Origin of the sequence: Clostridium sp. (genome assembly GCF_036642255.1) — a bacterium.
Classification (GTDB): Bacteria; Bacillota; Clostridia; order Clostridiales; family Clostridiaceae; genus Clostridium_J.
The window spans coordinates 1-57,671 of the sequence record NZ_JAVWDJ010000010.1 but is presented as its reverse complement, the minus strand read 5'-3'; the positions used below and the strand labels follow the sequence as shown (position 1 = coordinate 57,671).

50 protein-coding genes, 1 tRNA gene and 2 other annotated features are annotated in these 57,671 nt (G+C 31.0%); of the genes, 5 read left to right on the top strand and 46 right to left on the bottom strand.

From position 1 onward, the window contains the following. Positions 1-64 precede the first annotated feature (64 nt). The 8 genes from RR409_RS07690 to hflX form a co-directional block, all read right to left on the bottom strand. The gene (locus tag RR409_RS07690) at positions 65-730 is read right to left on the bottom strand and encodes a hypothetical protein (protein WP_332557156.1); all 666 of its coding nucleotides are present in this window, start codon (positions 728-730) and stop codon (positions 65-67) included. Positions 731-903: 173 nt separating this feature from the next. Continuing rightward, positions 904-2,679, bottom strand: a complete 1,776-nt coding sequence (locus tag RR409_RS07685; protein WP_332557155.1) for a M3 family oligoendopeptidase — start codon at positions 2,677-2,679, stop codon at positions 904-906. Positions 2,680-2,774: 95 nt separating this feature from the next. Then, positions 2,775-3,185 (bottom strand): DUF3785 family protein, encoded by a 411-nt coding sequence (locus RR409_RS07680; protein WP_332557154.1) that lies wholly within the window; start codon positions 3,183-3,185, stop codon positions 2,775-2,777. Between the two features lie 272 nt (positions 3,186-3,457). Further along, the gene (locus tag RR409_RS07675) at positions 3,458-4,198 is read right to left on the bottom strand and encodes a YebC/PmpR family DNA-binding transcriptional regulator (RefSeq protein WP_332557153.1); all 741 of its coding nucleotides are present in this window, start codon (positions 4,196-4,198) and stop codon (positions 3,458-3,460) included. Positions 4,199-4,569: 371 nt separating this feature from the next. Next, the gene (locus RR409_RS07670) at positions 4,570-5,217 is read right to left on the bottom strand and encodes a YigZ family protein (protein ID WP_332557152.1); all 648 of its coding nucleotides are present in this window, start codon (positions 5,215-5,217) and stop codon (positions 4,570-4,572) included. 126 nt (positions 5,218-5,343) lie between these two features. Continuing rightward, positions 5,344-5,997: a HEAT repeat domain-containing protein gene (locus tag RR409_RS07665; RefSeq protein WP_332557151.1), complete on the bottom strand. Its 654-nt coding sequence runs from the start codon at positions 5,995-5,997 to the stop codon at positions 5,344-5,346. 123 nt (positions 5,998-6,120) lie between these two features. After that, on the bottom strand, positions 6,121-6,345 hold the full coding sequence (locus RR409_RS07660) for a hypothetical protein (RefSeq protein ID WP_332557150.1): 225 nt from the start codon (positions 6,343-6,345) through the stop codon (positions 6,121-6,123). A gap of 148 nt (positions 6,346-6,493) precedes the next feature. Continuing rightward, a complete protein-coding gene (hflX, locus tag RR409_RS07655; RefSeq protein WP_332557149.1) occupies positions 6,494-8,284 on the bottom strand; it encodes a GTPase HflX in 1,791 nt (596 codons plus the stop codon). Positions 8,285-8,461: 177 nt separating this feature from the next. Here hflX and hpt point away from each other — a divergent pair, with 177 nt between their 5' ends. Further along, positions 8,462-8,995, top strand: coding sequence for a hypoxanthine phosphoribosyltransferase (gene hpt, locus RR409_RS07650; protein ID WP_332557148.1), 534 nt, complete (start codon positions 8,462-8,464; stop codon positions 8,993-8,995). Positions 8,996-9,045: 50 nt separating this feature from the next. Here the strand turns inward: hpt and RR409_RS07645 are convergent, their stop codons facing one another. Together RR409_RS07645 and yunB are read right to left on the bottom strand one after the other, a co-directional pair. Continuing rightward, on the bottom strand, positions 9,046-9,606 hold the full coding sequence (locus RR409_RS07645) for a hypothetical protein (RefSeq protein WP_332557147.1): 561 nt from the start codon (positions 9,604-9,606) through the stop codon (positions 9,046-9,048). 179 nt (positions 9,607-9,785) lie between these two features. Continuing rightward, positions 9,786-10,418 (bottom strand): sporulation protein YunB, encoded by a 633-nt coding sequence (yunB, locus tag RR409_RS07640; RefSeq protein WP_332557146.1) that lies wholly within the window; start codon positions 10,416-10,418, stop codon positions 9,786-9,788. Between the two features lie 155 nt (positions 10,419-10,573). Here yunB and RR409_RS07635 point away from each other — a divergent pair, with 155 nt between their 5' ends. Further along, positions 10,574-13,039, top strand: a complete 2,466-nt coding sequence (locus RR409_RS07635) for a PBP1A family penicillin-binding protein (protein WP_332557145.1) — start codon at positions 10,574-10,576, stop codon at positions 13,037-13,039. Between the two features lie 122 nt (positions 13,040-13,161). On the opposite strand, the gene spoVAE is transcribed toward RR409_RS07635, so the two are convergent. From spoVAE to spoIIAA, 6 genes are all read right to left on the bottom strand, one after another. Then, positions 13,162-13,518 (bottom strand): stage V sporulation protein AE, encoded by a 357-nt coding sequence (gene spoVAE / locus RR409_RS07630; RefSeq protein ID WP_332557144.1) that lies wholly within the window; start codon positions 13,516-13,518, stop codon positions 13,162-13,164. 2 nt (positions 13,519-13,520) lie between these two features. After that, on the bottom strand, positions 13,521-14,537 hold the full coding sequence (spoVAD, locus tag RR409_RS07625) for a stage V sporulation protein AD (protein ID WP_332557143.1): 1,017 nt from the start codon (positions 14,535-14,537) through the stop codon (positions 13,521-13,523). A 5-nt stretch (positions 14,538-14,542) separates the two neighbouring features. After that, complete coding sequence (spoVAC, locus tag RR409_RS07620; RefSeq protein WP_332557142.1) at positions 14,543-14,995, bottom strand: stage V sporulation protein AC; 453 nt, start codon at positions 14,993-14,995, stop codon at positions 14,543-14,545. Positions 14,996-15,219: 224 nt separating this feature from the next. After that, the gene (sigF, locus tag RR409_RS07615; protein ID WP_332557141.1) at positions 15,220-15,975 is read right to left on the bottom strand and encodes an RNA polymerase sporulation sigma factor SigF; all 756 of its coding nucleotides are present in this window, start codon (positions 15,973-15,975) and stop codon (positions 15,220-15,222) included. Between the two features lie 9 nt (positions 15,976-15,984). Beyond that, the gene (gene spoIIAB / locus RR409_RS07610; protein ID WP_332557140.1) at positions 15,985-16,419 is read right to left on the bottom strand and encodes an anti-sigma F factor; all 435 of its coding nucleotides are present in this window, start codon (positions 16,417-16,419) and stop codon (positions 15,985-15,987) included. Between the two features lie 13 nt (positions 16,420-16,432). After that, positions 16,433-16,768, bottom strand: coding sequence for an anti-sigma F factor antagonist (spoIIAA, locus tag RR409_RS07605; protein WP_332557139.1), 336 nt, complete (start codon positions 16,766-16,768; stop codon positions 16,433-16,435). A gap of 388 nt (positions 16,769-17,156) precedes the next feature. On the opposite strand from spoIIAA, the gene speE reads away from it, so the two are divergent. Continuing rightward, a complete protein-coding gene (speE, locus tag RR409_RS07600; RefSeq protein WP_332557138.1) occupies positions 17,157-17,984 on the top strand; it encodes a polyamine aminopropyltransferase in 828 nt (275 codons plus the stop codon). Between the two features lie 95 nt (positions 17,985-18,079). Here the strand turns inward: speE and RR409_RS07595 are convergent, their stop codons facing one another. From RR409_RS07595 to RR409_RS07555, 9 genes are all read right to left on the bottom strand, one after another. Then, positions 18,080-19,831 (bottom strand): N-6 DNA methylase, encoded by a 1,752-nt coding sequence (locus RR409_RS07595; RefSeq protein WP_332557137.1) that lies wholly within the window; start codon positions 19,829-19,831, stop codon positions 18,080-18,082. Positions 19,832-19,957: 126 nt separating this feature from the next. Next, positions 19,958-20,593, bottom strand: coding sequence for a cyclodeaminase/cyclohydrolase family protein (locus tag RR409_RS07590; RefSeq protein ID WP_332557136.1), 636 nt, complete (start codon positions 20,591-20,593; stop codon positions 19,958-19,960). Between the two features lie 80 nt (positions 20,594-20,673). Beyond that, entirely contained in the window at positions 20,674-21,912 is a 1,239-nt protein-coding gene (gene hutI / locus RR409_RS07585) for an imidazolonepropionase (RefSeq protein ID WP_332557221.1), read from the bottom strand. A 27-nt stretch (positions 21,913-21,939) separates the two neighbouring features. Next, positions 21,940-22,836, bottom strand: coding sequence for a glutamate formimidoyltransferase (gene ftcD / locus RR409_RS07580; RefSeq protein WP_332557135.1), 897 nt, complete (start codon positions 22,834-22,836; stop codon positions 21,940-21,942). Positions 22,837-22,887: 51 nt separating this feature from the next. Then, on the bottom strand, positions 22,888-24,411 hold the full coding sequence (gene hutH / locus RR409_RS07575; protein ID WP_332557134.1) for a histidine ammonia-lyase: 1,524 nt from the start codon (positions 24,409-24,411) through the stop codon (positions 22,888-22,890). 313 nt (positions 24,412-24,724) lie between these two features. Then, entirely contained in the window at positions 24,725-25,594 is an 870-nt protein-coding gene (locus RR409_RS07570) for a DMT family transporter (protein WP_332557133.1), read from the bottom strand. A gap of 193 nt (positions 25,595-25,787) precedes the next feature. Next, on the bottom strand, positions 25,788-26,885 hold the full coding sequence (locus RR409_RS07565; RefSeq protein ID WP_332557132.1) for a glycosyltransferase: 1,098 nt from the start codon (positions 26,883-26,885) through the stop codon (positions 25,788-25,790). Positions 26,886-26,974: 89 nt separating this feature from the next. Beyond that, positions 26,975-27,682, bottom strand: coding sequence for a WecB/TagA/CpsF family glycosyltransferase (locus tag RR409_RS07560; RefSeq protein ID WP_332557131.1), 708 nt, complete (start codon positions 27,680-27,682; stop codon positions 26,975-26,977). A 196-nt stretch (positions 27,683-27,878) separates the two neighbouring features. Continuing rightward, positions 27,879-28,952 (bottom strand): tetratricopeptide repeat protein, encoded by a 1,074-nt coding sequence (locus RR409_RS07555; protein WP_332557130.1) that lies wholly within the window; start codon positions 28,950-28,952, stop codon positions 27,879-27,881. Positions 28,953-29,356: 404 nt separating this feature from the next. On the opposite strand from RR409_RS07555, the gene RR409_RS07550 reads away from it, so the two are divergent. After that, entirely contained in the window at positions 29,357-30,847 is a 1,491-nt protein-coding gene (locus tag RR409_RS07550) for an aminotransferase class I/II-fold pyridoxal phosphate-dependent enzyme (protein WP_332557129.1), read from the top strand. 156 nt (positions 30,848-31,003) lie between these two features. Here RR409_RS07550 and RR409_RS07545 read toward each other — a convergent pair whose 3' ends face one another. The 20 genes from RR409_RS07545 to ytxC all read right to left on the bottom strand — a co-directional run bounded on the left by RR409_RS07545 (position 31,004) and on the right by ytxC (position 56,419). After that, positions 31,004-31,906, bottom strand: coding sequence for a hypothetical protein (locus RR409_RS07545; RefSeq protein ID WP_332557128.1), 903 nt, complete (start codon positions 31,904-31,906; stop codon positions 31,004-31,006). A 211-nt stretch (positions 31,907-32,117) separates the two neighbouring features. Continuing rightward, a complete protein-coding gene (locus RR409_RS07540; RefSeq protein ID WP_332557127.1) occupies positions 32,118-33,308 on the bottom strand; it encodes an EpsG family protein in 1,191 nt (396 codons plus the stop codon). 194 nt (positions 33,309-33,502) lie between these two features. After that, positions 33,503-34,078: an indolepyruvate oxidoreductase subunit beta gene (locus tag RR409_RS07535; protein WP_332557126.1), complete on the bottom strand. Its 576-nt coding sequence runs from the start codon at positions 34,076-34,078 to the stop codon at positions 33,503-33,505. Position 34,079: 1 nt separating this feature from the next. Next, positions 34,080-35,846: an indolepyruvate ferredoxin oxidoreductase subunit alpha gene (gene iorA, locus RR409_RS07530; protein ID WP_332557125.1), complete on the bottom strand. Its 1,767-nt coding sequence runs from the start codon at positions 35,844-35,846 to the stop codon at positions 34,080-34,082. Between the two features lie 136 nt (positions 35,847-35,982). Then, on the bottom strand, positions 35,983-36,879 hold the full coding sequence (gene ptb, locus RR409_RS07525) for a phosphate butyryltransferase (RefSeq protein ID WP_332557124.1): 897 nt from the start codon (positions 36,877-36,879) through the stop codon (positions 35,983-35,985). A gap of 632 nt (positions 36,880-37,511) precedes the next feature. After that, positions 37,512-37,985: a DUF523 domain-containing protein gene (locus RR409_RS07520; protein ID WP_332557123.1), complete on the bottom strand. Its 474-nt coding sequence runs from the start codon at positions 37,983-37,985 to the stop codon at positions 37,512-37,514. Positions 37,986-37,999: 14 nt separating this feature from the next. After that, positions 38,000-40,366 carry an endonuclease MutS2 gene (locus RR409_RS07515; protein WP_332557122.1) on the bottom strand — a complete coding sequence of 789 codons (2,367 nt, stop codon included), beginning with the start codon at positions 40,364-40,366 and terminating at the stop codon, positions 38,000-38,002. Positions 40,367-40,384: 18 nt separating this feature from the next. After that, positions 40,385-42,844 carry a DUF3656 domain-containing protein gene (locus tag RR409_RS07510; RefSeq protein WP_332557121.1) on the bottom strand — a complete coding sequence of 820 codons (2,460 nt, stop codon included), beginning with the start codon at positions 42,842-42,844 and terminating at the stop codon, positions 40,385-40,387. Positions 42,845-43,453: 609 nt separating this feature from the next. Beyond that, positions 43,454-44,389, bottom strand: a complete 936-nt coding sequence (locus tag RR409_RS07505) for a carbohydrate-binding protein (protein WP_332557220.1) — start codon at positions 44,387-44,389, stop codon at positions 43,454-43,456. Between the two features lie 521 nt (positions 44,390-44,910). Next, positions 44,911-45,903 (bottom strand): glycosyltransferase, encoded by a 993-nt coding sequence (locus RR409_RS07500; RefSeq protein ID WP_332557120.1) that lies wholly within the window; start codon positions 45,901-45,903, stop codon positions 44,911-44,913. A 293-nt stretch (positions 45,904-46,196) separates the two neighbouring features. Further along, positions 46,197-46,832, bottom strand: coding sequence for a cell division protein ZapA (zapA, locus tag RR409_RS07495; RefSeq protein ID WP_332557119.1), 636 nt, complete (start codon positions 46,830-46,832; stop codon positions 46,197-46,199). Between the two features lie 286 nt (positions 46,833-47,118). After that, positions 47,119-49,503 carry a phenylalanine--tRNA ligase subunit beta gene (pheT, locus tag RR409_RS07490; RefSeq protein WP_332557118.1) on the bottom strand — a complete coding sequence of 795 codons (2,385 nt, stop codon included), beginning with the start codon at positions 49,501-49,503 and terminating at the stop codon, positions 47,119-47,121. A 42-nt stretch (positions 49,504-49,545) separates the two neighbouring features. Next, on the bottom strand, positions 49,546-50,565 hold the full coding sequence (pheS, locus tag RR409_RS07485) for a phenylalanine--tRNA ligase subunit alpha (protein ID WP_332557117.1): 1,020 nt from the start codon (positions 50,563-50,565) through the stop codon (positions 49,546-49,548). 77 nt (positions 50,566-50,642) lie between these two features. Continuing rightward, positions 50,643-50,861 (bottom strand) — a binding site (T-box leader). A gap of 72 nt (positions 50,862-50,933) precedes the next feature. Next, the gene (locus RR409_RS07480) at positions 50,934-51,719 is read right to left on the bottom strand and encodes an RNA methyltransferase (protein WP_332557116.1); all 786 of its coding nucleotides are present in this window, start codon (positions 51,717-51,719) and stop codon (positions 50,934-50,936) included. A gap of 12 nt (positions 51,720-51,731) precedes the next feature. After that, positions 51,732-52,391: a TrkA family potassium uptake protein gene (locus tag RR409_RS07475; RefSeq protein WP_332557115.1), complete on the bottom strand. Its 660-nt coding sequence runs from the start codon at positions 52,389-52,391 to the stop codon at positions 51,732-51,734. A 12-nt stretch (positions 52,392-52,403) separates the two neighbouring features. Continuing rightward, the gene (locus RR409_RS07470) at positions 52,404-53,771 is read right to left on the bottom strand and encodes a TrkH family potassium uptake protein (RefSeq protein ID WP_332557114.1); all 1,368 of its coding nucleotides are present in this window, start codon (positions 53,769-53,771) and stop codon (positions 52,404-52,406) included. A 283-nt stretch (positions 53,772-54,054) separates the two neighbouring features. Beyond that, positions 54,055-54,414, bottom strand: coding sequence for a 50S ribosomal protein L20 (gene rplT / locus RR409_RS07465; RefSeq protein WP_332557113.1), 360 nt, complete (start codon positions 54,412-54,414; stop codon positions 54,055-54,057). A gap of 27 nt (positions 54,415-54,441) precedes the next feature. Further along, complete coding sequence (rpmI, locus tag RR409_RS07460) at positions 54,442-54,639, bottom strand: 50S ribosomal protein L35 (RefSeq protein WP_332557112.1); 198 nt, start codon at positions 54,637-54,639, stop codon at positions 54,442-54,444. 19 nt (positions 54,640-54,658) lie between these two features. Continuing rightward, entirely contained in the window at positions 54,659-55,186 is a 528-nt protein-coding gene (gene infC / locus RR409_RS07455) for a translation initiation factor IF-3 (protein ID WP_332557111.1), read from the bottom strand. Between the two features lie 30 nt (positions 55,187-55,216). Continuing rightward, positions 55,217-55,328: a sequence feature (ribosomal protein L20 leader region), on the bottom strand. Positions 55,329-55,519: 191 nt separating this feature from the next. Continuing rightward, positions 55,520-56,419, bottom strand: a complete 900-nt coding sequence (gene ytxC / locus RR409_RS07450) for a putative sporulation protein YtxC (protein WP_332557110.1) — start codon at positions 56,417-56,419, stop codon at positions 55,520-55,522. 276 nt (positions 56,420-56,695) lie between these two features. On the opposite strand from ytxC, the gene RR409_RS07445 reads away from it, so the two are divergent. Further along, positions 56,696-57,409, top strand: a complete 714-nt coding sequence (locus RR409_RS07445; protein ID WP_332557109.1) for a DUF6873 family GME fold protein — start codon at positions 56,696-56,698, stop codon at positions 57,407-57,409. Positions 57,410-57,587: 178 nt separating this feature from the next. Here RR409_RS07445 and RR409_RS07440 read toward each other — a convergent pair. Beyond that, positions 57,588-57,661, bottom strand: a tRNA-Cys gene (locus tag RR409_RS07440). Between the last annotated feature and the right edge of the window lie 10 nt (positions 57,662-57,671).

Below are 57,671 nucleotides of genomic sequence, written 5' to 3'. Positions count from 1 at the left end.
TCCTTTACTAGTAGTATATTGCAAAACAAATAAAAGTAATGATTAGTTATTATTAAAAGATACCTTATGTGCTACAAAGAGATTGAGCATACTCAATAGCATCTTGTACATTTGAAAACTGATAATCTTTATCTCCATAATATAGAGTTTTTAATAGATTACCTTTGTCCTCTATGTCTTTTAAAGTTATGTTCGAGTTGTCTTCAGCCTTTGGATTTATAATCTTACTTTCAACTATTCTTATACTTTCATTCTTTTCTTTATTATATATAACCATATTTTCATCTTTAATACCTATAAAATAAGTATCTGGTGCGTAATTATATCCAGGAACATCTTTAATAAAAACCACGTCATTTTTTGTGAATTGCTGAAGGTTATATCCAAATTTTTTGAAAATTTCTTCTAACTGACTTTCGTTTAATCCTAGTAATTTTTCCTTATCTACATTTATAGCTTCATCAATTTTATTATCAGCTTTAATGAAATCTAAACAATTAGCATACTTTACAAGAAATTCTAGCTTTGTATCTCTAGTGACTACAACTCCACTTTCTTTAATAAAGCTAGTTTGTTTTGTTTCTGATAATATATCTGCACTATTATCATCTATATTTTTTGCCCCTCTAAATAAATTAATACTTAGTGAATAACTGGCAGTAAAAATGCATAATCCTAAAAACACTATAACTATATAAAAAAGTTTACTTTTATTTATATCTTTTAACATAAAATCCCTCCTACAAGGAATTCTTACCAATAATAAACTTATTATACAGTTTCTTATAAACTTTTTAATAACTTGTATATACTTTGCTATTATTTAAATAGAAGCATCTTAGAGCAAAGAAAATAAAGATTTATAGATTAAAAATATAATTAATCTATAAATCTTTATTTAAATTATTTCTCTAAACTAAGTTCAATAAACCTTTCGATATCTTCTTCTACTATTTTTAAAGAACTTCTCCAAAAATCTATAGAATTTATATCTATATTCATAATTTTAGTTACATCCGCAACTTTTAGTTTTCCTGTTACCCCTAAAAGCTTATCATATTCTTTTACAAACTCTTTTCCTCTTTTTAGATATTCTGCATATAGTCCTTTAGCAAATAATAATCCAAAGGCATAAGGGAAGTTATAAAAGTTGTAACCTGCTTCATAGTAATGAGGCTTACATATCCACATATATGGATGCAAGAATTCTGAATCTAACCCATCACCATAAACCTCTTTTTGAGCTTCAAGCATTAAATTTTTTAACTCCTCGCTACTTAAAGAACTTTCTTTTCTCTTTTCAAATAAATTACTTTCAAAAATAAATCTACTTAAAATATCAACAATAACTTGATTACAATCTGAAATTTCACTTTCTAATATAGAGAAAGCTTCTTCCTTAGAAGCTGTCTTTATAGCAGCTTTTTTCACTATAGTTTCACAAAAGGTTGATGCAGTTTCTGCAATAGGCATTGGATAATCACTATTCAGATATTCCTCATCCCTTAAGCAATCTCCATGATACCCATGTCCAAGCTCATGTGCCATAGTTACTACATCACTAAAAGTTCCTCCATAGTTTAACATTATACGGCTTTCCCCTAACATATGAAGATTACTACAGAAAGCTCCACCTACTTTTCCTTCTCTTGGATAAACATCTATCCAATTTCTATCAAAAGCATTTTTAGCAAAATCCCCCAACTCATCACTAAATGTTCTGAAGTTTTCTTCTACAAAAGCTTTCCCCTTTTCATAGTCAAATTCCATTTCTACCTGACCTATAGGAGCAAACATTTCATAAAAGGGAAGGCCATTTTCATGTCCTAAAAGTTCTCCCTTTCTTCTTAGATATTTTCTGAAAACTGGAAGACTTTCCTTCATTGCTGTGATCATTACATCTAATGTTTCCTTATCCATTCTAGACTTAAATAAACTTTCATGTAATGGTGATTCAAAGCCTCTTAAATTTGCAACAGTAATTACTTCACCCTTAATTCCACTTAAAGCTGCAGCAACTGCATCTTCAATTTTTTTATAAGCTTTTAATTCTGCTTCGTATGCATTTTTTCTTACTGTGCCATTTTTATCATGAGCTAAATTTCTTGCCACAGTTAGTGGTACTGATTTTATTTCACCATCTTGTTCTAGTTCTACTCTTAAGTTAGATGTAATTAAATTCCTCATCTTTGCCCAAGCACTTGAACCTGTAGTTCTCATCTTAGCAATGATTCCTTCTTCTTTATCTCCCAATAAATATTTACTTTCTTCTGTTATAGACATTAAAAAAAACTTATACTTTTTCAAAGTCTCAGAGCCTTCAATAATAAGCTCTAAGTTTGATAGATTCCCAATAAATTTGTTAATTTTAGCTGTAGGCTCTGCTATTTTACTATACTTTTCTTCTGCAACTTCTATATTTTTTTGAGCTTCTGAGTTGTTAGTATCTACACTTAAAGTTAAAGATGCAAAGCTTAGTACTTTATTAAAAATTATCCCCATTTCTGTATATAGCTTCACATAATTTTCCAACATTTTCTTTGCATTTTCACAATTATTAAGTGAATTTGCAAAATTAATATACCTTTTTACATATTCATCACACTTTGCCATATCATTTTTATATTCTTCACTTTGAAATGAGGAATATAATTCTCTTAAACTCCAATTTCCATTCATTTATTGGGCCCCCTTATATAAATTAATGTTACCACTTTACATTTTACCATTTAATTTAAATAAAATGAATATTTTTCCTTATTGGAGTGTCATAATTACATATCGCATTGTTCAACTTCAATTGTCCATGTTCCACAATTTTTACAAACTAAAACACTTACAATATAACTATTATCTACTTTCTTTTCCTTAATTAAATAGCCAAAGGTAACATTTTTATATTCCTCAGATATACTACTTAAAACATAATTATTATCTTTCGTAAAGATGTAAAAGTGATATTCTAAAAACTGAAAAAATTTAGTATCATCTTTTCTATTAAATTTACACTCATCACAACAAGTATCGTAATATTCTACAGCGAAATCAACCTCTTTACCTGCATTTAAAAGCTCTAGTACTGTGGAAATCTGAAGATTTTCCACTTCCTCATTATTTATGTAATCACAATTTTCTTCCCTAAGCTCAAATTCCTTACCTTCATGACAAAATTTATAACTGCTCATTCTTTCATCTCCTTATTAGTGTACCTTGCATAAATGGTTTCTTCATATTAATTATATATTATACATGGTAAATCTGTCTTAATATAAGCCTAATGCCATATAAGTATCCTGAATATAATATTATGCTTTATTTAAAATATTCAATAGAAGCTTTTTCTTCATAGTTTATATAATATCCAAATACTATCCTATTAATTACCATCTCTATAATATTCATAATAAAAACACCTTCTTATATTGGCATTTTTCAATATAAGAAAGTGTTTCTTTTATTAACCTTCAAACTCCTCTGGGAACTCTGCATTGTGCCAAACATCTTGAACATCATCATCATCTTCAAGTGCATCAAGCATCTTCTGGAATTTTACTGCTGTTTCCATATCTATGGCAGAAGTAGTGTCTGCTACCAATTTAACTTCAGCTTCTAAAAATTCTATCCCATTTTCTTCTAACGATTCTCTAACTCCTCCAAACTCTTCTGGAGTCGTTGTTACAACATATACTTCCTCTTCTGAAGAAAAATCTTCTGCTCCAGCATCAAGGGCCATCATCATTAATTCGTCTTCATCTATTGAATCACCTTTTTCAATAATAATTTCACCCTTCTTTTGGAACATAAAACTTACACAACCACTTGAACCCATATTTCCACCATTTTTAGAAAATGCATGTCTTACGTTTGCTGCAGTTCTATTTTTATTATCTGTTAATGATTCTACAATCACCGCTACTCCACTTGGGCCATATCCTTCGTAAGTAATTTCTTCATAGGTAACACTTTCAAGTTCTCCTGCCGCCTTTTTAATTGCCCTAGTTATTGTATCTTGAGGCATATTTGCTGCTTTAGCCTTAGCAATTACATCTCTTAATTTGGTATTTGTTTCTGGATTAGAGCCACCATTCTTAGCCGCTACCATTAACTCCTTACCTATTTTAGTAAAAATTTTCCCTCTTTTAGCATCTACTTTACCTTTCTTAGCTTGTATATTATGCCATTTTGAATGTCCTGACATGTGTATTTCCTCCTAACTTATATAGAAACTTTCGGCATCTAAAATAAAATATCTATTTACTATGCAATTGATATTTGGTGCAATATTAAGTTATTTTACTAACTTAATAATTTATAAAATAATCCACATAGTTATTAGTTGTCTTCTCTAAGATACCTTTAGTAAAATTTACAAAATAACTTAAACATCTTAAATAATATAATAATACAAATTTTGATTTATACTTTTCGCCAAAATCTATAGAATTTTCTATAGATGATTGTCTCTCAATAAATTTTATTGAAGTAGTATATACCAAATCCATCCCTAGTTCTTGTTTTGAATATACCTTGACTATTATATCACAGAAATAATGTTAATTTCAAACATATCTAATGTGCCATATAAAGTCTATTTCCCTCTTTAAAGAAATATTCTTCATCACCCTGAGCAATAACTACTTTTCCACTTGTAGCTTCTACAAAAGCATTAGTAATTACATTTAACATAGAGCTCTCACAATACATACTAATTTCAACTTTATCTGTATAAATAATATCCTCCAGGTGCCATTGATTTGTGCTACAAATATACTGAACTTTTCCTAGCAAATCATAATCTAAGGTTATCCTCAAGTGTAACCCCAGAACTTTTTCTACAATGCAACCTTCATTTATTGCCAAAACTGCACCCTTTGAATATGCTCTAGCTAGTCCTCCAGTCCCTAAAAGTATTCCTCCAAAGTATCTTGTTACCACCACAACTATATCTGTTAACTCATTCTTTTTAAGAACCTCTAGCACTGGAATTCCCCCAGTACCTTGAGGTTCTCCATCATCACTATATCTTTGAATCCCTTTATTTACTCCAATAACATACGCAAATACATTATGTCTTGCTTCCTTATGGGAGGCCTTTATTTTATTAATAAAATCTTTAGCTTCTTCTTCGCTATGTATTCTCTTGACATGTCCAATAAATATTGATTTTTTTTCATCAAATTCTGCAGAAGCTTCTTTTTTTATAGTAAGATAACTCACTTTAATCCCCCCTATTAAAATTGGTTCTAAAAGTTTATACAATGAAATGCTTATTTCTAAACTCTTAATAACACTATAAAAATTATTAAATATGAATCTTTCAATATACTTTGATTATGTAAAGTGCTATTTTACAGCTGCAAGATAATCTTCGCAAGCCTTTTGAATATATGGTTTATCACTACTAATGTGTATTTCTTTTATTTTATCTATAGCCCTTTTAGAATTAAGCTTCTGTAATGATTTTATTGCATAAGAAACCACCTGTGAATTACTATCATTTAAAGCTCTAACTAAAGCAATTTCACCCTTTTCATGAGCAATTTTACCAAGTGCTGAAACTGATAATCGTCGAATATTCACATGATTATTAACAGTACTTTTAATTAAAATATCAATGCACTCTTCTATTCTCAATTCTCCAATAATCCAGAGAGCTGATTCTTTATCCCTAAGTGTTAGGTCTATGTAATTTTTTTTTATAAAATCCTTCAACTTCTCCTTATTTACCCTATCTAAGCTATTCAGCACATATATGCGCTCTGATTTATCAGCTTTGGCTAGAGATTGAAATAATTCATCTATACTCTCACTTTTAACTAAATATCTATATTTAATCTTACAGTTAATTAAGTGCTTTTGCACTGTAGATTTTTCTAAATTTCTAATTTTACTTATTGCTTCTATGGACTTTCCTTCTAAATGAAGAAAATAAGTTATTTCTTCCTCACTATGGTTTTCTATAAAGTCCCAATTATACTTTACTAATCCACTACTCACATCTTTCCCACCTTAAATAAATGATTTCTTAATGTGTACTTAATTCCTTTTCTATAGACTAAATTCTTTAGTATAAATAAATCTATAAATTTTTAGTAGGTTCTATACATGTCAATTCTACAACTACACTATGATTTTCTCAATGTTTTTTCTTTCAAATCCCTCACATTTGTTACATTTAAATATATGAACACAAAAATCCCCTTTATCATCTATAGGATCATCAGCACTATAATCATCATAATAATCCTGTTCTCTTCCCTTATCTTCCATAACTCCATTACAGTGGTGACACTTAGAAATCTTGTTGTATAAATCATTACATAATGGGCAAATTATTTCCTCCATGTAAATTCCTCCTTTTATAATATTATACTAAAACTATTTTTACCATTAATACCTCTTTTAAAACAAATAAAGCAGAGCTTAACTCTGCTTTACTTAATTGTGATATTTTTATTTATATATGGAATAAAATACTTTTAAGCCATGTTTTTTAGCTTTCAACAATGTAGCTCTTGCACTTATTGTATACTTCATCATTACCTTGTACAGTAACTAGAGTTCCTTCTTCTAAGTATTCCTCACTTTCTACCTTAGCATTTCTATGAAGATATGCCACAGTAGATGAATCACTATAAGGTATTACTACTTTAAAACTTTTTAATTTATATGGCAATACTTTGGTACATTCTTGAAGTAGTCTATCTAAGTTTACTCCATTTTTAGCTGAAACCTCTATAATATTATATGTGGAAAACTTTTCTCTTAGTGTCTCAAGTTGTTCATTTGAGGCTATATCTATCTTATTAAACACTAAAATGGTAGGTTTTTCTCCTGCACCTAATTCTTTTAAAACTTCTTCTACTACTTCAATTTGCAATGCAGCAGTATCACTTGAAGTATCCACCACATGTAATAAAAGATCAGAATATACTACTTCTTCTAGTGTAGATTTAAAAGCCTCAACTAAATCATGAGGTAGTTTTCTAATAAAGCCAACGGTGTCTGTTATTGTAGCAATTCTATTATCAGGTAAAACTATTCCTCTTGTAGTTATATCTAATGTTGCAAATAGCATATCAGCCTCAAAAACTTTTTCCTTAACTACAGCTGATTTTTGTGGAGAAAAATCACAAAGTATATTCCTCAAAGTAGATTTACCTGCATTAGTGTATCCTACAAGCGATATTTTAGAAATATTATCTTTATTTCTATTTTCTCTTTGAGTTGATCTTATGTTTTTTATTTTTTCTAATTCTCTATTTAAATCATAAATTGTTTCTTTTATATGCCTTCTATCAGTTTCAAGTTTCTTTTCCCCTGGTCCTCTTGTACCAATACCACCACCTGTTCTTGACAGTACTGTTCCAAGACCACTTAATCTACTGGATCTATATTTAAGTTGTGATAATTCTACTTGAATCTTAGCTTCCTTTGTTTTAGCTCTTCTTGCAAAAATTTCTAATATTAAAGTAGTCCTATCAACTACCTTAACTCCCAGCGCTTGCTCAAGATTCCTAACTTGAGAACCTGATAATTCTTCATCAAAAATTACTACATTGGCTCTTAAGGATTGTCTTAACAAAGCTATCTCCTCAACCTTACCGCTACCAATATATAAAGCTGGATCAATTTTATTTCTTTTTTGTAAAATGCTATATACAGGTTCTACCTCACAAGCCTTTGTTAACTCCTCCAGCTCTTGAAGGCTTTCTTCATCTTCCACTGCTACTAAGATAGCTCTTTCAGAACTATCCTCATGAATTTCATTGTTTTTTATTATATCTTCAATATAATTTACTTTATCTATAAATCTAAAATCCATAACTCCATTTATACTTAGAGGCCCTACTTCTTCATCTATCAATATATTATCCTTAACATCACAAAAACCTATATTAAAATATAGAGGATTATCTGCTGAAACTCCAATAGCAACTATGCAATCTAACTTCAGTTTAATTAGTGCAGATAAATCCAGAGCTGAAAGCTTCGGATTGCCGTTTGGATGAGTGTGTATTACCCTTATAGAAGATAATTTTCTTTCCTTCATGTAGATTTCAGGCATTTCTACTGAACTACTATCACCTATAGCTACACTTATTACAGATCCCTTTCTATCAATGGCTACACTAACTTCTCTTTCTAAATCCAAAGTAACTTCCTTTAAAAGATTTGCTAGTTCTTCTGTTAAAATGTCATCCTTTTGAAACTTCATATCATATATAATTTCTAACCTATTTAAAATAGATTTTCTCACACCATCAATGTTTCCATTTATCATACATATCATCTCCACCCTATATAAAATTTATAATATTTTAATTGTATGCATATTAATATTCCTATTGCTTTACTATAAGTATATATAATTTTGCATTTATCTATACCCTTGACAACTTTCATATTATTTTATACTATAAAAACATTATTGTAAATATAAATTAGAGGGCGTGAATCAATGGAAAACAAACAAATAAATATACTATTTTCTAAGGAACAAATTGATAGTGCAATTGTTAAAGTAGGAAAGCAAATTTCTAAGGATTATGCAGATAAAAAACTATATGTTTTATCTCTTTTGAGAGGAAGTTTCATTTTTACTGCAGACTTAGTAAGAGAACTTGAAGTTCCAACTAAAATTGGGTTTATGACAACTTCAAGTTATGGTCATGGTGAAGAATCATCTGGGATATGTAAAGTTGTTAATGATGTACCTGATAATATAGAAGGCTATGATGTTTTAATAGTTGATGATATTGTTGATAGCGGAATAACTATGAGCTTTGTGGTAGACCATGTAAAAAAACTTGGGGCAAATAGTGTTAAATGCTGTGTGCTATTAGATAAACCTGAAAGAAGAAAAGTAGAGATTAACCCGGATTATTGTTGTTTTGAAATTCCTGATTTATTTGTGGTTGGATATGGATTAAACTATGGTGATTATTATAGAAATATACCATATGTATTTAATTGGGAAGCTTCTGAAAAATAATAACTTATTTTAATGCAAAAACCATCATATGAAATCATATGATGGTTTTTCTACATTACAGCACTTATTATATTATAATTAGCTTTTTCCTTATATTCACTTAAAAGTCCAGCATATACAACATTCTTATTTTCCATATTATAAAAGTGACCAGGTTGAACTAAGGCTGGTGAAACATTAAAATTAAAAACACCACTTCTTACTAAAACTTCAGATACAAACTGAGAACAAAAGTAATGATTTCTTCTTTCAATTGGTACATTAAACACTACCCCTAGCAATCCTATCATATTGTAATGAAGATTATGTTTTTTTATTTCAAATTCATTTATAATGTTTCTTACTTCCTCGTACTGTTCCTCTGTAACCTCTATAGAATAAATATAACATTTTGTATTGTAAAACTTTTTATATATTCCATTATCTATTTCTTCCTTAATAAATCCTCCAATAAAAGGGTTGTTCACCTTTTTTCTTGCAAAACTATATAATTCCCGTAATTCAGGGTCAAGTGCAATGGATACATGCGAATACTTTTCTTTTGAAAAAAGCTTAATTATCTTAGAAGGAGCTGTTCCCGTATATGAAAGCATAATATATATATTTTTCATCAGTTTCCTCCCCTTAGCTTTTTGTCTGCTTGTTAATAAAGTATTTTGTTTAACAATTTAGCAACTTTATTTTAACATAAATTATATAGTTTGTCCTTATAAATCTTCTAGAATTGCTTCAATGAATTTCCAAATTTAAAATATTAAAGAAAATGTTAATCTATAAGTGTTTTATTAAGTCAATTATCATTTAAATTCATTTGTAAAGATGTTTGTGGTACCTTTCCTACAATTATTGTTTCTGCTATTGGAACTTGATTCCTTATTATCACATCACTATGTGCCATTGGTATAATTACTCTAATCCTAGTAATTGTTTCTACGTAGATCTTATGTCTTGTTTGATTTATTCCAGCAGTTTCAAATTGAGAACTATATTTTGTTTCAATATATCCTATTGGCATCATTCTCACTGTTACTTTAGGACCATAATATGCTAAAATATTATTTTTAGTTAAATACCCAACTGGGACTTTAACTCCTACTTCCCCAATCTTTTGAAGTTCATTTTGAGCATTTATAGCTACACTAGTGGCTATCTTATTCATTTTCAATGTGTCCGCTTTTAACATAGTGATATTTCCTTCCCCGTCCTTTTCTATTTTAATTACCTCATCATAATTGAAATTATTTGAGTACTCATTGAAAATTGCCTTATTAATAACTTCTGTAGCTTTTACTTTCATTTCTGCATCACAGGTTGTCATAACGGTAGGCATAATAACTGCGTCTAATGCATAAATAAATGTAAAAAACAAGGACATGAAAAAAAATAATATAACAATTGCTTTAAATTTTGTTATGGCTTTCATCATTAAACCCCTTTATAATTGTAATATAATGTCAATACTACTTCTATATATATATTTATATGTGCTCTTGTATGTATGAAGAATAACTTTGTTTCTAAAATATTTAAATTATGGTATAATACTAAAAATAAACTAAATCTTAAGGAGGATACCTTATGGGAGAAAAGAAACAACCAGAAGCTAAAAAGAAGAAACCCACAAAAAATAAAAAATCTAAATTTTTTAAGGTTCTATATATAAGTTTATTGATAATTATTTTAAGTTCCATAGCTGTTGGTGGTGGAATTTTTATGGCCATGATAAAAACGGCTCCTAAAATTAACTTAGATAGTTTTTTAAGTGTCCAAGAAACCTCAGTTCTTTACGATAATAATCAACAAAAAATGGATGAATATATATCTGAACAGCGAAGAATTGCCACTACAATAGATAAAGTTCCAGAAAGTCTAAAAAATGCTTTTATTAGCATAGAAGATGAGAGATTTAAAACTCATCATGGTATTGATATTAAACGACTAGTTGGATCACAAGTTGAAAACGTAAAAATTATTACTGGATTATCCAGTGGTAGTTATTCTGGAGCTTCTACTATTACTCAACAACTTGTTAAGTACAAGTTCTTCTTGCAAGAATCTCTAGATAACAGGCTTTCTCTAAAAAGAAAAATTCAAGAAATGTACTTAGCAACGGAAATTGAGAAAAAATTAAGTAAAGATCAAATCTTAGAAGCATATATGAATACCATATTTTTAGGTGGAGATTCCCATGGAATTGAAGCTGCTTCAAACATGTATTTTAACAAGTCAGTTTCTGATTTAACTTTAAAGCAGGCAGCTTTCTTAGCTGGTGCCGCACAAAATCCATCTTTATCCTTTAGTAATGCTCGTGAAGCTTATGATAATAAGCAAGCCTTTGATTCACCAAGAACAAAGGCGGTTTTGGGAAAAATGTTAGAAACCGGGACTATTAATCAAGCGCAATACGATGAAGCTATTGCAGAGGAATTGCTCTTTAGTTTTTCACAAGTACTAATTGATAAAATGCAGTATGAATGGTTTTCCCGACCCGTAGTTGAACAAGTAAAAAAGGATTTGATGACAACTTATGGATATACTGAAGGTGAAGCTTATGAGCATTTAAACTATGGTGGTTTACAAATATACACTACTATGGATAGAGCTATGCAAGACTCAACCCAAAAAATTATAGATGAATCATTTCCTAAGCACAAGGATTTACAAGCTTCTGCTGTAATAATAGACTATGTTAAAGGTGAAGTTAAAGCTATTGTGGGAGGTCGTGGAGAACAGCCTGCCCTATCGTATAACCGTGCTGCCTCAGATCAATACTTAAGGGCTCCTGGGTCTAGTATTAAACCTTTAACAGTCTATGCTCCAGCAATAGATACAAAAAAACTTACTGCTGGGTCAGTGCTTGAGGACGCACCATTCCCAAAAGATTTAGGTACAAAATACGCTGCTCCTGGTGAAAAACCTTGGACTCCTAATAACTGGGACTTCAAATTCTCTGGTTATATAACAATTAGAGATGCTGTTAAATATTCTAAGAATACCATTGCAGCAAAAGTTGATGATTTAATTGGATTACAAACTGCAGTTAAATATGGAGAAAAATTTGGAATACACTTAGATTCTGATGATAAATCTTCCCTTTCTGCTATGTCCCTAGGACAGCTTGATGGCGGCGAATATAGAGGAACAAATCCCCTTGCCATGGCTCAAGCCTATGGTGTATTTGGTAACCAAGGAATGATGACTAAATCAAGAATGTACACAAAGGTTACCGATAAAACTGGAAAGGTTCTTCTTGAGCCTAAGTTTGAAAGCACACAAGTTATTTCTGCTCAAGCAGCTTATGTAATGTACGATTTATTAAAAGAGCCAGTGTACGGCGCTGGCGGTACTGGTACTGCTGCTAAGATTGGAAATATGCCTGTTAGAGGTAAAACTGGAACTTCTGAGAACTATAAAGATATATCCTTTGCTGGATTAACTCCATACTATTCCGGATACGTTTGGATTGGGTATGATAAGCCTAAAGAATTAGAAAGTGATATTAGAGGTAGTAATAACTCTGCATCACTATGGTCTAAAATAATGAAAGAAGCTCATAAAGACTTACCAGTTAAAGACATTCAAAAACCAGATGGACTTGTCACTGTATCAATATCAAAAGATTCTGGAACTCTTCCTACAGAGCTTACTAAACATGACCCTAGAGGTAACAGAATTTATTCTGAAATATTTATTAACGGAACTCAACCAACTACACTTGATGATATTCATGTAGAAGCTGAAGTTACAAAGGGACCTGATGGTAAATATGTTCTTGCTACTGAATTTACGCCAAAAGATAAAATAGAAAAGCGAGTATTCATTAAAAGAGAACATAAATACGATGCAAAATTAGCTGATGATGAATTTGTTTTACCTACGGAGAAGGATTCTTATAAACCTGCTGATAAACCAGCAGATCCAGGAACACCTGGTGGTTCAGGTGACCCAAATAATCCGGATAAGCCAGAAGTACCTGATGATTCAGAGTCACCAGATGATACTGAGGAGCCTGGAACAACTAATCCTGGCACAACAACTCCTTAGTGAACTACTCTTATCATAGGTTTATCAAAGAAAATAAAAAAAGTTAGCAAATTTAAATTTGCTAACTTTTTTTATTTTAGTTTCTTAAGAATATCATAATCATCAAAACCAACTATGAAATTTTATTTTGTTTTAGAAGTAAATATCAAAGACATAATATATCCGAATACAATGGCTGCTGTAATTCCTCCCGCAGTTCCCTTAACTCCTCCTGTAAAAACGCCTATAATGCCGCTTTTATCCACTTCATTCATAACTCCTTTGGCAAGAGTATATCCAAAGCCTGGTAATGGTACTGTTGCTCCTGACCTTCCAAACTCAACAATTTTTTCATATAGTCCAAAAGCTTGAAGTATTACTCCTGAAGTAACAAATATCACAAGTATTCTACCAGGAGTTAGCTTTGTAGTATCCATTAGTATTTGTGCTATAACACAAATTAATCCACCTACAACAAATACTCTTATATACTCATCCAAATTTATTCACCTCCATACTCAAGAACAACTGCATGAGCTATAGCTGGAATACTTTCACCTTGAAGAGCTGAAGTGGCACTTAAAAGTGCTCCAGTAGCAATCAGTAATACTCTCTTATATTTCTGAGAAAGAAGGCCTTGATATATCATACTAGACATTACAGAAGCTGAACAGCCTGCACCACTACCTCCACAATTTGTACCTTGTTTTTCATGTTCAAAAATTTCATCCCCACAATCAATATAGCTACTTTCTATGTTGTATCCATACTCCTTTAATAGTTCTATGGTTATGGTCTTTCCTACTTTTCCAAGGTCACCACTAACAATCAAATCATAATCACTAGGTTTTCTATTGGTATCCTGAAAGTGTTGCTTCAGTGTATCTACGGCAGCTGGAGCCATCGCAGCACCCATTTCATTGGGATCTTTTATTCCATAATCCTTAACTTTTCCTGTAGTAACATGAGTTACATAAGGATAATTTCCATAACTTCCAAGCAATAAAGCTCCTGCACCTGTTACTGTCCATTGTGATGCTGGTGACCTTTGGCTTCCCATCTCCAAAGGAAGTCTAAATTGACGTTCTGCTGAAGAAAAATGAGAAGAGGTTGATGCAATTGCATAACTAGCAAACTCTGCTTCTATAGACATTGACGCCATAGTTATTGCTTCTGTAAAAGTTGAACATGCTGAATAAAGTCCGATAAAAGGCACATCTAAATCTCTTGCCATAAATGTAGATGCCATTATTTGATTTAATAAGTCTCCAGCAAAAATATAATCAACATCTGTTTCATTTAATCCTGCTTTTTTAATACAAGATGTTACTGCCTTATAATGCATTTTACTTTCTGCTAATTCAAAACTTTTACATTCACACATATCGTTACTAAGAATTTCATGAAAATACTCCTTCAAAGGGCCTTCACCCTCTTTTGGTCCTACAATTGCATAGGCTGTGATAATTTTAGGTTTTCTTGATAGTTCCACTGTTTGCAGTCCCAACCTTCTCGCCATTCATATCACCACCTAAAAAAGTAATATAGTAATCCAAGAATAAAAGATGAGGTTATTCCATAAACCAATACTGGGCCTGCAATAACAAACATCTTGGATGCCACGCCAAATACAAATCCCTCTTTTTTAAATTCTATAGCAGGAGAAACTATAGAATTGGCAAATCCTGTAATTGGAACCACAGAGCCAGCCCCAGCATAATCTCCAATCTTATCGTATATCCCTAACCCTGTTAAAATTGACCCTATAAGAATCATTAATATGGACTCAAATGCCATGGCCTCTAATTTCTCTATACCAAAATAAATTAATATATCAAATATAACTTCTCCAATTATACATATTAATCCGCCAGTCCAAAAGGCTCTAAAGCTATTAAGCAATATATTAGGCTTAGGTTTAGATTGTTCATAAAGCTGTTGAAATTTTTGTCTTATATTTTTTTCTTTAACTTTCATAAACACCCTCCTTGTAGCTTTTATAGCTAAAGAATGAAAAACAAAACTCTTTATAATTAAAGATTTGTGCGTATTGTATATAAATTGCACCGTTATTTCCACATTATAAAATCACCTTAAATCAACTTATACTAAAGTTTATTTATAATGATTAAATATATTATCTGCATCTTTACTATTTTTAATCAAAATAAAGATAGTAGGAATTTAAATCCCTACTATCTTTATCCACTTAATTTTTCTTTCATAAGTTTTAAAACCTTTTTTTCAATTCTTGACACTTGAACTTGACTTATTCCCATCATTTTAGCAACTTGTATTTGAGTCTTATCCTTAAAATATCTAAGCAAAATAATCTGTCTTGATTTCATATCTAGCTTTGTAAGTGCTTCTTTTAAGGCTAACTTATCAATAACTTCGTTATCCTCCTCATAAGCCTCGCTTAACTTATCGATTAATAGTACTGGCGCACCGTCATCTTGATGGATTGTATCATAAAGATACTGCATACTACTAGAAGACTCTAAGGCTATGATAATTTCTTCTTTATCAATACCAGAAAATTGAGAAAGCTCTTCAATAGTAGGCTCTCTTCCTAATTTTTTTGTCAATGTATCCTTATCATAATGAAGCTTTCTTGCAGTATTTTTTACGCTTCTACTAACTTTAATAATACCATCATCTCGCAAAAATCTCTTTATCTCCCCTATTATCATTGGCACAGCATATGTAGAGAATTTTACATTAAAACTATCATCAAAATTATTTACTGCCTTCACAAGCCCAATACAACCTATTTGGAATATATCATCATATTCATACCCTCTATTTAAGAACTTCTTACTGATGGAGGATACCAAAGGTAAGTTCATTTCAATAAGATAATCAAGAGCTACCTTATCTCCTGCTTTTGCAAGTTTTATTAGTTGCATATTATCATCATAGTTGTAATTATTGTTTTTATGCCCCTTATCAATCATATTCTTCACCTATCTTACTGAGTTGAAAATCTTTTTCATTGTTATGGTTGTTCCACTGCCCTTTTCTGATTTAACTTCTAAGGAATCCATAAAAGTTTCCATAACAGTAAAGCCCATTCCTGATCTTTCTAAGTCTGGTCTTGAAGTATAAAGAGGTTGCATTGCAAGCTCCAAATTATCTATCCCTTTTCCTTCGTCAGATACACTAACAGTCAATTCATTGCCATCAATCATAGCTTCCACTGTAACTGTTTTTTCTTCATTATTATCCCCATATCCATGAATTATAGCATTAGTTACAGCTTCGGAAATGGCGGTTTTTATATCACTAATCTCATCTAAAGTAGGGTCTAATTGAGCTGCAAAGGCGGACACAACCACTCTTGCAAAACTCTCATTTTCTGATGTACTTTTAAACTCTACTTTCATTCTATTTTGGCTCATTACAATCCCTCCATTAAATGTTGTTAACCGCTTGTTCAACATCATCAAAAACTGAAATTATTTTAAACATACCAGATAGTTCAAATACTCTTTTTACTGATGCACGTGGATTAGTAATGCAAACCTTTCCACTTCTCATTGCCACTTTTTTATATCTTCCTATAACAGCACCAATCCCTGAACTGTCCATGAAGCTAACCCCAGAAAAGTCTAATATTAATTTTGTGTATCCTTCTTTATCTAACATATCATCTACTCTATTTCTAACTTCTTCAGCACTGTGGTGATCCAGTTCTCCCTGTAAATGAACCACAAGCTTATCCATAATAGGTTCAAATCTTAGCAACATCATCATCCCTCCAAAATATTTATATATATTCAAAACTTTTCCACTTATGATAATTTATTATACACTAATTATTCTATAAATTACAATATTTTCCTTCTTTTTAACAATATTTTCATATTATTATTTTAAATATATTTTTAAAATAATAAAAACTTAACAAAAACACCCATTTTATTGCGTATACTCAGTTACATTGTTATAATATTATTGTTTATTTTTTACAAGCATATTAAGTTAGTTTCTGAAATACTTAATATACTGTGTTGTATAGGTAATAATAAAATTATATAAAATTTAATTATGTTTAAATTCCTTATTAATTTGCTGAATGAACTTAGTTAATTTATGGATTTCAAAAATAAAATCTTACAATATGGAGGAATAAAATATGGAAATGTGGTTAAAAGAAGAGCAGATACAAAGCGCAGCTATGACTTATAAAGTCAAAGAAACTCTTGTAAGAAGAAAAACTGACTTTCAAGAGTTATCTATATTAGATACAGAAGCCTTTGGAAGAATGTTGGTCCTTGATGGAATAGTCCAAACAACTATTAAAGATGAATATGTTTATCATGAGATGATATCTCATATTCCTTTATTCACTCATCCAAATCCTAAGAAGGTTTTGGTAGTTGGTGGTGGAGATGGCGGTGCAATAAGAGAGGTACTTAAGCACCCATCTGTAAAAAAAGCTGTCCTATGTGAAATAGATGGTGTTGTGGTAGAAGAATGTAAGAAGTACCTTCCTGAAATATCTTGTGCCCTAGAAGATCCAAGATGTGAAGTTTTTATAGGTGATGGAATAAAGTATGTTCATGAACATAAAAATGAGTTTGATGTAATCATTGTAGATTCTACAGATCCATTTGGAGCTGCTGAAGGTCTATTCGGTGGAAGCTTTTACAATGAAATATCTGAATGTTTAACACAAGATGGAATTTTCATAGCTCAAACTGAAACTCCTTTTTACCTACCTGAAGTAGTTCAACGAGTATTCAATGATGCTAAAGCTATATTCCCTGTAACTAAATTATTTATGGCAGCTATTCCTACTTATCCTAGTGGGTATTGGAGTTTTACAGTAGGTTCTAAAAAATATGATCCTGAGACTGTAGATCTAACTAACACTATAGATATAGAAACTAAATACTACACTAAAAAGTTACATAAATCTTCCTTCACTTTGCCAAAATACGTAGAAGACTTAGTAAAGTAACAACATATAAATGAACAAAAAAGAAAGCTAAAATATAGCTTTCTTTTTATATATTTTTTCATTCTTTAACTCTATACTTTTTATTTTTAGCTATGCTATAAATAGCTCTTAATTACTTCTACCTCTTCTTCTGTAATATTAAAATAACTATACAATTCATCTTCTGTAAGAGTGTTAAAGGCCTTCAAATCTGGTATTCTTAACTTCATTAGATTATTAGGATAATATTCATATAAATCCTCTCCTAGCTTTTTAGCAAAAGCTTTAAAATAAAATTCATACAAATTACTATTTAATATAAACAGTAGGAATTCATAAGTAAACTTTTCTTGTTCTTTTAGCCTTAAAGCATATACATCTGCACTAAAATAACTTCCCTCATCTAAAGCAAATTTATTGCTTCCTGCTTTGAATGGAAATATTATTTTCTTCTCTTCAAATATGTTTTGGGTTCTTCCCCATTGAAGCTGATACCACTGTCTTATATCCCTTGCACATTCTCTTCTCATAGATAACTTATCCTTATACTCTGATATATATCGGATAGAATTTGGATATTCATCCTCTTTCTTTATTAAATCTGAATATATAATATAGCTGTTTTGCCTATTCACTTCATTTTTTCTAATGTAACTCCCTTTAATCCAAGGCTTTAATATATCATTTTCTAGATTTTCTTTTTCAGAAGTTTCCATTTTAACCACGAATGCCCTATCACAACCAGTTATGATTCCTTGATGGCTTGTACAAATATCTGATAATAAATATTCACACTTTTCCTCTATTCTAGAAATAATATCCTTCACTGTATTGTCTCTTATAATCCAACTTTCTCCTTTAAGGGAGCTTTCTGAAATAAAAAATCTTTTGTATTCATTTCCTTCATTTAGGAATAAAGATCTATAAAAATTACCATCCTTTTTACCTTTATCAGATAAGGGTTTTATAACTTCTATTTCTCTCGACTCCTTTTTTCCCTTTTCCATGAAAATCATAACTGGATCAATACCTATTCCCTTAAAGGGTCTTACCCCATAAAAATCTATCAATTTAGAAATAGACATAAATTCTCTAATAATTCCTCTTAAATCCTTACCACTAGAAGACTCTAAAAAATACCTTGAGGTGATGAAAGTTATCTTTCCTGCTTCCTGAAGCATATCTATAGATCTTTTAAAGAAACAATAGGAGATATCACTTTTATCTTTATATACTTCCTTATATAAGGTTTTTAACCTTATAGAATATTCTTTATCAATAGACTTTGGTCCTATATAAGGTGGGTTTCCTATTACTATGTCATATTTAGCAGCTCTTTCACTAAGCAAGTAATCTTCATTATAAAGATTTTCTATAGCTTCGCCACTTATCGAAAATAAATCTAACCTTAGTATATCAAGCGCTATTTCATCGGTATCAAAGCCATATAAATTATGTTTTATTATATGTGAATTTATGGCATTGACCTTTAATTTTAAGCCTTTATGCTTATTTAATTCATTTAAGTTTTTTTCATAAATACATTTTAAATGATTAAAACATTCTATGAGCAAATTTCCTGTGCCACAAGCAGGATCTACTATTTTTATAAATGGATTTTTTATAACATCATCCTCTTTAATAGTATTCTCTATAAGATATTTAGCCATGGGAATAGGAGTATATACAATTCCTCGTTCCTTATTGTTTTTAACAGTTTCATAATAATATTCTGCAATGGTCTTTTCTTCTGGAATATGAATCTTTCTTCTGAAGCTATTAATAGCTGTTTCCTTAAACATAAAATCAATAGGAGAATTTATAATTTCAATTACTTCCTTGATACTGTCAGTAAATATTTGACCCACGGCTTTCACCCCTTATATATCTTTATTAGAAATAGTATAACATAAATATATAATTTTTGTAATAATGTAAAAATTAAGAGAAAAAAGTCTTATACTCTGTAAAATTACAAAGTATAAGACTTTTTATTACATATTTTCTTTTACTATAGCAAGAATCTCTTCTTTCTTCTCTAATCCCATTCTGCTAAGACTTTCTAGTTCCTTCTCCATTGTATTCTTATATTCTTCATCTTTAATAGATGATAAGTTAATCTTTACATTAAGAATTGCACCTTCAATAGCACTTTGAGCCATTAATGTAGCAACACCTCCATCGGAAATGGCATTTTTATTGCCATATTTTACAGCAACTAAAATGCTATCATATAAGTCATATGTCTTTCTTGCTACCTCTAGTGGAACTACAATTGCTGCCTTATATCCCTGTTGAATTTTTTCACTTCTAAAAGCTTTTTCTTCATCAGTTTCTTTAGGAAGCTTAAAAGCATCCATAACAGAATTAAAAGCCTCAACATCTTTATTCATTAAATCTAAAAACTCAACTTTAAGTCTTTCTGTAACTTTTAAATTATTATCTACTAAGGCTTTCTCTTCATCAGTTAAACTATTGTATACTTTCCTACCTACAGTTAAATTGAACACCATGTTACCTAGACCACTAGCTAAAGAAGCAGCTAGTGCAGCTACACTTCCACCACCCGGTGCCGGTGAATTAGAGCTAAGCTCCTCAACAAACTCTTTGACAGTTAATGTATCTAACATAATTAATTACTCCTTTTATTTTTTTACGTTAAGTTATTCATTTTTATCCCCATTAATCAATAACTTACTGCTACTTCTGTTTAATTCCCCACCACAATTTTACCGTTTTTTATCACTTTATCTATGGAATTAATCCCAAAATGATACACCAAGTAATTTAAATTTTTACTATTAAAAATTGCTATATCTGCTTTTTTACCTACCTCTATAGATCCAATTGTTTTTTCTCTATTTATAGCACAAGCGGCATTGACAGTCATAGCATTGATAATTTCCTCTGGAAACATTCTCATTCCAAAACATGCAAAGGTCATAACATTTTGCAATGATTCAGTAGGAGAGCTTCCTGGATTACAATCTGTGGCAAGAGCTACTGATACTCCACTATCAATCATCTCTCTTGCTCTTGCATATTTACCTAACATCAAATAAAACGCTGTGGAGGGTAATAACACCGCTACAACATCATTGTCTGCTAATGCTTTGATACCCTCATCAGAAGCTGCAATTAAATGTTCTGCTGTTGTTGCTTTTATTTCCCCCGCTAATTCTGCACCTTTTACTGATTCTACTTCATCTGCATGAATTTTTAACTTTAAGCCATATCTTCTACCTGTTTCTAAAATATCTCTACATTCTTCTATAGTGAACACTCCTTCTTCACAGAAGCAATCAACAAATTCAGCTAATTGATGTTCACTTATATATGGTATCATCTCTTCATTAATCTTTTTAATAAACTCTTGTCTATTTTCCTTATATTCTTTTGGAACAGCATGAGCTCCCATAAATGTTGAAACAATGTCTATAGGATGGCTTTCATTTAGAATTTTATTAACTTCTAAAATCTTAACTTCACTTTCTAAATCTAGTCCATATCCTGATTTACTTTCCACTGTAGTGGTACCGTGATTTAACATAATGTCTAGTCTTTTCCTTGTTTCTTCTACTAAGTTTTCCATTGAAACTTTTCTTGTATTCTCTACAGTACTTAGAATTCCGCCCCCCGCTTTAAGGATTTCAATATAACTTACCCTATTTAACTTTAGGGGTAGCTCTCTCTCCCTGCTCCCACTATAAACTACGTGAGTATGAGGATCTACAAGTCCTGGAGTAACAGTTTTTCCCCTTCCATCTATTACAGTAGTATTATCCCTAAAATATTCCTTATAGCTTTCTCCACTTCCAACAGCTATGATTTTATCTTCTTCAATAATCACATATCCATTTTCAATAATTTTAGCGTCCTTCATATCTTCTCTTGATTTCTTATAGCTACCTTCACAAGTAACTAAACAATCAATATTCTTAATAATTATGCTCAAAGTATCAACTCCTAAATAAATCTATTCACTTACTCTCTTTTCTAAAATTTGATCCATAGAGAAGTTTTCAATTTGTAAATAGTATTCTGCACTACGAATTAAAGCAGCCATTGGTACAAGGCCTATAACTTCACTTCCTATAACAGGTACTCCATAACGTTTAGCTTCCATCTTTACCATTTCAAAAGCTCTGTAAACTGCAGTTTTTTCATAATTTACTAAGTTCATTGATACTTGAGCTATATTTCTATCCTCAAGCTTAACACCCATAGCCTTTACAAATCTAAGTCCGCCACCTAAATGTCTCACAGTTTTCGCAATAGTATCTGCAATCTCAACATTATCTGTGCCTAAATTTACATTGAAGGCTACAAGAGGTTCCCTTGCACTAATAGCAATACATCCACCTTTAACATTAACTTCACTTGGACCATAATCTGGTTTCCAGTTATCTTCTTTAATCTTTTTAAAGAATCCTTCATACTGACCTTTTCTTACTGTAGCTAAATTTTCTCTATGTGATGCTGTTGCAGCTTTTTCGTAAAGATATACTGGTACATTGAATCTTTCTCCAATAACTTTCCCTACTCTATTTGCCATTTCAACACATTCTTCCATAGTCACTCCATCTATAGGTACAAAAGGTACTACGTCTAAAGCTCCCATTCTTGGGTGACCACCTTCATGAGTACTCATGTCTATATTCTCATAAACCTTTTCTGCCATATCAATAATTGCTGCTTCTAGTTCCTCTGGAGTTCCCACCACAGTCACTACTGTTCTATTGTGATCTGCGTCACTTGAATAATCTAAAAGTTTAACACCTTCAGCTTCTCTTAAAACTTGTACAATTTTCTCAACCTTTTCTTTATCTCTTCCTTCACTGAAATTTGGTATGCATTCAATAATTCTTCCCATGTTAAATTCCTCCTAATTAAATTATGATTTTAAAAATTCTGAATAATTAATTTATAAATTTATATTAACTACCTTTTCTACACTATTAACAATTTTACCATTAGTTACAATACTTAGTACCTTATCTAGTTCCTTGTACATTACCACATCTTTATCCATAAAGTCTACAGTTTCTCTTACAGTATCATAAGCTATTTTAGTTCCCTTACCTAAAGAAACATTTTCTCTAAAATCAATACCTTGACAAGCAGCTAAAATTTCTGTAGCTACCACTCTCTCACAATTTTTTATGATATCTCTAGCCTTTCTTGCTGCTATAGTCCCCATACTTACATGGTCTTCCTGATTAGCAGAAGATGGAATAGAATCTACGCTTGCAGGGTGAGCCAAAATCTTATTTTCTGATACTAGGGCTGCAGCTGCATATTGTGTTATCATGAAGCCTGAATTTAATCCACCATGCTTAACTAAAAAAGCTGGTAAATCGTTTAATTGATAATTTATTAATCTTTCTAGCCTTCTCTCAGATACATTGGCAACTTCAGACATGGCAATACCTAAGAAATCAAAACTAAGCGCCATAGGTTGTCCATGGAAGTTTCCTCCTGATATTACTTCTCCCTCTTCTGTTACTATCGGATTATCTGTAACAGAATTAATTTCAATTTCCACCTTTTCTTTTACATAATTTAAAGCATCCTTACTAGCTCCATGGATCTGTGGAAGACATCTTAAAGTATAAGCATCCTGTACTCTTAGCTCTCCCTGTCTTGTAATAAGATTACTTCCCTCAATTAAATTTAATAGATTTTCTGCTGTGTTAATTTGTCCATGGTGAGGTCTTATATTATGAGTCCTTAAATCAAAGGCATCTTTTATTCCTCTTAAAGCTTCCATAGTTAATGCTGCTGCAATATCGGAAACCTTTACAAGATTGATTCCATCGTATAATGCAAGTGCTCCTACTGCTGTCATTATTTGAGTTCCGTTAATAAGAGCTAATCCTTCTTTAGCAACTAACTCTACGGTATGTATTCCAGCCCTTTTCATAGCTTCTTTCCCTGCAAGTATTTCTCCATTGTATTCAGCTTCACCTTCTCCAAGCATTGGAAGTACCATATGAGAAAGTGGTGCTAAATCTCCTGAAGCTCCTAAAGAACCTTTTTCTGGAATCACTGGGTGAACTCCTTTATTCAGCATTTCTATTAGTGTATTTAAAGTTTCTAATCTAATCCCAGAATATCCTTTTGATAGCGCATTCGCTCTAAGCAGCATTGCCGTTCTCACAGCATCCTTAGCTAAACCATCTCCAAAACCACAGGCATGAGATATAATGAGATTTCTTTGAAGAACTTTGCAATCCTCTCCTGAAATAGTTACATCAGAAAACTTACCAAATCCTGTGGTGATTCCATAAATAACCTGATCATTATCAACTATTTTATCTACAATAGCTCTGCATTTAATAACTCTTTTTTTAGCTTCTTCACTAAGTTCTACTTCATAATGTTCTCTAGCTACTTTAATAATATCTTCCAGAGTTAAGCTATTACCATCAATCACTATTTTTTTCATAAATTAGCCCCCTTATATTTTTACAAATTTTTTTCCCCAGTATGTAATCTATTCTGTATAAAGTTAAAATAACCTTCTAAAATCCTGTTCAGAAAATTATGAATATTTTTAACATAATACCACTTTACCTCGATGAATTTCAATGAAGTATTATTTCCATAAATACATTATATATGAAACATGTGGCATATTTCTTTATTAGTTCTTCTGTATCACTTTCTATCAATACTTATTTAAGTCTACTAACTAAAAATATTTACAAAATAAAAAAGCCTAGAACTTCTAGACTTCTATCTTCAAATAATATAACTATCTATTCTTTAGCTAGTAATATCATTGATGAAACTATAAGAATACTTCCCAAAACCACTCTTACTGTTAATGCTTCTTTAAGAATTATTACCCCTAATATTAAACTTACTATAGGTTCCAGAGTGCTAAAAATAGCTGCATTTGAAGAACCAATTATTTTCACTCCTTGTAAAAATGCCATTAAAGCTACAACTGTAGAGATAAATGCTAGAAGTAGAATTGCAATAAGACTATAAAACTCTAGATTAAACTTAAGAGTGTTAGTGCTTAGTCCTCCTATTAGCTGAGATCCCGCAGCAAGAATTGAAACATAAAAAGTCATTACATAACTATTTATTGCCTTAATTTCTTTATGAGAAGCTCCTAATACATATAATGAATAACATAGCGATGAAACAAGTCCTAACACTATTCCCATAGGATTATAGGTGGTTCCCCCAAAATCTATCATTGTAAAAATACCACCAATAGATAGTAATAAACATAAAACCTTCTTCGGATGTACTTTTTCTTTAAATATTATGGTAGAAAATAGAGTAACTATGGCTGGATAAGTGTACAATAGCATAGTAGCCATACCTACAGATATATAATTATATGCCATAAACAGACTTGCTGAGGTTAAGGAATATCCTGCTATACCTAATAAAATAACTAAATAAACTTGCTTTTTGTTTAATTTCATTGATATCTTATTTGCCTTTAAATAGTATAGTATCATAAGAGATGCAAATAAAAATCTTAGAAATAAGGTTGTAGTACTATTAGCTCCTCCATTGTATGCAAGTTTTGCTAATATAGGCATAACTCCAAAGGATACTGCAGATAAAATTATATATAAAACTCCATTTAGTTTGTCATTCTTACTCATTTTGTCCTCCAATAGAATTCTTTACTTATAAATCTTCAAAAGGTCACAAATTAACCATCTTATTCCTTATTATACATGATTATCTATGCTAATACATTATAAATTTTTTATTTAATATATTATTTTATTAAAATAATATATTAAATAAAAAATCACTATCAAACCCTATGCCTGATAGTAATTTAAAATTAACTTAGTTTTTTATTATAGATTCATATATATTACTGTAAGTATTCCAAAATTTTTCTATGGTGAAGTTATTATATAATAGTTTTTCGCAGTTTACTCCTTTAAGATTAATATTATGATCTTCATAAGCTATTTTCATTGTGTCATAGATAGCTTCGCTGCTTTGATTTTTTATTATATAGCCTAAATCTTCATTAATAATCTTTTCCAAGTCTCCTACTTTAGTTGCCATCACTGCTACCTTTACATAGGATGATTCTAGCATTACTAAAGGTGGTGCTCCACCTTCGCTAAATGAAGCTATAATGGAACAATTGCAAACCCTAAGATAATCCACTGGGTTGTCAACAAAATTAGTAATATGAACTTGTCGTTCTAAATTCATCTCCTTAATTTTATTCTCAATTTCTCCTCTAAAATCCCCGTCACCAATTAAAAGCAGCTTGCATTTATTATTTCCTTTTAAAAGCTTAGAAAAACCTTCAATTACACTCATATGGTTTTTTATTCGATGAAATCTTCCTACCATCCCAAAAACAAAATCCTCATTAGTAATGTTGTACCTTGACTTTATTTCTTCCACAGTTTCTTTACTTTTTAGCCCTTTTATGTCAATTGCATTATTTACTTTAAATTTATTGCCTTTAAACCCTTTTTCCTCTAGTAAATTCTTTAAATTATCAGATATAGTTATATAATTCCTAAAGGTTTTTAGTCCTAAAATGCTTAGTGGAGTAAATAGCAAAAGCTTTATCTTATTATTTAAAAAATCATATCTAAAATCACTATGTACTGTAGTTACAGTTTTTTTATTTATTTTATTCATATAAATTAAATGGATTAATGAGGTTCTTGCACCATGAAAAACCGCTAGGTTACAACTGCTTTTATTTATGTAATCTATAAGTGGATGATTTTTTGTAGTTTTGCGAAATACAGTGCTCTTAATATCTACATTTGTAGCTTTCTCATATAAAATGCCTTTTCCTAAGAAAGCAATTTCATTGAAAAAAAACTTATTTTCTCTATTGCATATATTCAAAACATGGTTTCCCGCTCCACCATTATCATCTCCAGCTATTATATGTAGAATTTTAATCATAATCTCCTCCCAAATTTATGTTAATAACAAAAGGGGTAGTTATTATAAAATAAAGTATAGGTATTCCCTATACTTTGTTTTCTTCATTGCTACTTTTCTTTTAGTACACGAACCAAAAACTTAGGTATAGAAGATAACCTTTTTATTCTCCAAGGCTCCTTAGCTATTCTATAAAACCATTCCAAGCCTATATCAATCATCCATTTCGGTGCTCTATTTACCTTACCAGCAATAACATCAAAGCTTCCGCCTACCCCCATGAATATCTTGCAAGGCAGATTATCCATATACTTTACGATAAACTTTTCTTGTCTAGGTGCGCCCATAGCCACAAATAAAGCATAGGGATTTTTCTCTTCTATATCTTTTATTATGCTATCACATTGATCTAATTCGAAAAATCCATTATGAAATCCTAGCAATTTCAATTTAGGATACTTTTTCTTTAAATTTATCACACATTGATCTATTACTTCTTGGGAAGCACCAACTAAATATATTCCTTTATTATAAGTTACACAGTGTTTAATAATTTCCTCCATAACTTCTATCCCGGCAATTTTTTCTCTCACTGGTTCCTTCACAATTTTAGAGGCTATCACCGTTCCTACCCCATCTGGTATTATGATTGCTTTATCAGAGTTAAAATTATCAAATAAATTCTTATTATTTAATCCCTGAAATAATACCTCTGGATTTCCTGAAACAATATGAACCTTTTCATAATGATGAATATCTCTTATAAGGTTAGATTTTGTGTCTGAATAAATATCATAATTTAGTAACTTTGTACCCATTATTTCCTCCAGCTATTTATAAAATAATTATTAAATAATGAACAAGTTCATTTTGCTCATCACCTTGGAAGTTGATTCAACTTCTAACAGAGCTTAGCTTTCTATACTAGTACTCCCACCTAAAAAACCTGAGAAACTTCGCCTTCCAAAATATCATTTAAACTCATGGGTATTAAATAATTTTTAGTAATTTAGTTTATTTAGTATTTCTTGAAAGAATTTCTTCGAGTTCTAACACTATTTCATCCTTTGGATCTAGCTTCTTAGCAATTTCTAAATGTAACTTAGCTTGTTTTAAATCACTTGAGTTAATATAGCACATAATTAAATTAGTACAAATCTCTATAGATTTAGTTACCTCAAAGGCCTTCCTGAAATATTTTATAGCAAAGTCATAATTTCCTAAGCAAGCATAGTTAATTCCAAGTTCATTTACTACTTCTATATAATCACTACTTACAACTAAAGCCTCATTTAAATAATATATAGCTTTTTCATGGTTTTCTAAAATTCTATAAGCTACAGCTATAAAATAATATATCTCCGCACTATCGCCTAAAGTGTCTAAAAGAGGTATAAAGATTTGCAATGCTTCCTTCGGTGCATCATATACTATTTCCTTAGCCTTATCATATTCTGTTATAGTAATCAGAGCTGCCTTTATCTCTGATACTTCCTCATTTAACTCTCCACCTTGAGATAAATATTGATTTATAGAGTATAGTGCTCCTTGAAAATCTTTTTCATCTCTTTTTAATAGCGCTTCATAGTAGTAAGGTTTTGTATAGCTGCTTATTTCTTTAGCCTTTTCTATTAAGGCAAATTCCTCTTCCTTGAATTTAGAATCTCTACTTCTTAATCCATCTACTAAGAGTAATGCCTTATCGAAAATATCTTCTGTAGGCTGAATTTCCAGTAAACCTCTTAACATTATGTACCCATCTTCATATTTTTCTTCTTTTATATGTTTGAAAATTACTCCTTTAATAAACTTATCACTGTTTTGTATATGTTTAATGAGATTTTTGTATGTGTCATTAAATCTAAAGTTTTTATCAGCACCAAGTACATAGATCATTCCCTCTATAAACATATTTACAGGTATGTTTTTGAGGTCATCCCCTGCTTTTGTTTTATCTATTATTTCATCTCCTCTAACTGGAAGAAATGTATTTTCTTCAAATTTGAAATCATTGATTTTACTTCCTTCTTTTATTTCTAAAAAAAGCACTTTTGATAATTTTTCTAATAAATAACTTTCTATATTCATAAATTCCACCATCCTACATTTTTCACTATTTTTATACAAATAATTGTACTTTTATTCATACTTATATTTAGTATAAATTTACTTTTTTTAAAATCCTAATTAAACTCTAAGTTTTACTCTTTTTTTGAGATTTTAGGGCATATTTAATATTATAAACAAAGAAAAAATTTTATTGCAATCCCTATGATATTAATTTATAATTAATTTGTTTTATGAATATATATAAATTTTATATAGTTAAGTTTATAAAAACCTAGCTAATTCACGGTTGCTATAAGTTTAGATTTTTACATTTTAAAAATTTAAATTGTAATTTTATATACATAAAACTAATTGTTATTCCATAATTTAAGTATAACAATTATATTACACCAATTGAAAGAATTTAGAAAGAGGGTATGGAATTGTATAAGCTAAACCAAAACGAAACACCACTTTTTGATGCTTTAATGGAATATGTAAATAGAGAAACACTTCCTTTTCACGTTCCTGGGCATAAAAAAGGTGTTGGAGTAGATAAAGAATTTAAAGATTTTATGGGCGAAAATCCCTTCAAAATTGATGTTACAGTTTTCAAGCTTGTGGATAGCTACCATCATCCAACAGGTCCTATAAAAAAAGCACAAGAATTGGCTGCAGATGCCTATGGCTCTGATGCTTGCTTTTTTTCTGTACATGGTACATCTGGTGCTATACAAGCTATGATTCTTTCTGTAGTTGGTGCAGGAGATAAGATAATAATTCCAAGAAACGTACACAAATCTATTACAGGTGGAATTATTCTTGCTGGTGCAATCCCAGTATATATGCAGCCTGAGCTTGATAAACAAATTGGTGTGGCTCACGGAGTGACTCCTGAAACAGTTAAAGCAACCCTTGAAGATCATCCTGATGCTAAAGCAGTGCTTATTATCAACCCAACTTACTATGGTGTTGCTACAGATATTAAGCAAATAGCAGATATTGTGCATGACTTTGATATTCCTTTAATAGTAGATGAAGCTCATGGTCCTCATCTTAATTTTAATGATAAATTACCTATGTCAGCAATGGAAGCAGGCGCAGATATTTGTGCACAAAGTACTCATAAAATCATAGGTGCGCTAACTCAAGGTTCCTTACTTCAAGTTCGTTCAAAGCGCATCAGTATACCAAGAGTAAAACAAGTTATAAATCTAATGCATACTACTTCTCCTTCATATATTCTTATGGCATCTCTTGATACCGCTAGAAGACAAATCGCTCTTGAAGGAAAAGACTTATTAGATAAAACTATCGAACTTTCAAACTATGTTAGAGATGAAGTAAATAAGATTCCTGGTTTTTATTGTTTCGGTGAAGAGATTTTGGGAAGACCTGGTGCCTATGCCTTCGATTCTACAAAAATAACTATAACTTGTAGAGATTTAGGTATAACTGGTTATGATTTAGACATGATATTATCTAATAAATATCATATTCAAATGGAACTTTCTGATTTATATAACGTTCTTATTGTAGGCTCCTTTGGAGATACTCCTGAAGGAATGGAAAGATTACTTAGTGCTCTAAGAGAAATTAGTAATGAGTATTATGGAAAAGGAACTACAAAAGCTGACTTTATTGATATTCCAGCAATTCCAGAACAACTTCAAATCCCTAGCGAAGCTTTTAACAGCGTTAAGACACCTGTTAGAATTAAAGACAGCGTGGGCATGATTAGTGGTGAGTTCTTAATGGCTTATCCTCCTGGAATTCCAATTCTTTGCCCTGGTGAAAAAATCACTTCAGATATCGTGGATTACGTTCAAAGATTAAAAGATACTGGATTGTACGTTCAAGGTACTGAAGACCCAGAAGTAGAGTATATTAGAGTTGTTAAAGAAGAGGATGCTGTTTATATCAACGTAGAATAATAAATATCTCTAAATATAGCTAAAAATAAAACTATCAAGGTTAATTTCTTGATAGTTTTATTTTTATTATTTATTCTTAAACTTTTATTTCTCTACTTTTAAATTCTTTTACTTATTAAGATATTAAGGAAATAATCCTAATAATTAAGCACTAATTTATTGAACTTTATTTTTAAGAACCAACATTTTATATTCTGCATTAGTCTTACCAGAATTAGCTATTAATTTTATGTATTGATTATAAGACATAGTAGCAATATTTCCATAAGACCTTAATAAATTTTCGAAATAACCCATTGTATAATGGAGTTTCATAAGTGGTTCCGTATTCCCAGTGTTAAATCTTAATGCATAACTCTTTCTTGCTTTCTCTGCCTTTCTCTTTATATCATTATAATAAGCTTGGCCTCTAGAAATTAATTGTACTTTTTCATAGTTACATACCATGGCATCTCTATAATAAGGCATCAAAACTTCAATGGTCATCTCATTAAAATATTCATGTTTTGTCTTCTCTTCTTCAATTTTTTCTAGTAGTACCTTCAACCTTTCATTGGTTTTTCCTCTAAGAACATTGAGTTTAAGTAATATATCTTCTACTGCCTTTGCCGCCCTGCTATCTTCTTCTTTTTCAATATCATTATCACTATTTTTTCTATCTTTTTTGGTTTCCTTTTTATTTTCTCTTTTATTAATTATTTCTAAAGCTACTAAACATCGTTGAAAATCATTACTATTTTTTTCAACTTCTCCGTCTTTTTGAAGCGCCTTAATAATGCTGTCCTTATCATCACTGAGAAAAGCATCCATATAAAAGAATACTCTCCCTAATTTTTCAATAGTATTTTTATGATCTACCACATTATTATTTTCATCTAAATACAGGTATGACTTTGGATTCTCACCAAATTTTCCAAGAGCCCTTTTGCTAAATACCACTTCTCTATATAACTTCCCACTTACTAGTGCTGGTTTGGATATAGTGACATCCTCAAAGGCTTTTTTATAACTACTTATAACTTTCATGACCTCTGGTGATGGTGATGCATATATGGACATTTCGTTTCCTCCTCAATTACTTTAGTTGTAATATCTTAAAATTTTCAATCTACATAAACTACTCATAAAGTTTTTATAGTATTCTAAGTCTAATTATTAATAGTATATATTATATCAAATATTTTGACAAATTCCATAGTGAATATATAAAACCTCTATGCAAAACTTTACATAGAGGTTTTGAATTAATTTAATATAAGTAACTCTTTTACTATTTTTTGTTATTACTTTCAATCTCTCTTTCTCTTAAAACTCGTTGAGTTGCACTATAGTGAATATCCATGCGTCTATATTCCCATATTTTCTCCTTATTAAAAACACTTACATAAGGGTATCGTATTGCACTCAGATGTTCTAAATAGTCCCCTTCTCCAAGAAATGCATTTAAAGTTTTTAAAAGTAATGCTGAAATTATTATAGTAGTAAAACCTAAAAGCTGTATGGCCTTAAACCTTTTAGCATTTTTAATTAAGTTTATAATTATATTAGGAATTAATATAATTTCAAAAACCTTAAAGTATAAGGAAATTCTACTGGATATAGTCATACTTTTTATAGTAACTAAGTATAAAATAAAACCTATTATATATATCTTTTTAAATAACGCCACATTTTCATCCTCTTGTTCACCAAAGGAGTAAAACAATATTAGAAGAAGTACTGTAGCCCTATTGGCAAAAGCTAACATAGAAATGCTACCTTCGCCCCAATATATTAAAACCTTAGAGGATATAAACTCTGGCAATAGATTTATTAGCATAAGGTCGACTTTGCTTACCATTATTAATGCAGCAAGAGCTATAATTCCTGCATAGAACTTATACGAAACTTTATACTTGGTTAAAGGAAGAATTAACAAAGTAACTAATACAGAAGAATGGATTGTTGCTGTGAATAAGATTAATATAATAAACTCTTTGTATTTATCTTTCTTGTATAAATCTATACCTATCCCAATAAAAATTGCAATAGCAAGACCTTGTCTAATTCCACTAAATATATAAACTAAATAATAAAGCACGTAAAATATAGTTAGAGAAGTTATAGGCATTTTTGAATATTTCTTTATAAATCTACAAACTAGCACCATAGAACACAGTGCCATAACTCCAGCAAAAACCTCAAAACTTATATTAAAGGTTCTAAATAGAGAGGATAAAACAATAAATCCAATTTCACCATGAACACCATTACTGAAGGCTGTGGGAAAATCGAATACACTTGGAGTGATATAGTAATTAAACATGTATCCAAAGTAGTCTGTACCTTCACCATATCTCATAAAAGCTATTAGTGTTATAAAAGCTGAAACCACAGTGAAAGAAGTGTATTTATACTCCCTTCCTCTAAACTCACTGTAAGAAAAATAGCCTAAAATTAAGAATACTATTATATAGAACATTGAAATCTCCTTTATTTAAAAATTAAATAGTGAACATCCCTCTCTTTAAAGACTTTATAAAAAGTGATATTCCCACTTAATTAAACTTAATCATCTAAAATCTCTTATGGATGAATTTTACTTCAAATTTCTATATTCTTCAAGCAAAATTTCAAAAAAGAAGGTAGCCATTGCTACCTTCCATGAATTTTATATTATACTTCCATACCAGCCTTTAATGCCTTCTTATTTAATTCTATAGCCTTTTGTGGTACTAAAGACGTTACTACATCTTCCCAATTTATATCTTCTAAATTTAGTGCTTTAAGAAGCGCTCCAAGTAACACTACATTTTGTGCCTTTATATTTCCAAGTTTTTTTGCAATTTCAGCTGCATTAACTATTACTGTATTAGGAATTTCAGCTTTTAAAACTTCATTAACTCCTTCAGGATATTTTTCTGCTCCAATTAAAACTGGAACTGGATGAATTTCATAGTCATTGACAACTAAATGTCCACCTTCTTTTAGATAAGGAACGGCTCTTAAAGCTTCACTTTTTTCAAAAGCTACAATTACATCAGCTTTTCCTTTTTCAATTAAAGGTGAATAAACCTTTTCACCAAATCTTACTTGAGTTGTAACACTTCCTCCTCTTTGAGCCATTCCATGAACTTCTGACATTTTAACATCATATCCATGTCTTAATAGTCCTTCTGATAATATCTTTGAAGCAAGGATAGTACCTTGTCCCCCTACACCAATAAATAATATGCTTTTAACTTCTTTCATGTTATTCACCAACCTTCTCAATAGCGCTAAATGGACAAACTTGCTTACAAACCTCGCAACCATTACACATAGACTCATCAATTTCTACTACACCATTTTGGAATTTTAGAGCTGGACATCCTGTCTTTAAGCACATTTTACATTTTCTACAAACATCTTGATTAACCTTACACTTTAAGTTAACTCTTCTCTTCATTACATCTTTTATTAATGCACAAGGTTGTTTTGTAATGATTACAAAAGGCTCCATACTATCATGAGCTTCCTTAACAGCTTTCTTAGTTTCTTCAAGTTTATATGGATCAACTACTCTAACATTTTCTTTCTTAATACCACAACCTAAAACTAAAGATTCAATATCTATTACTGGTGCCACTCTATTTTGAAGAGTTTTACCTGTACCTGGATTTTCTTGATGTCCAGTCATTCCAGTGATACTATTATCTAAAATTACAGTAACAATAGGGCTTTGGTTATAAACAACTTCAATTAAACCTGTAACTCCTGAGTGGAAGAAGGTTGAGTCTCCAATGAAGGTAAATACTTTCTTGTCACTTCTTTCCCCCATCATATCTGCCTTTTGTAATCCTACTCCAGCGGTAATGGACGCTCCCATGCATATTACTGTATCAGTAACATTTAAAGGTGCATTCATTCCTAGGGTATAGCAACCTATATCTCCTGATGCCACTACATCCTTATATTTAGATACCACATGGAATATTCCTCTATGTGGGCATCCTGGACATAATACTGGTGGTCTTGATGGTGCTTTTAACTCAACTGAGTATACATTCTCATTTATATGATTTAAAATAGCTTTTCTAATTATATCTGGATTCAATTCTTCACAAATTGGAATTATTTCTTTTCCAATACACTTAATTCCTAGCGCTTTAACCTCTTTCTCCATGTATGGATCATTTTCTTCCACTACGTAAACCTTTTCAACTTTAGACGCAAATTCCTTTATCATTTCATCTGGTAGCGGATAGCTAAAACCTATCTTTAAGTAAGAAGCATTATTTCCAAAAACTTCCTTGCAATATTGATAAGATACACCATTGGTAACAATACCTATTTTTGTATCTCCCATTTCAATTCTATTTAAACTTGTACTATTAGAATATTTTCTTAAAGCTTCTAATCTATCTTCAACTTCATAATGTTTAGCTTTTGCATGATTTGGAGTCATTACATATTTTTTTATATTTTTCTCATAAGGTTTAACTTTAACTTCTTTTCTCTCACCAAGTTCAACCGCTGTCTTAGAATGAGAAATTCTTGTAGTAACCCTATATAGTACAACTGTATCATATTTTTCGCTTATCTCAAAAGCTTCTCTCATATAGTCAAGGCACTCTTGAGAATCTGAAGGCTCAACCATAGCTACTTTTGCATGTGGTGCATAAAGTCTATTGTCTTGCTCATTTTGAGAGGAATGCATTCCTGGATCATCAGCATTTACTACTACAAAACCACCATTTACTCCCTCATAAGCCATAGTAAAAAGTGGATCAGCAGCAACATTTAATCCTACATGCTTCATTGTTGTCATAGCCCTAGCTCCGCCAATAGAAGCTCCTGATGCAACTTCAAAACCTACCTTTTCATTTGGAGCCCATTCTGCATAAACTCCCTCATATGTAGCGAAGTTCTCTAGTATTTCTGTACTTGGTGTTCCTGGATAAGCTGATGCTACATGGCAGCTTGCTTCATAGGCACCTCTTGCAATGGCTTCATTACCAGTCATTAAAACTTTCTTCATTTTTATACCCCCATATCTTTGTTGTAAATAAAGAATTATGAAACTAATTATTCAAAATTACTTGGATAAAGCCTTAGCTCTCCAAAACTTAATTTATAAAATAAACTTATTTATTTAGTAGTTTTAAATTGGTTCCTTAAACTAAAACAGCACCTAGTGCTATGGAATAAAGCTTTGATTTAGCACTATCTGCCCTTGAAACCAAAACTACTGGACATTTTGCTCCAACTATAACCCCTGCACTTTCAGCTTTTGCAAAATAAGTAAGTGATTTACCTAAAAAGTTTCCAGCTTCGATGTTTGGAACTAGTAATATATCCGCATCTCCTGCAACCTCACTTATAATTCCCTTATGATGAGCTGCTTCTTCTGAAATAGCATTATCTAAACCTAATGGTCCATCTATGATACAGCCTTTTATTTGTCCTCTTTTATTCATGGAAGATAATGCTGCTGCATCTAGTGTTGCTTGCATGGAAGGGTTAACTACCTCCACAGCACAAATTGGAGCCACCTTTGGCTTTTCTATATGAAGTCCATGGGCTACCTTTATTGCATTATTGATTATTCCAATTTTGTCATTTAGCTCTGGATATGGAACCATACCTCCGTCAGTCAAAAATAATAGTTTATGATAATTAGGAATTTCATATATCATTACATGAGATAAAAGACTAGTAGTCTTTAATCCTGCTTCTTTATTTAGTACTGCCTTTAGTAAATCAGCGGTTCCTAAAATTCCCTTCATTAAAAACTGTGCCTCACCTTTACTAACAAGCTCCACAGCCTTTGCAGCAGCCTTATTAACATCGCACTCATCTATAATTTGCATATTATCTAAATTAATATTTAGTTCTTCTCCTAGAGATAGTATCTTTTTCTTATCTCCTACCAAAATAACATCAACAATGTTATTTTCCACAGCTTGTACTACAGCTTCTAACACAACCTTATCCTGAGCTGCTGCAATAGCTATGGTCTTCTTTTCTCTTTCTTTAGCTAAGCTAATTAATTCATCTAACTTTTTTACCATATTCTCACTCCTTAAATATTAAGATGTTAATCCCATCTTTTCTCCAACTACTTTAAAATGAAATCTTTCTTTTAGCGAAATTCGTTTTAAGGAAAATAACCTTGCTTTTAAAGTATAAAATAGTGAACAAGTTCAAATATTTTCATGGTGTATACATAAAAGATGTATATTTCAAAATCTTTTTTATATTCTTAATTTAAGTATAAACTTTCTGCTATTTTTCGTCAATTTTACCTGCTAAAGTAAAATGTATAATATTGTTTTTTCTTAAATTAATATCTAACTATTTTTATTTTTCTTATTATTTTTACACCACTAGAAAAGATTTAAAAGAAAAATCACTATGGAAGATGTAAGTGTCCATAGTGATTTTTCTTTATAAAGTATTTATTAATTACAATTTATTTTTTAAATCTAAGGTTGTAATTGCTTCCTAAATATTATTCTATCATCTACACTTTTTATATCCTTACATTTAGTTAAACCCATTGCTGATTTTAGCTCTACCTTTAGTTCCTGAATGTACACTTTAGCACCCTTGCTATGTCCTCCAAAGGAAGCTGTTACAAAAGGCCTTCTAATAAACACTGTCATTAATATAGTAATAATAACAGTGCTTATTACATCATAGTTTATAACTGATTTTCCTCAAAGAACTTATCAAGTTCTTCTTCAGTATATACCTTTATATTATTTTTTAAAAGCAGTTCTGTTGTAACTCCATTTCCACTTTTCTTTGCACCACTAAAAGTTCCATCATAAATGATCCCTTTACCGCAAGAAGGGCTTCTGGCTTTTAAAATTGCTACCTTCGCATTTACAGCTTTAGCAATTTTAAGAGTTTCAACTGCACCTTTGATAAATTCATTTGTCACATCATCAATTTTTTCTGTACCTTGAACCCTTGCAATTCCTTCTAAAACCTTAGCCCCATCACCTTCAACAATCTCGTGTGGCATCCTTGGAGTTTCTTGTCCCCCTAGTTGCTCTGGGCACACTGGTAAGGCCTTCCCCTCTTGCAACAGTTTAAATACTTTTTCATTTAAGTTATTTCCGCCATCATATTTGCAGTTTATGCCGCAAAGGCACCCACTAACTAAAATCACTTTTATCACCTCTATTACTTAATTTGAACTACTGTAACTCCTGTGCCACCTTCTCCATAATTTCCAAGTCTTGAGCCTTTTACATGAGGATGACGTCTTAACAAATCAGTAATAGCATTTTTTAATACTCCTGTACCTTTACCATGAATTATGGTGACTTCATTTAATCCACCTAAATAAACTTCGTCTAGATATTTATCAACAGTATAAATTGCTTCTTCTGCATCCATACCTCTCAAATCCACAGAAGTGGCTACATTCTTTAAGTTTAGCTTAGCTTCTCTTTTTTGCATCTTAGCTTTTTTCTTATCTTCTTCTGATACCCTTGTTTTTCTTAGGTCACTAAGCTTAGCAGAAATCTTCATTATTCCAGCTTGAACTTGAACTTCTCCCTTATTATCAGGTTTAGAAAGTACAACAACATTTTGATTTAAAGATGGAAGATAAACTTCATCTCCTTCTTTAACGGTTTTAAGCAGTTCTCCTGTATATTCCTCTGATTTTTTCATGGAACTTTCCATATGATCTAATTTATCTTTTATTTTCTTACGTTCTGCTTCTAGCATACTTCTAGCTTCTGAAGAGTATCCCATCTTTTCAAGATCTCTAATATTTTTTAGAATATTATCTGATTCTTCTTTAGCTGATCTAATAAGCTGTTTTGCTTCCCTTTGAGCTTCATAAAGAGCATTTTCTCTAGATTTTTCAAACTTATAAAGTTTCTCCTCGAATCTCTCCTTAAGCTTTTCTGCATCCTTTTTTAGAATTTCTGCTGCACGAGCATCATTTTCTGCCTTAATACTTTTTTGTTGAAGGCTTTGGATTAATTCTTCAAACTTAAGACTATCCTTAGAAATATTTTCTCTTGCTGAAGTTATAATATAATCTGGTAGCCCTAGTCTTTTTGAAATCTCAAAGGCATTAGATTTACCCGGTACTCCAATTAGTAAGTTATAGGTAGGTCTTAAGGTTTCCACATTAAACTCTACAGAAGCATTTTCCACTCCTACAGTTTTAAGCGCATATCCTTTAAGTTCACTATAGTGAGTTGTTGCCACAATTTTTGTATTTCTTGAACGTAGATTGTCAAGAATAGATATAGCAAGAGCAGCTCCCTCTGTAGGATCAGTTCCTGAACCTAACTCATCAAACAGTGCTAAAGTGTTTTCATCCGCTTCTTCAATGATTCCCACAATGTTAGTCATGTGTGATGAGAAAGTGGAAAGACTTTGTTCTATGCTTTGTTCATCTCCAATGTCAGCAAATATCTTCTTAAAAAAGCTTACCACTGAGCCTGATTTTGCTGGAATTAAAATACCGCTCATAGCCATCAAATGTATAAGTCCTGTGGTCTTTAGGGTTACTGTTTTTCCTCCAGTATTTGGACCTGTAATAACTAAAGAGGTGAATTCCCTTCCTAAATAAATATTACTTGGAACCACTTCCCTTTGATCTATTAATGGGTGTCTTGCTTCAATTAAATCTATGATTCCCTTATCATTAACCTCAGGACAAATACAATTTAATGCACTAGCATACTTTGCTTTAGCAAATATGAAATCCAACTCCCAAATTATGTTCCCATTATTCTCTACTATATCTACATTTGCAGTAACCTTTGAAGAAAGCTCTCTTAAAATTCTTTCTATTTCTGCTTTTTCTTTAAGCATTAATTCTCTAATTTCATTATTTAAATGTACTAAACTCATAGGTTCTATAAACAAGGTTGCACCTGAACCACTTTGATCATGAACTAGGCCTGGAACTTGGTCCTTATACTCTGCTCTAACAGGAATAACGTATCTGTCCCCTCTAATTGTATAGAGATTTTCCTGTAAATACTTTGAGTTTGATCTAACTAATGAATTTACTTTGTCCTTAATAGATGAGCTTTTATCTCTTAAGGATCTTCTAATTCCATAAAGTTCTCCACTTGCTCTATCTGAAATTTCCTCTTCACTTACAATGGCATTAAAAATTTCATCTTCTAATTTTTTTAATGGCACAAGTCCTACAACTATATCTTCTAGAACTCTATAGCTTTGCTCCTCTTCTTTATGCGAAATATAATCCTTAAAAAGTCTTGCGCATTTTAGCATAGAACCAATTTTCAAAAGTTCTCCTGGCATTAAGGTGGAGCCTTTAGCCGCTCTAGATATTCCATCTCTTACATCATAAATCCCTTCAAAAGGTGGCGCCCCTTTTGTTTCCAAAATCTCTAAGGCTTCTTTTGTTTCCTCTAAATGCTCCCTAACTTCATATAGATTACCATAAGGCATCAATTTATCAATTATATCTTTTCCCGCAGAAGTTGCAGTATACTTTTTTATACTGTCTTTTATCTTTGCATATTCTAATACCTTTAAGGTTTTTTTATTCATTTTTTTCACCAACCTTCTTTATTCTACTCCTCTTTTATAATGTCCTCTTGTATATTCCTTATAGTCACCTTCATAAACTTCATGTGTTACCATTTTTAAAACTTCTAAGACCTTTTTAAAATCCTCATCTACAAAATCCACTCTAAAGAAATTGTAGCCACCTTTTCTCAGCTCCTTCATATGAGGAACTAAATTCACCGCTACGTGATTGTAAATGTGGCTTCTGCAATATTTGTCTGTCTTAAGAATAAATTCTTCCCCCATTCTATCTCGTAGAGTAAAGCTCTCTTTTGCACAATTAGCTTTGCACCCCTTATCTATACTCTTGCCTCCAAATGTGCTACCAATTACACAATACTCACTTATCATTAGTTCATACTTTCCATAAACCATAATTTGCATTGGAACCTTAACACTTTGTGATAATTCTCTTAATTCTTTTCCATTAAGCTCAATACTTACAGCACTTAGATCAGTAAAGTTCCTATAAAAATTGTAGCTATTATGATTAAAGATATTCAACTTGTAATCTCCAATTATAGAAGTTCTTCCTTTAAACCTATTAAAAATTCCAAGATTAGCTGTAACTATACCTTTAACTTTACTAAGATTATCTTCTATTATTGTACATATTGCTTGAAATTCTTCTTTTATCACATTAGGAGCTTTAATGTATAAATTATTATATTTAATTTCATGAATTTTTATATCATTTCCCATTGTAAATAAATCTACTGCTATACCAATATTTTTGTACTTCTCACCGCATATTTCTTCTTCTATAAAGTTTATTGCCCCGGTTAATTGTTCCTTATTAGATACGCATATTAATAAATCAGGAATATTATTGCTATCCTTTTTATTTGTTTCTTTTGTTAAATTATTTTCTTCTCTGATAGCACCATTTTCTTCATTGCATAAAACTTCTTCATTTTTAAAGTTATCTTCTTCTTCTAGCGATATTTCAGTATAATGCATGTTTCTCTTTTTATACTTTTTCACAATGAATTCTGAAACTTCATCAATAAGCTTTCTTCTTACAGAATTTATTGCAGACACTGGTAAAAATCCTTCTTCAAAGTCACTGAATTTAATTTCCTTGAATTCGAAGGGAGTATCTCCTAGTTTGTTTAAATTTTTAATCAAGCTTTCTTTATCCAAAGGTCTTTTTTGTGCTACTTGCACTATATCCCCAAATGCTTCAAATTGTTGGTGTTCATAATCAATGATTAAAACTATAGGTTCATCAACCTTAACCTTCACCTGTAGAACTAAAGGAATTTTTTTGCCATATATATTTTCATAGTTCTTAGCTAAATTCTCCATAAGTTTTGTATCTGAAGTTACATAAAGATCATCATCAGCTTTATATTTTGAGGGCTTAAGGTAAACTACATCTCCTTTTTTAGCAAAGTCAACCTTTTCCTTACCTTTTATGATGGAAGTTACATTAAAACCTCCATGGTTAATCCGCACTCCATCTCCAAGAGAAATATCTTTTAATAATTTTATGGATAAATCTTTGTTAGATTTTCCAAGAAGTACTCCTGTATTTTTAGGGAAGTTATAAGCCATCATATCTTTTCCTACATTACCATGTAGATAAGCCTTTGAAAAACCTTCTCTATTAAATAATTGTGTAAGGATTTCTTTGTGATCACTACTATCATAATTAATTTTGTTATAGACACTTTCGATAGCATCTCTATAACTAGACACCACTCCCGACACATATTCTGGCTTTTTCATTCTTCCTTCGATTTTTAAGGAAGCTGTATTACTTTCTATTAGCCCTTTAATTTCATCTATGGTGCACATGTCCTTTGGGCTTAAAAGATATCCTTCTCTGGTTTCTTCATTGCCCTTATTTATAATAGTATAAGGTAATCTGCAAGGTTGGGCACATCTACCTCTATTTCCACTACGACCTCCAATAACACTACTCATAAGGCATTGACCCGAATAACTTATACATAAGGCACCGTGAACAAAAACCTCTGTCTCCACTCCCAAATCTGTGGAAATATGTTTAATTTCCTTTAAACTAAGTTCTCTAGAAAGCACTATTCTCTTAAACCCTAAATCTCTCAATAATAGCGCTCCTTCTCCATTATGTATAGTCATTTGGGTAGAAGCATGTATTTCAAAATCTGGCATAGACGCCTTTATTAAGGCAAATATCCCCATATCTTGAATTATTAAAGCATCTACTCCAATGGTATATAAAAACCTAGCATATTCTATGGCTTCTTTCATTTCGCTTTCTTTTATCAAAGTATTTAAAGCAATATAAACTTTTACTCCATAAAGATGACAGTAATCTACTGCCTTTATTAATTCCTCATCACCAAAGTTATTTGCATAAGCTCTTGCTGAAAATTTACTGCCTCCCATATAGATGGCATCACAACCTGATTGCACTGCTGCATACATACTTTCCAAGCTACCACCTGGGGCTAATAATTCTATTTTATTCATAATTTATCTCTCCTATTTCCATACCTATAATTATACAATACTGTGAATATAAAACAAGGTTAGCCATCTGAAATAAAATAACCTGTGAAAGTTACTAATTAACTTTAAATCATACTTCCTGGTATATTTTTCAAGATAACTTATGTAGTTCTGCAACTCTCGATATAAAGATTTTTATAAACTCTTTATGCTCCGCTTCTTTCTTAGTTTTAACATAGTTCTATTTTTTAGTTATTAAAGTTTAATATTTTCACTAATTATGGTACTTTAGTTATATTCATAATTGTTATTAATTAATCATTTAATATCCTTAAGAATATTTTCAATGAATTAACTTCTAACCCTTCCTATTACTTAAAAATCTAAAATTATAGAAAAAGAGAACTATAAACGGCACTTCTCCAATTCATAGTTCCCTTCTTATTATTTTTCTGTTTAAAAATATCTATTCCTTACTTTAGCTATATTCTCTAGGTACGACTCCTCAAAGATTACTTGCTACAAAAATAGCTCTCCTATAGAGAGTGACTAGATGATGTATGCCTTCCCTTGATGGGAGTGTGTATAGTTGCCTTCCATGTTTAATATATTTCCACCGTGACATTGTATCTATGCTCTCCATATATGGTATAGATGATTATCTGACCCTGATGCAAATACATCAATTCTATTTCCACCCCATGATACTGCTGCTGGTTCTGAGTTTAGTACCCCACCGAGACTTTCCCAATTACTCCACCTTGAACCATTCCAATTTCTGTATACTAATTCATTATTTCTTCCTCTTGCAAATACCTCAAGTCTATTTGGCCCTGTAGATGCAACAGCTGGAGCCGACGTAATAGCTCCCCCTCTTAAGTCTTCCCATTCACTCCAGGTTGTGCCATTCCAGTACAAATGAATTAGGTTGTTATTTTGCCCTCTTGCAAATACGTCAATTCTATTTGGACCCCAAGATACTGCTGCTGGTGCAGAAGTGAGATTTCCTCCAAGGCTCTCCCAACCACTCCAGGTCGAGCCATTCCAATACTTATGATAAAGTGCATTATCAGTTCCCCTTACAAATACATCCAAACGATTTGGCTGCCAAGAAGCTACTGCTGGTGACGAAGAAAGCCCTCCACCTAAGTCCTCCCAATCGCTCCAACTTGAGCCATTCCAATACTTGTGGAATAATGCCTGGTTCTGACCTCTTCCGAAAACATCGATTCTATTTGGTCCCCAAGATACCGCTGCTGGGGAAGATGTAAGGGATCCTCCAAGGCTCTCCCAATCAATCCAACTGGATCCATTCCAATATTTATGATAAAGTGCATTATCCGTTCCTCTTCCAAATACATCCAAGCGATTTGCTTGCCATGAGGCTACTGCTGGTCCTGAAGTAAGCACACCACCTAAGTCTTCCCACTGACTCCACCCAGTTCCAGGAGTTTCTCCTCCATTGTCTTCCCCATTTTCATCTTGAATATTTTCGAAAATAAACCGTATTATAGACCTAATCATTTGACTTATTCTATTATTGGGCACCCTAATAAATCTTAGCATATTAAAAAGCCACCAATATTCTCTTTGTAAATCACTAAATAATGCTGTTTCCCGTTGCTGCATGTTCCCAGAATATTTACTTGAGTTTTCAATAACATATTGTGCTATAACTGTAAATAAATATCTTGTTATGTTTGTATTCACTCCATATCGTCCAAGTTCTCTATATATATTTTGGAATCTTCTATCTAGTAATTGTGTTATCCTGTTAATATCCTCAGGTTGCTCTCTTATTAGTTTATTATTGAAATACCCTCTTCTATCAGTAGAAGCAAATTGACAAAACTTCTCTGCATTTCTAATAGAGCAAACCCTTTGCCCATTATCATCATAGCTTTTATATTGACAAAAGCCATCGTATGAACATCTTTCCATATAGTTGCCTCCATAAATCATTTAATTACATAATATGCAATACTATTAATAAGTGTTAATGAAGATTACTTAAAAGGCACCTTTACATATTTTTTATTTATAAATAATAAAAAGTGCTATCTAAACTTGATGGCACTTTTCTGTAACTATTTCATTAATTCTAAATAACTATTATATATATCCTCTATAGCTTTTTTCCATGTGAAATTAGCAGCTATATAATCTTTCAAATTATTATCTTTTCTTTTTTCATATCCCTTCATAATGGCTTCCTTTACACAAAGCTCATCATAGGGATTACAATATATTCCCATGTCTTTAAAGTATTCCTTTGATGCGCCTTCCTCTGTCACTACAATATTACATCCACTAGCAGCTGCTTCAAGGGAAGACAACGTAGTTACTTCTACAAAGCTAGGGATTGCATAAACTCTTGCAAACTTATAGGCATTATAAACATTATAATCATCCATAAAACCTAGGTATTTTACATTATCATATTCCAAACACTTTCTTAAGTATTTCTTTTCCGTTATTGGACCTATAAGCACTAATGTTAACTCTAGCTCTTTGCAAACCTTACTTAAAAGTAGCTGATTTTTACTATTACATATTCTCCCTACGGAAAGCACATAATTATTCAGGTTATATCTTTCCTTAAAATTATACAGTGGGATATCTTCATACTCTAAATCTATACCATTATGAATAACCTTGCACTTTCCTCTAAAATTAAAATCCTTACTTAAAGCTTTTTTTTCATAGTGACTACTGCAAATTATAAGTTTACTTTTACTAAGCATTTCTTCTCTATAGATTTTACAACTATTCCAAAGCTTTAGTCTATCCATATCCTTTATGTGATTGTAAAAATTACTCATATCAAAATATAGTGGTGATATAACTATTTTACATTTTAAATTATAAGCAGCTTTAAAATGTTTATAAGTATCAAAAATACTCTTTATATCAAATAGATGTATAATATCATAGCTAGCATAATCATAATCCTCATCACTACACGCTATGTCTACCTCTACTCCTAAAACTTTTAAATAGTCATACATCTTAAGCAGGATGGTGGTATCTCCTGCAGTATTTTTTAAGTAGTCGCCCCTTGCACATAACAAAACCTTCATCTACAATCCCCCTAAGAATGGTACCTTTAACATATAACTATGCAGGAGATTTTTTAATTATCACAATTACTTAATATATATAGACTTTTAAGGTGAAATAACAAATGCAAAATACACTTGGTATTTTGTATTAAACAAGTACAAGCGTTATTGATTGTGCCATACTAGCAAGAGATTTATTTGCATAATATGGGATAAAACATGCCATTTACTATCTAAGTATTTTTAAAAGACTCTAAAATAGTATCTTAACAAAAAGGGAAATGCATAGTAATATGTCAAAAGACACCTTACTATGCATTTATTTTAATCAATGAATTATTTTTTAGCTTTTCCTGTACAATCTCTTTATTTTTAATTTCTAATTCAACTGCCAGTTCTTTTATTCTTCTCATCCTGTCACAGCTTTCATCTCTTAATTTCCTTTTTTCAGAAAATAGCTTCCTATTCACCAAAGTAAGCTTTTCATTTTCACTGACAAGTCTTTCATTTTCAAATTTTATTGATTTAGCAGCAATCTCCATCTCATTCATTTCTTCATTAGCCTTTTCTAATTGCCTTTTTATTGCTTCTCCTTGGTTGCTTTCTAAATCATTCATTTTTATTTTTAAATCTCTATTTTCAAAGGACACTTGTTCTAATATGTTTTTTAAACGTTCTACTTCCGATATAAGAGCCTTTTGTTCGTTAAGTAATGTTTTATAATTTTCATTAATTCTTTCATAAGCCTCTCTACTTTTGAAAGCTTCGTCTCCAAGATTTAATGCAGCAAGAATTGTTGCATCTGGACGACTTATTTTTGAGTTGTTATCCATTAAAGTGGATATTTTTTTATCCACATAACGAGCGACCATATGTAAATAAGCATCATTTTCTTCTGCTTTAAGATTATATTCCATTCCATTTATCTTAACAGTAATAATGTTCACACAAACACCCTCTTAAATATATAGTTATTTATATTCTAACATATAAAACCTTTTTGTTGAACTATATATTATAAAATATATGGAAAATCCCTACTATAAAGTTTAATAACTTATTAAAATCCATTTTATAGGTGCTACCTACTAAGTATTTTAAAAGGTATGATAAAAGCCCCAAGAAAAAACTCTTAGGGCTTTTGTTTTATAATAAATAGCTTCATTTTACTTACAAATTTTTAAAGATTATTTCCATAAGAAACCTGTAATAGAAAATATTTAGCGTCTACCTTTATACCTGTCTAAGCTCTGCACCTAATTTATGCTCAAGACTTCTTAGTATTTTATCATGAACTTTACTAACTTCATTATCTGTTAATGTTTTTTCACTATTTCTATACACAATTGCATAAGCAACACTCTTTTTACCTTCTGGAATCTGTTTCCCTTTGTAAACATCAAAGAGTTTAACACTTTCAAGGATTCCTCCGCCTTGTTTTTTAATGGTATCTTCGATTTCTTGTACAAGAACCTCATCATCCACCAGTAATGCAATATCTCTTGTTACTGCTGGGAATTTAGGAAGAGCCTTGTATTTCTTTTCAATATTAGCATTTTTCAATAATAAATCTAGATTTAATTCTGCAACAAAACATCTAATATCCATATCATAATTGCCAGCAACATCTGGGTGTATTTCTCCCATAACTCCAATATAATCTTTTCCTATATAAAGAGCTGCAGTTTTACCTGGGTGGAAGCTTGGATTTTCAGCTTCTCTTTTAAATGTAGGATTATTTATGCCAAAGGCATTAAGCATATTTTCTACTATCCCTTTAAGTTCCAAGTAATCTAAATTTCCATACATACCTATGGTCACAAGATTTCTTTCTTCTGGCAACTTATTTTCATCCACATTTTTCATATAAACTTTACCAAGTTCAAAAAGCATAGCTGTGTCATTGCTCTTTGCATAGTTTCTTCCTAAAGATTCCATCATTGATGCTAGCGTAGTAGTTCTCATAATTTTAAAGTCTTCGCCTAGAGGGTTTCTTATTTCAACGGCATTTCTTAAATCGCTATTTTCAGGTAATAATAATTTATCAAATATTTTATTACTTACAAATGAATAGCTGATTGATTGATTTAACCCACTACCCACAAGGGTATTAATTACTTTTTCTTCAAGTTTTTGTTTTTCTGTTTTTCCACCTTTAGTTGTATCACAACTTGGAAGAGTTGATGAAAAGTTATTATAACCATGAATTCTAGCTATTTCTTCTGCTATATCCTCTTTTATTCCTAAATCACTTCTGAAAGTTGGGCACTCAACAATTAACATATCACCTGAGATAGTAGTGTTTAAATCTAAACTATCAAGATATTTTTTCATATTTTCCTTAGATATATTACTACCTAAAAACTTATTAACCCAAGCACTATCTACTTCTAAGAAGTGTGATTTTCTTGGATTATTATAAATATCTATAACTCCCTCCATCACTTCTCCAGCTTCTAGTTCCTGTACTAATGCACAAGCTCTCATCATTGCAACTTCTACTAAATTTGGATCTAAGTCCTTCTCGAATTTTCCAGAAGCTTCTGTTCTTAAACCTAGTCTCTTAGAAGAGTTTCTAATATTAATTCCATTAAAGTTTGCAAACTCGAAAACTACCATAGAAGTATCTTCTTTAACTTCAGAATTAAGACCTCCCATTATTCCTGCAAGTCCAATAGTATTCTCTCCATCTTTTATATTTAGAACGTCTTCATCAAGAGTTCTTTCTACTCCATCCAAAGTAGTAAATTTTTCTCCTGCTTTAGCTCTTGCAACAACTATTGTATTAGTAGTAATTTCTCTTACATCAAAAGCATGCATTGGCTGACCAAGTTCTATCATTACAAAGTTGGTTATATCAACTATATTGTTTATTGGTCTAACATCAGCTTCAAGAAGTCTTTCTTGCATCCATTGTGGTGATGGAGCTATTTTAATATTTTTAACCCCTTTTAGCATATATCTTCTGCATAACTCATCCTTTATTTCTACTTTGTAACTACTTACTACATTGTCCTTACAAGTTTCAGTGAACTTTGTATTTGGCATTTCATAAGTTGTTCCTAAAGTTGCTGCAGTTTCTCTAGCCATTCCTACTATACTTAAACAATCAGCTCTGTTAGAAGTTATTTCAAAGTCAATTATGTCACTTTGAAGATTTAAAACTTCCCTAATATCTTTTCCTAGAGGTGTGTCTTGTGAAAGTATCATTAAACCGTGTACTGGTTCATCTCCAGCTATGCCTAATTCTTCTTCAGAACAGAACATACCATTTGATACCACCCCTCTTAGTTTTCCTTTTTTAATTTTCATTCCACCATGTAAGGTTGAGCCATGCAATGCTACTGGAATTATATCTTGTTCCTTCATATTCGTTGCAGCAGTAACAATTTGAATAGGCTCCTCGCCATTGATATCAACTTGGCACACTACTAAACTATCTGCATCTGGATGTTTTTCAATTTTAATTATTTTTCCTGTAACTACATTAGAAATTTCCTCTCCTGAGGTAATAAGTTCTTCTACCTTAGAACCTGATAGAGTTAATGCATCTGCTAACTCCTTTGGTGAAACCTTTATATCAACATAATCTTTAAGCCATTTTACTGGAACTTTCATGTTACTTCCTCCTTTTATTCTCCATAAATAATCAATAGATTACTAAAACTGATCTAAAAATCTCATATCACTTTCATATAATAATCTTATATCATCTATTCCATATTTTTGCATAACCATCCTATCTAACCCGAAACCAAATGCAAATCCGCTATAAACCTCTGGATCTATTCCACAATTTCTAAGCACGTCTGGATGCACCATTCCACAGCCTAAGAGTTCTATCCAACCACTACCCTTACAAACCTTACAACCTTCTCCCTTGCATACGAAACAAGTGGCATCAAGCTCTGCTGAAGGTTCAGTGAACGGGAAATGATGTGGTCTGAATTTAGTCTTCATCTCATCTCCAAACATTTTTTGGGTAAACATTTCTAAGGTTCCCTTCAAATCTGCGAAGGTAATATCTTTATCTACTACTAATCCCTCTATTTGATAGAATATTGGTGAATGAGTAGCATCTACAGCATCTGAACGGTATACCTTTCCTGGTGCTATCATTTTTATCGGTGGTTTTTGGTTCTCCATAGTTCTAACTTGTATTGGGGAAGTTTGAGTTCTTAGAACCATATTATCATTTATATAAAAAGTATCTTGTTCTCCTCTTGCTGGATGATCCTTTGGAATATTTAATGCCTCGAAATTATAATAGTCATATTCTACCTCTGGGCCTTCTTCGATAGAAAAACCCATGGATAAAAATATTTCATTTATCTTCTCTAGAGTTAAATCAAGAGGGTGTCTCTTTCCTATTACTTGTTTTTTTCCTGGCATAGAGATGTCTATAATCTCACTTTTTAGTCTTGCTTCTTTTTCACTATTTTTTAGTGCATCTATCTTTGCAGATATTTCACCTTCAAGTGCCTCTCTTACCTCATTAGCAATTTTACCTACTAAAGGTCTCTCCTCTGCAGAAAGCTTCCCCATCCCTCTTAATATTGCAGTAAGTTCCCCTTTTTTTCCTAGATATTTAACTCTGATATTTTCTAATTCTGCCTTTTCATTTACCTTACTAAGCTCTTCTAATGCAGATACTTTTATAGCTTCTAATTGGTCTTTCATTTTCTTATCTCCCTTCAAATATAATAAATTAAACATTTTTTAAATAACTGCGTTCAAAAAAATAAAAACCGCCCCTAAAAAGGGACGGATTATCCGCGGTACCACCCTAATTGGACTTCACTTTGTAAAGACCCACTTAGCTTTTTATCGACCATAGCCGCTAGCTACTAATATTAGTTCATAGCTAGAACTCTAGAGTGAACTTCAGTATATTTTCTCAAAAGAAGGCTTACAGTCCAAGGCCTTCTATCCCTTATTGAGTGATACATACTTACTCTCTCCATCATAGTTTAATTATTGAATTTTTCATAAAATTTATTTCTTTACATTATACATATGTTTTTCGCAAATATCAAGTAATAAATCTATTATTTTATATTTTTCTGCCTAACTCCTTCATATATCATTATAGAAGCTGCAACTGCTACGTTTAATGATTCAGCTCCACCAGGCATCGGAATCTTTACTTTTATATCACTAATATTATATAACTCTTCACTTATTCCATTTCCTTCATTTCCTACAGAAATAATGAGCTTTTGTGTAAAATCGATATCATAAAAATTATAGTCTGTTTCTAAGGAACTACATACTAACTTATATCCATTATTTCTTAACTCTTCCGTGAAGGACAAATCCTTATCTTCTATTATAGGAATATTGAAAATTGATCCCATAGTTGACCTTAGAGTCTTTTCATTATATAAGTCTACAGTACCCTTTGTTAGTATAATCCCACTATAACCTGCTGCATGAGCAGTTCTTATAATTGTTCCAAGGTTCCCCGGATCTTGAACCTTATCAATTAAAACATAATTGTTAGTGTTGTTAAAAACCTCATCAGACTTTATCTTAACTACTGCTAAAATGCCTTGTGGGCTATCTGTACTGCTTATACTCCTGAAAACCCCTTCTGGAAGAGAAACAACTTTTGTGCCTTCTTTTAAACAATTCTCAAGTCCATAATCACTAAACTTTGATATGATATTTTCACTTATAAATATAGTTTCAATATAAAAGTTAGACTTTAGTGCTTCTTCTACAAATCTAAACCCCTCTATTATAAATAATCCTTTTTCATTTCTATATTTTTTGTCTTTTAATTTTTTTGTTTCTTTAATTAGATTATTATCCTTGCTAGTTATATGCTGCAAAGTAACAACTCCTTATCTAACTAAATTTTCTATACTATTTAACTCCTGAGTGCCCCCAATTGCTACAATAACATCCCCAGGCATTATAACTTCATCTGCTCCTGGTGAAACATCTATTTCGTTATTTCTCTTTATTGCCATAACATTTATTCCATAAGTAGCTCTAAGATTAAGTTGTTTTAATGTGTTTCCTTCCCATTGTCTTGGAGATACAATTTCTGCAATACTAAAATCTGGAGATAGTTCAATATAATCTAATATACTCGAAGAACAAAGATTATGTGCAACTCTCACTCCCATATCTCTTTCTGGGAATATAACTCTATTTGCGCCTATTTTATAGAGAACTTTTGCATGTAAAACATCATTTGCTTTTGCAACTATATGCTTCACTCCCATTTCTTTTGCCAGTAGAGTAGCTAAAATACTAGCTTGAATATCTGATCCTATACTTACAATTGCTACCTCAAAATTGCTAATACCTAAAGCTCTTAAACTATTTTCATCATTAGCATCCAATTGCACAGCATGAGTAACTTTTTCTGATATATTTTGAACAACTTCTTCATCTGAATCCACTGCCAATACATCATTTCCTAATGCATATAAGGTTTCTGCTACAGATGTCCCGAACCTTCCTAATCCAATAACAATAAATTGTTTTTTCTTCATAATATCCACCTTCTAACCAACTAATATTTTATCTTCAGGATACCTAATTGTATTTCCCTTGTCATGTTTCTTTATAGTTAAGGCAAGAGCTATACTCAATGGACCAACTCTTCCAGCATACATGGTCAACGCTACAAGTATTTTCCCAAAAGTAGTTAACTCTTGAGTTAACCCTAAAGTTAATCCTACTGTACCAAAAGCTGAAGTAGCCTCATACAAATAATACTCAAATGGCCTGCCACTACCTCTTTCAGTAAATGATAAAATCATTGTAACTGCAATCACAAGTCCTAATCCTATAACAGTTACAGCAAGTGCTTTATAAACTATATCCTTATTTATTCTCTTTTTAAAATACTCAGTATCTTCTCTTCCCTTTATTACAGATACAACAGTCATAAATAATATACCAAAGGTAGTAGTCTTGATTCCCCCTGCTGTAGACCCTGGAGATCCTCCTATAAACATCAAAATAATTGTTAATAGTATTGATGCGGAAGTCATTGCTGCAAGATTTACAGAATTAACTCCAGCGGTTCTTGGAGAGATTGAAGCTAATATAGATGATAATACTTTGCCTTTCAAACTCATAGGCTGCATAGTTCCAGGATTATTATATTCGAACATGAAGAACAATACTGTTCCAGTTATAATTAAAATCCCTGTCATTGACAGAACTACTTTAGAATGAAGTGAAAATCTTTTTATTCTTTTATAATGATATATTTCATCCCAAACTATAAATCCTAATCCTCCAATAGCAATCAAAGCAGAAGCTGTTAAGATTACTACAGAATTATTATGATATTCTGTTAAACTTTTGAAATTCCCCATTAAATCGAAGCCCGCATTACAAAAGAAAGAAATTCCATGAAAAATACTATAGTATATCCCTTTTGCTATACCAAAGTCTGGTATGAATTGAGTAGAAAATAATATAGCCCCTGCAAGCTCTATTGAAAAAGTAAAAATTAAAATATATTTTACTAATTTAACTAATCCTTGTAGCGAATTAGAATTAAGAGATTCCTGCATCACCAATCTCTCTCTTAAGGTAATTTTCTTGCCAATAATTAAAGAAAATAAAGTAGCAAAAGACATAAAGCCTAATCCACCCACCTGAATTAGCAATACAATTACAGTTTTACCAAAATAACTCCAATGAGTTCCAGTATCTACAGTTACTAATCCAGTTACGCACACTGCCGAAGTAGCTGTAAAAAGACAATCAACAAAAGGAGTAGATTCTCCATTTGCAGCAGCAATAGGTAAACTTAATATCATGGCCCCAATTAAAATTGTTATAGCAAAACCAATTACCACTATTTGTACAGGAGTAAATCTAAACTTTCTTAAACTATCCTTTAACTTAATGTCCAATTTAAACACCTCTAATTATTTTATAAGTCCTAAATTATATTATCTAATATATACCCATAGTAAAGAATTGTATAGTTAATAAAAAAATTTAATATATTTTACAAATTTAATTAAAAAATAACTAATACTTCTAGTTTAGTTATTCATATTAAAAATCTATGTACTTAGTATTACCATATATATATATATATATATATAATTGCATAAACTAAAAATGTAGCCAAAGGCTACATTTTATGTATATATAAAGTTATTTAAAACTAATTTATCTAGCTTTATAATATTATGCTTGTAATTGTTTCTTTGCTACTTCAACTAATTCAGCAAATGCTTTTGGATCATTGATTGCAATTTCTGAAAGCATTTTTCTGTTTATATCTATTCCTGCAAGTTTCATTCCATTCATGAATCTTGAGTAAGAAAGACCACTCATTCTAGTAGCAGCATTGATTCTAGCTATCCATAATTTTCTGAAGTCTCTTTTTCTTAACTTTCTTCCTATATAAGCATTTCTTAATGCTCTTAAAACTGACTCATTAGCAGTTTTAAATAACTTGCTTTTTCCACCGTAGTATCCTTTTGCAAGCTTTAATATTTTTTTATGTTTTTTACGAGCGTTGATAGCTCTTTTCACTCTTGCCATTCATTTATACCTCCTAGAGAATTCCTATTATAAGTATGGTAATAATTTCTTCATTACTTTTTCTTGTGAAGCTGAAACATATCCAGTTTTTCTAAGATTTCTCTTAGTTTTTGCACTTTTCTTTGTTAATATATGGCGTCTAAAAGCTTTCGCTCTTTTTAACTTACCTGTTCCTGTCTTCTTAAATCTTTTTGCTGCGCCTCTATGTGTTTTCATTTTTGGCATAATAAAGTCCTCCTCTCAGTTATGCTCTTTTTGGAGCTAGTATCATTATCATATTTCTACCTTCTTGTCTAGCTGGTTTTTCCATAACATAGACGTCCCCAAGCTTTTCAACAAATAGGTTTAATATCGTATATCCTACTTGTGAGTTCTCAATTTGTCTGCCTTTAAATCTCACAGTAACTTTAACTTTATCTCCATCTAACAAAAATCTTTTTGCATTATTTGCTTTGATTTCAATATCATGTTCTTCAGTGGTAGCACCCATTCTAATTTCTTTAATGACTACAACCTTTTGTTTTTTCTTAGCTTCTTTATCTTTTCTTTGTTGCTCATAAATGTACTTTCCAAAGTCCATTATTTTACAAACTGGTGGATTAGCATTAGGTGATATTGCAACCAAATCAAGTTCTTTTTCTTCTGCAAGTTTAAGAGCTTCTTTAGTTGGAATAACTCCAAGCGCTTCCCCGTCCCAATTAATAACTCTAACTTCCTTTTCTCTTATATCTTCATTCATCATGAAGTCTTTATTTTTGCTAATAGTATTCACCTCCAGGTGTATTTAAAAATATATTTTTAAATAAATAAAAAAGGACGGCAAATGCCGTCCTATGGTTACTTTATAATAAACATATAAAATTACCTTACCAGCTTAACCGTAAGGTGAGAAACGGCAGTTTCTACTTGTTCTTTCATGTAATATTCAATTTTCATCATTTCTACTCAACAAATTGAATTATACTATGAAGTGACCCTCATGTCAATATGTTTTTAGCATTATTTACTTTTAAATAATCTATACCTTAATCTTATTTAATGACTTTGAAAGATTCCTCAGCACACATCTAATTTTAATGTTATAGCCACTCTTCCAAACTTATCCTTAGACCTTTATGCTATTTCCTAAAACTTCGCATTGTTTACAACTATCACAATACGTTACTCTTTCATTAAATACATTTTTTATAGTATCCAGCAACTCCTTATTTCTACAGTTATGTAATGAATGAATTATTATTTTTTTAGGAGCAGTTGTAATAAGTCCACTTATTATTAAGTCTTCAGAAGTAACTTTGGCTGTATATTTTGTTTCATACAATTCATCCATTAAATTATTTAAAATATCATTTCCAAACTCATCTTTAACAATGTAATCACCATTTTTATCTATCATTATATGAACTTCTTCAAGTTTACTTTCCTGAACTTCTACAAAGTATTTCAGTAATTTAATAAATTCATTATATTCTTTTTCAACCATATACTTTTCTACTATCTTCTCAACAATGCCCTCTAAGTCCTCACGAAATTCCCTCATTCTAAAGGTAACTAATCCTTCAATATTAATTTCTTTATTCTCCTCTAAGCAGCTTGCAATCTTTTCAACTATATTATTTTTTCTATTCATGAAGTATATTACCGTATCATCTATCTTTTCATCTTCATCTTTTAATGATTTTTCTATCATTGTTTTAACAATTTTTATATCATCAAACTTTAAGAAAGGATAGTTCTCTGTAATAAATTTTCCTATATTACTAGAACAGAACTGATTTATTACTACTTTATAAATTGCATTCGCAATATACAAGTTAAATATCTTTAATGTTTTATGATTATAATCCTCTTCTTCACAAAATATTTTTACTAGTTGCTTTTCATTTTCTAAGCTCTCTGAGATACCTAATGTTACATTTTTACCTTTAAAGTGTTCTACTATTTCCTTAACTTCTTCTACAACGTAATTCTTACTACTATCATTTATTAATGTCAATAGTAACATTTAGTTCACCCCTTTTTATCCAAGCAAGTGGATTTTGTCATTTGATATCTTTACCGTAGCTATTTTATATCTTATTATGTGTTTTAATAAAATGTATATGCATTTTATTGAAAACAATTGTCGACAGAGGCATAATAATATATGGAACATCTTGTAGAAATTGATTGTATTGTAAATTTAAAAATGAACTTTATGTATCTTTTTTAGATCTACTTTCTACATATTTAATTACTTATATAACTTTTATGATTATAATATAGGTAAGAGGTGAAATATATGAAATATGCATTTGTAGATTACAGAATTACTGATGAGGAGAAAGCAAATTTACACGACTTAGGTTGTAGTATAGTAACTTGTCCTCCTTCTCCATTGCTATATTCTGCAATTTGTGGCCACCCTGATATGCTCATGCATTTTATTGCAAAAAATAAAGTAATCGTACATAAGGATATGGATATTAATTTTATTAACTTTATTAAAAACTTGAATTTCCAAGTATGTTATACTTCCAATTCATTAAGAAATAGTTATCCTTTTGATATTCTCTTAAATGCTCTTAATTTAGAAAACTATTTTGTTCATAACATTAATTTTACTGATAAAAATCTTTTGTGTTCAATATCAAACAAAAAACTTATTCAAGTAAAACAGGGATATACTAAATGTTCTACAGCTATTGTAAATGATAAGGCCTTGATTACCTCTGATAAATCCATTTATAAAGCATTAGATAGTGAAGACATTGATATCCTACTTCTTCCCCCAGGTGATATTAATTTGCCCGGATTAGACTACGGATTTATTGGTGGAACTTGTGGCTTGCTAGATAAGAAATTAGTGTTCTATGGAAACTTGAAAAATTATAAATATGAAGATCTAGTACTTAAATTTTTAGATAAACACGAAGTAGAACCATATTATTTAAGCAGTGGTCCACTAGTAGATAGAGGCAGTATATTTTTTGCACAAAATCACACTCTAATCTAACTTTTATTTATAATACAAGTCTTAAGTTAAATGTGAATTTAAAAAACTTAAAGGAAGTACTTTGGCATTGTCTATATATTGCCAAGGTACTTCCTTATATTCTTAGTTTAACTTCAAATGCTTAATATTTATTTAATGACAAAAACAAAAATAAGTATTGCAATTGCAATACTTATTTTGGAGGCGCCACCCAGATTTGAACTGGGGATAAAGGCTTTGCAGGCCTCTGCCTTACCACTTGGCTATGGCGCCAAACTGGTGG

What these genes read in the sequence shown, in the direction of transcription:
- pheS (WP_332557117.1), bottom strand. Translation starts at nt 50,565, where the DNA reads ATGAAAGACCAATTAGAAGCTATAAAAGTATCTGCATTAGAAGAGCTT.
- RR409_RS07475 (WP_332557115.1), bottom strand. Translation starts at nt 52,391, where the DNA reads ATGAAGAAAAAACAATTTATTGTTATTGGATTAGGAAGGTTCGGGACA.
- RR409_RS07560 (WP_332557131.1), bottom strand. Translation starts at nt 27,682, where the DNA reads ATGGGTACAAAGTTACTAAATTATGATATTTATTCAGACACAAAATCT.
- sigF (WP_332557141.1), bottom strand. Translation starts at nt 15,975, where the DNA reads ATGATTGATAAGGGGCATAAAAACAATAATTACAACTATGATGATAAT.
- iorA (WP_332557125.1), bottom strand. Translation starts at nt 35,846, where the DNA reads ATGAAGAAAGTTTTAATGACTGGTAATGAAGCCATTGCAAGAGGTGCC.
- ytxC (WP_332557110.1), bottom strand. Translation starts at nt 56,419, where the DNA reads ATGTTACTATTGACATTAATAAATGATAGTAGTAAGAATTACGTTGTA.
- spoIIAB (WP_332557140.1), bottom strand. Translation starts at nt 16,419, where the DNA reads ATGAGCCAAAATAGAATGAAAGTAGAGTTTAAAAGTACATCAGAAAAT.
- RR409_RS07590 (WP_332557136.1), bottom strand. Translation starts at nt 20,593, where the DNA reads ATGTTAGATACATTAACTGTCAAAGAGTTTGTTGAGGAGCTTAGCTCT.
- hpt (WP_332557148.1), top strand. Translation starts at nt 8,462, where the DNA reads ATGGAAAACAAACAAATAAATATACTATTTTCTAAGGAACAAATTGAT.
- RR409_RS07680 (WP_332557154.1), bottom strand. Translation starts at nt 3,185, where the DNA reads ATGAGCAGTTATAAATTTTGTCATGAAGGTAAGGAATTTGAGCTTAGG.
- rpmI (WP_332557112.1), bottom strand. Translation starts at nt 54,639, where the DNA reads ATGCCAAAAATGAAAACACATAGAGGCGCAGCAAAAAGATTTAAGAAG.
- RR409_RS07555 (WP_332557130.1), bottom strand. Translation starts at nt 28,952, where the DNA reads ATGAATATAGAAAGTTATTTATTAGAAAAATTATCAAAAGTGCTTTTT.
- RR409_RS07635 (WP_332557145.1), top strand. Translation starts at nt 10,574, where the DNA reads ATGGGAGAAAAGAAACAACCAGAAGCTAAAAAGAAGAAACCCACAAAA.
- RR409_RS07645 (WP_332557147.1), bottom strand. Translation starts at nt 9,606, where the DNA reads ATGAAAAATATATATATTATGCTTTCATATACGGGAACAGCTCCTTCT.
- rplT (WP_332557113.1), bottom strand. Translation starts at nt 54,414, where the DNA reads ATGGCAAGAGTGAAAAGAGCTATCAACGCTCGTAAAAAACATAAAAAA.
- yunB (WP_332557146.1), bottom strand. Translation starts at nt 10,418, where the DNA reads ATGAAAGCCATAACAAAATTTAAAGCAATTGTTATATTATTTTTTTTC.
- ftcD (WP_332557135.1), bottom strand. Translation starts at nt 22,836, where the DNA reads ATGGGAAGAATTATTGAATGCATACCAAATTTCAGTGAAGGAAGAGAT.
- RR409_RS07675 (WP_332557153.1), bottom strand. Translation starts at nt 4,198, where the DNA reads ATGTCAGGACATTCAAAATGGCATAATATACAAGCTAAGAAAGGTAAA.
- spoVAD (WP_332557143.1), bottom strand. Translation starts at nt 14,537, where the DNA reads ATGGCGAGAAGGTTGGGACTGCAAACAGTGGAACTATCAAGAAAACCT.
- RR409_RS07535 (WP_332557126.1), bottom strand. Translation starts at nt 34,078, where the DNA reads ATGAAAGAAGTTAAAAGCATATTATTTATTGGTGTAGGGGGACAAGGT.
- RR409_RS07690 (WP_332557156.1), bottom strand. Translation starts at nt 730, where the DNA reads ATGTTAAAAGATATAAATAAAAGTAAACTTTTTTATATAGTTATAGTG.
- spoVAC (WP_332557142.1), bottom strand. Translation starts at nt 14,995, where the DNA reads ATGAAAGTTAAAGAAAAAAATATAAGACAAAAATTTCAACAGCTTTAT.
- RR409_RS07505 (WP_332557220.1), bottom strand. Translation starts at nt 44,389, where the DNA reads ATGCTAAGATTTATTAGGGTGCCCAATAATAGAATAAGTCAAATGATT.
- RR409_RS07660 (WP_332557150.1), bottom strand. Translation starts at nt 6,345, where the DNA reads ATGGAGGAAATAATTTGCCCATTATGTAATGATTTATACAACAAGATT.
- RR409_RS07445 (WP_332557109.1), top strand. Translation starts at nt 56,696, where the DNA reads ATGAAATATGCATTTGTAGATTACAGAATTACTGATGAGGAGAAAGCA.
- RR409_RS07515 (WP_332557122.1), bottom strand. Translation starts at nt 40,366, where the DNA reads ATGAATAAAAAAACCTTAAAGGTATTAGAATATGCAAAGATAAAAGAC.
- RR409_RS07570 (WP_332557133.1), bottom strand. Translation starts at nt 25,594, where the DNA reads ATGAGTAAGAATGACAAACTAAATGGAGTTTTATATATAATTTTATCT.
- hutH (WP_332557134.1), bottom strand. Translation starts at nt 24,411, where the DNA reads ATGAAAAAAATAGTGATTGATGGTAATAGCTTAACTCTGGAAGATATT.
- RR409_RS07685 (WP_332557155.1), bottom strand. Translation starts at nt 2,679, where the DNA reads ATGAATGGAAATTGGAGTTTAAGAGAATTATATTCCTCATTTCAAAGT.
- pheT (WP_332557118.1), bottom strand. Translation starts at nt 49,503, where the DNA reads ATGAAAGTTCCAGTAAAATGGCTTAAAGATTATGTTGATATAAAGGTT.
- RR409_RS07540 (WP_332557127.1), bottom strand. Translation starts at nt 33,308, where the DNA reads ATGTTCTATATAATAGTATTCTTAATTTTAGGCTATTTTTCTTACAGT.
- RR409_RS07565 (WP_332557132.1), bottom strand. Translation starts at nt 26,885, where the DNA reads ATGATTAAAATTCTACATATAATAGCTGGAGATGATAATGGTGGAGCG.
- hflX (WP_332557149.1), bottom strand. Translation starts at nt 8,284, where the DNA reads ATGATAAATGGAAACATTGATGGTGTGAGAAAATCTATTTTAAATAGG.
- RR409_RS07545 (WP_332557128.1), bottom strand. Translation starts at nt 31,906, where the DNA reads ATGTCCATATATGCATCACCATCACCAGAGGTCATGAAAGTTATAAGT.
- ptb (WP_332557124.1), bottom strand. Translation starts at nt 36,879, where the DNA reads ATGGTAAAAAAGTTAGATGAATTAATTAGCTTAGCTAAAGAAAGAGAA.
- RR409_RS07500 (WP_332557120.1), bottom strand. Translation starts at nt 45,903, where the DNA reads ATGAAGGTTTTGTTATGTGCAAGGGGCGACTACTTAAAAAATACTGCA.
- speE (WP_332557138.1), top strand. Translation starts at nt 17,157, where the DNA reads ATGGAAATGTGGTTAAAAGAAGAGCAGATACAAAGCGCAGCTATGACT.
- RR409_RS07510 (WP_332557121.1), bottom strand. Translation starts at nt 42,844, where the DNA reads ATGAATAAAATAGAATTATTAGCCCCAGGTGGTAGCTTGGAAAGTATG.
- spoIIAA (WP_332557139.1), bottom strand. Translation starts at nt 16,768, where the DNA reads ATGTTGCTAAGATTTGAACCTATTATGGATAAGCTTGTGGTTCATTTA.